The organism is Rhodococcus sp. 114MFTsu3.1, assembly GCF_000383555.1.
GTDB classification, from domain to species: Bacteria; Actinomycetota; Actinomycetes; order Mycobacteriales; family Mycobacteriaceae; genus Rhodococcoides; species Rhodococcoides fascians_E.
Genome location: NZ_KB911549.1, coordinates 111,390 through 169,060 on the forward strand (window position 1 = coordinate 111,390; position 57,671 = coordinate 169,060).

General features: G+C 65.4%; 49 protein-coding genes and 1 pseudogene (2 of these 50 cut by a window edge). 11 read left to right on the forward strand and 39 right to left on the reverse strand.

Annotated features, from left to right (window positions below; all coding sequences use genetic code 11):
* Positions 1-146, reverse strand: the 5' portion of a protein-coding gene (locus tag H292_RS0112575; RefSeq protein WP_179275155.1) for a hypothetical protein. It extends 73 nt beyond the left edge of the window; the window shows 146 of its 219 coding nt (coding positions 1-146); its start codon is at positions 144-146; the stop codon falls past the left edge of the window.
* A gap of 84 nt (positions 147-230) precedes the next feature.
* Here H292_RS0112575 and H292_RS0112580 point away from each other — a divergent pair, with 84 nt between their 5' ends.
* Positions 231-2,273 carry a glycoside hydrolase family 15 protein gene (locus H292_RS0112580; protein WP_019667509.1) on the forward strand — a complete coding sequence of 681 codons (2,043 nt, stop codon included), beginning with the start codon at positions 231-233 and terminating at the stop codon, positions 2,271-2,273.
* Between the two features lie 58 nt (positions 2,274-2,331).
* Here the strand turns inward: H292_RS0112580 and H292_RS0112585 are convergent, their stop codons facing one another.
* Positions 2,332-3,336: a nitronate monooxygenase gene (locus H292_RS0112585; RefSeq protein ID WP_020111641.1), complete on the reverse strand. Its 1,005-nt coding sequence runs from the start codon at positions 3,334-3,336 to the stop codon at positions 2,332-2,334.
* Between the two features lie 22 nt (positions 3,337-3,358).
* Entirely contained in the window at positions 3,359-5,257 is a 1,899-nt protein-coding gene (lepA, locus tag H292_RS0112590; RefSeq protein WP_051127752.1) for a translation elongation factor 4, read from the reverse strand.
* A 266-nt stretch (positions 5,258-5,523) separates the two neighbouring features.
* Here lepA and H292_RS0112595 point away from each other — a divergent pair, with 266 nt between their 5' ends.
* Positions 5,524-6,087, forward strand: a complete 564-nt coding sequence (locus tag H292_RS0112595) for a type II toxin-antitoxin system PemK/MazF family toxin (RefSeq protein ID WP_020111643.1) — start codon at positions 5,524-5,526, stop codon at positions 6,085-6,087.
* Positions 6,088-6,096: 9 nt separating this feature from the next.
* Here H292_RS0112595 and H292_RS0112600 read toward each other — a convergent pair whose 3' ends face one another.
* Genes H292_RS0112600 through H292_RS0112615 form a run of 4 tightly spaced genes read right to left on the reverse strand, consistent with a single transcriptional unit; the run spans position 6,097 to position 10,407 of the window.
* The gene (locus H292_RS0112600) at positions 6,097-6,867 is read right to left on the reverse strand and encodes an aquaporin (protein ID WP_019664686.1); all 771 of its coding nucleotides are present in this window, start codon (positions 6,865-6,867) and stop codon (positions 6,097-6,099) included.
* A gap of 46 nt (positions 6,868-6,913) precedes the next feature.
* Complete coding sequence (locus tag H292_RS0112605; RefSeq protein WP_019664687.1) at positions 6,914-7,744, reverse strand: transglutaminase family protein; 831 nt, start codon at positions 7,742-7,744, stop codon at positions 6,914-6,916.
* 8 nt (positions 7,745-7,752) lie between these two features.
* Entirely contained in the window at positions 7,753-8,727 is a 975-nt protein-coding gene (locus H292_RS0112610; protein ID WP_019664688.1) for an alpha-E domain-containing protein, read from the reverse strand.
* On the reverse strand, positions 8,728-10,407 hold the full coding sequence (locus H292_RS0112615) for a circularly permuted type 2 ATP-grasp protein (RefSeq protein WP_051127753.1): 1,680 nt from the start codon (positions 10,405-10,407) through the stop codon (positions 8,728-8,730).
* A gap of 225 nt (positions 10,408-10,632) precedes the next feature.
* Between H292_RS0112615 and rpsT the strand changes: the two genes are divergently transcribed.
* The gene (rpsT, locus tag H292_RS0112620) at positions 10,633-10,893 is read left to right on the forward strand and encodes a 30S ribosomal protein S20 (protein ID WP_019664690.1); all 261 of its coding nucleotides are present in this window, start codon (positions 10,633-10,635) and stop codon (positions 10,891-10,893) included.
* 62 nt (positions 10,894-10,955) lie between these two features.
* Here the strand turns inward: rpsT and holA are convergent, their stop codons facing one another.
* The 11 genes from holA to H292_RS0112675 all read right to left on the reverse strand — a co-directional run bounded on the left by holA (position 10,956) and on the right by H292_RS0112675 (position 21,561).
* The gene (gene holA, locus H292_RS0112625) at positions 10,956-11,930 is read right to left on the reverse strand and encodes a DNA polymerase III subunit delta (protein ID WP_020111645.1); all 975 of its coding nucleotides are present in this window, start codon (positions 11,928-11,930) and stop codon (positions 10,956-10,958) included.
* A 66-nt stretch (positions 11,931-11,996) separates the two neighbouring features.
* On the reverse strand, positions 11,997-13,535 hold the full coding sequence (locus H292_RS0112630) for a ComEC/Rec2 family competence protein (protein ID WP_020111646.1): 1,539 nt from the start codon (positions 13,533-13,535) through the stop codon (positions 11,997-11,999).
* Positions 13,532-14,416, reverse strand: coding sequence for a ComEA family DNA-binding protein (locus H292_RS0112635; protein ID WP_020111647.1), 885 nt, complete (start codon positions 14,414-14,416; stop codon positions 13,532-13,534). Before H292_RS0112635 ends, H292_RS0112630 begins: the two co-directional genes overlap by 4 nt.
* 120 nt (positions 14,417-14,536) lie before the next feature.
* Entirely contained in the window at positions 14,537-15,379 is an 843-nt protein-coding gene (locus tag H292_RS0112640) for a DegV family protein (RefSeq protein ID WP_020111648.1), read from the reverse strand.
* Positions 15,376-16,119 (reverse strand): diglucosylglycerate octanoyltransferase, encoded by a 744-nt coding sequence (octT, locus tag H292_RS0112645; protein ID WP_019664695.1) that lies wholly within the window; start codon positions 16,117-16,119, stop codon positions 15,376-15,378. Before octT ends, H292_RS0112640 begins: the two co-directional genes overlap by 4 nt.
* Positions 16,106-16,771: a histidine phosphatase family protein gene (locus tag H292_RS0112650; RefSeq protein WP_020111649.1), complete on the reverse strand. Its 666-nt coding sequence runs from the start codon at positions 16,769-16,771 to the stop codon at positions 16,106-16,108. Before H292_RS0112650 ends, octT begins: the two co-directional genes overlap by 14 nt.
* On the reverse strand, positions 16,768-17,184 hold the full coding sequence (gene rsfS, locus H292_RS0112655) for a ribosome silencing factor (protein ID WP_020111650.1): 417 nt from the start codon (positions 17,182-17,184) through the stop codon (positions 16,768-16,770). The genes H292_RS0112650 and rsfS overlap by 4 nt, the downstream gene beginning before the upstream one ends.
* Positions 17,185-17,913 (reverse strand): nicotinate-nucleotide adenylyltransferase, encoded by a 729-nt coding sequence (nadD, locus tag H292_RS0112660; RefSeq protein WP_254924953.1) that lies wholly within the window; start codon positions 17,911-17,913, stop codon positions 17,185-17,187.
* A 24-nt stretch (positions 17,914-17,937) separates the two neighbouring features.
* A complete protein-coding gene (locus tag H292_RS0112665; RefSeq protein WP_019664699.1) occupies positions 17,938-19,353 on the reverse strand; it encodes a vWA domain-containing protein in 1,416 nt (471 codons plus the stop codon).
* Between the two features lies 1 nt (position 19,354).
* A complete protein-coding gene (locus tag H292_RS0112670; RefSeq protein ID WP_027498791.1) occupies positions 19,355-20,242 on the reverse strand; it encodes an AAA family ATPase in 888 nt (295 codons plus the stop codon).
* 50 nt (positions 20,243-20,292) lie between these two features.
* A complete protein-coding gene (locus H292_RS0112675) occupies positions 20,293-21,561 on the reverse strand; it encodes a glutamate-5-semialdehyde dehydrogenase (protein ID WP_020111652.1) in 1,269 nt (422 codons plus the stop codon).
* Between the two features lie 154 nt (positions 21,562-21,715).
* On the opposite strand from H292_RS0112675, the gene H292_RS0112680 reads away from it, so the two are divergent.
* A complete protein-coding gene (locus H292_RS0112680) occupies positions 21,716-22,813 on the forward strand; it encodes an NADH:flavin oxidoreductase/NADH oxidase (RefSeq protein ID WP_026347726.1) in 1,098 nt (365 codons plus the stop codon).
* Between the two features lie 54 nt (positions 22,814-22,867).
* On the opposite strand, the gene H292_RS0112685 is transcribed toward H292_RS0112680, so the two are convergent.
* From H292_RS0112685 to H292_RS0112725, 9 genes are all read right to left on the reverse strand, one after another.
* The gene (locus H292_RS0112685; RefSeq protein WP_019664703.1) at positions 22,868-23,830 is read right to left on the reverse strand and encodes a D-2-hydroxyacid dehydrogenase; all 963 of its coding nucleotides are present in this window, start codon (positions 23,828-23,830) and stop codon (positions 22,868-22,870) included.
* Entirely contained in the window at positions 23,830-25,203 is a 1,374-nt protein-coding gene (locus tag H292_RS0112690) for an MFS transporter (RefSeq protein ID WP_019664704.1), read from the reverse strand. The genes H292_RS0112685 and H292_RS0112690 overlap by 1 nt, the downstream gene beginning before the upstream one ends.
* Positions 25,204-25,407: 204 nt before the next feature.
* Positions 25,408-26,664 carry a M20 family metallopeptidase gene (locus tag H292_RS0112695; RefSeq protein WP_020111653.1) on the reverse strand — a complete coding sequence of 419 codons (1,257 nt, stop codon included), beginning with the start codon at positions 26,662-26,664 and terminating at the stop codon, positions 25,408-25,410.
* A complete protein-coding gene (locus H292_RS0112700) occupies positions 26,661-27,974 on the reverse strand; it encodes an aminotransferase-like domain-containing protein (RefSeq protein WP_442978562.1) in 1,314 nt (437 codons plus the stop codon). The genes H292_RS0112695 and H292_RS0112700 overlap by 4 nt, the downstream gene beginning before the upstream one ends.
* Positions 27,975-27,976: 2 nt before the next feature.
* The gene (locus H292_RS0112705; protein WP_026347727.1) at positions 27,977-29,155 is read right to left on the reverse strand and encodes a M24 family metallopeptidase; all 1,179 of its coding nucleotides are present in this window, start codon (positions 29,153-29,155) and stop codon (positions 27,977-27,979) included.
* A gap of 282 nt (positions 29,156-29,437) precedes the next feature.
* Entirely contained in the window at positions 29,438-30,136 is a 699-nt protein-coding gene (locus H292_RS0112710; protein ID WP_231383832.1) for a GntR family transcriptional regulator, read from the reverse strand.
* A gap of 14 nt (positions 30,137-30,150) precedes the next feature.
* A complete protein-coding gene (locus H292_RS0112715) occupies positions 30,151-31,614 on the reverse strand; it encodes an NAD-dependent succinate-semialdehyde dehydrogenase (protein WP_019664709.1) in 1,464 nt (487 codons plus the stop codon).
* Complete coding sequence (locus H292_RS0112720) at positions 31,611-34,547, reverse strand: FAD-binding and (Fe-S)-binding domain-containing protein (protein ID WP_020111656.1); 2,937 nt, start codon at positions 34,545-34,547, stop codon at positions 31,611-31,613. The genes H292_RS0112715 and H292_RS0112720 overlap by 4 nt, the downstream gene beginning before the upstream one ends.
* Positions 34,544-35,809 (reverse strand): aspartate aminotransferase family protein, encoded by a 1,266-nt coding sequence (locus H292_RS0112725; RefSeq protein WP_019664711.1) that lies wholly within the window; start codon positions 35,807-35,809, stop codon positions 34,544-34,546. Before H292_RS0112725 ends, H292_RS0112720 begins: the two co-directional genes overlap by 4 nt.
* Positions 35,810-35,900: 91 nt before the next feature.
* On the opposite strand from H292_RS0112725, the gene H292_RS0112730 reads away from it, so the two are divergent.
* Positions 35,901-36,761: a ribokinase gene (locus H292_RS0112730; protein ID WP_027498793.1), complete on the forward strand. Its 861-nt coding sequence runs from the start codon at positions 35,901-35,903 to the stop codon at positions 36,759-36,761.
* Positions 36,762-36,777: 16 nt separating this feature from the next.
* Here the strand turns inward: H292_RS0112730 and crcB are convergent, their stop codons facing one another.
* Both crcB and H292_RS0112740 read right to left on the reverse strand, forming a co-directional pair.
* On the reverse strand, positions 36,778-37,149 hold the full coding sequence (crcB, locus tag H292_RS0112735) for a fluoride efflux transporter CrcB (protein ID WP_020111658.1): 372 nt from the start codon (positions 37,147-37,149) through the stop codon (positions 36,778-36,780).
* On the reverse strand, positions 37,146-37,628 hold the full coding sequence (locus tag H292_RS0112740) for a fluoride efflux transporter FluC (protein WP_019664714.1): 483 nt from the start codon (positions 37,626-37,628) through the stop codon (positions 37,146-37,148). The genes crcB and H292_RS0112740 overlap by 4 nt, the downstream gene beginning before the upstream one ends.
* Positions 37,629-37,713: 85 nt before the next feature.
* On the opposite strand from H292_RS0112740, the gene H292_RS0112745 reads away from it, so the two are divergent.
* The 6 genes and pseudogenes from H292_RS0112745 to H292_RS0112765 all read left to right on the forward strand — a co-directional run bounded on the left by H292_RS0112745 (position 37,714) and on the right by H292_RS0112765 (position 44,125).
* On the forward strand, positions 37,714-39,819 hold the full coding sequence (locus tag H292_RS0112745) for a RecQ family ATP-dependent DNA helicase (protein ID WP_027498794.1): 2,106 nt from the start codon (positions 37,714-37,716) through the stop codon (positions 39,817-39,819).
* Positions 39,820-40,017: 198 nt separating this feature from the next.
* A pseudogene (gene ectA / locus H292_RS28585) lies at positions 40,018-40,518 on the forward strand (diaminobutyrate acetyltransferase); the annotation flags it as partial.
* 48 nt (positions 40,519-40,566) lie between these two features.
* A complete protein-coding gene (gene ectB, locus H292_RS27130) occupies positions 40,567-41,841 on the forward strand; it encodes a diaminobutyrate--2-oxoglutarate transaminase (protein WP_231383838.1) in 1,275 nt (424 codons plus the stop codon).
* A gap of 63 nt (positions 41,842-41,904) precedes the next feature.
* Entirely contained in the window at positions 41,905-42,303 is a 399-nt protein-coding gene (locus tag H292_RS0112755) for an ectoine synthase (protein ID WP_019664717.1), read from the forward strand.
* A gap of 11 nt (positions 42,304-42,314) precedes the next feature.
* A complete protein-coding gene (locus H292_RS0112760; RefSeq protein WP_020111661.1) occupies positions 42,315-43,247 on the forward strand; it encodes a D-isomer specific 2-hydroxyacid dehydrogenase family protein in 933 nt (310 codons plus the stop codon).
* 17 nt (positions 43,248-43,264) lie between these two features.
* The gene (locus H292_RS0112765; protein ID WP_019664719.1) at positions 43,265-44,125 is read left to right on the forward strand and encodes an NAD-dependent protein deacetylase; all 861 of its coding nucleotides are present in this window, start codon (positions 43,265-43,267) and stop codon (positions 44,123-44,125) included.
* A gap of 57 nt (positions 44,126-44,182) precedes the next feature.
* Here the strand turns inward: H292_RS0112765 and proB are convergent, their stop codons facing one another.
* The 10 genes from proB to H292_RS0112820 all read right to left on the reverse strand — a co-directional run.
* Entirely contained in the window at positions 44,183-45,319 is a 1,137-nt protein-coding gene (gene proB, locus H292_RS0112770; protein WP_019664720.1) for a glutamate 5-kinase, read from the reverse strand.
* Between the two features lie 6 nt (positions 45,320-45,325).
* Positions 45,326-46,774 (reverse strand): GTPase ObgE, encoded by a 1,449-nt coding sequence (gene obgE, locus H292_RS0112775; protein ID WP_027498796.1) that lies wholly within the window; start codon positions 46,772-46,774, stop codon positions 45,326-45,328.
* Positions 46,775-46,938: 164 nt separating this feature from the next.
* The gene (gene rpmA, locus H292_RS0112780) at positions 46,939-47,202 is read right to left on the reverse strand and encodes a 50S ribosomal protein L27 (protein WP_019664722.1); all 264 of its coding nucleotides are present in this window, start codon (positions 47,200-47,202) and stop codon (positions 46,939-46,941) included.
* 66 nt (positions 47,203-47,268) lie between these two features.
* Entirely contained in the window at positions 47,269-47,580 is a 312-nt protein-coding gene (gene rplU / locus H292_RS0112785; protein ID WP_020111663.1) for a 50S ribosomal protein L21, read from the reverse strand.
* A gap of 226 nt (positions 47,581-47,806) precedes the next feature.
* Entirely contained in the window at positions 47,807-51,586 is a 3,780-nt protein-coding gene (locus H292_RS0112790) for a translation initiation factor IF-2 N-terminal domain-containing protein (protein ID WP_020111664.1), read from the reverse strand.
* A 513-nt stretch (positions 51,587-52,099) separates the two neighbouring features.
* Positions 52,100-52,513 (reverse strand): nucleoside-diphosphate kinase, encoded by a 414-nt coding sequence (gene ndk, locus H292_RS0112800; protein WP_026347734.1) that lies wholly within the window; start codon positions 52,511-52,513, stop codon positions 52,100-52,102.
* 80 nt (positions 52,514-52,593) lie between these two features.
* A complete protein-coding gene (locus H292_RS0112805; protein ID WP_020111666.1) occupies positions 52,594-52,989 on the reverse strand; it encodes a DUF4233 domain-containing protein in 396 nt (131 codons plus the stop codon).
* On the reverse strand, positions 52,986-54,416 hold the full coding sequence (folC, locus tag H292_RS0112810) for a bifunctional tetrahydrofolate synthase/dihydrofolate synthase (RefSeq protein ID WP_020111667.1): 1,431 nt from the start codon (positions 54,414-54,416) through the stop codon (positions 52,986-52,988). Before folC ends, H292_RS0112805 begins: the two co-directional genes overlap by 4 nt.
* Complete coding sequence (locus H292_RS0112815; RefSeq protein ID WP_442978563.1) at positions 54,416-57,118, reverse strand: valine--tRNA ligase; 2,703 nt, start codon at positions 57,116-57,118, stop codon at positions 54,416-54,418. The genes folC and H292_RS0112815 overlap by 1 nt, the downstream gene beginning before the upstream one ends.
* Positions 57,119-57,162: 44 nt before the next feature.
* A protein-coding gene (locus H292_RS0112820; protein ID WP_051127754.1) for a prolyl oligopeptidase family serine peptidase crosses the window boundary here: on the reverse strand, positions 57,163-57,671 show its 3' end. Its footprint extends 1,519 nt past the window's final position; only the last 509 of its 2,028 coding nucleotides appear in the window; its start codon lies off the right edge, out of view; its stop codon occupies positions 57,163-57,165.

The window sequence follows — 57,671 nt, forward strand, 5'->3', positions numbered from 1 at the left end:
ACAGCAGCCAGAACTCGATCGAACACCCGAGCCGATCCCAGCGCAGCCGGAACTAAAACGAGCAGGACGACGAGCGACTGCGGCACGAACGGCAGCCCGGTGATCCACAGCTCGATCCCGTCCCACCACGTTGCCACTGCATGCACGAACCTCAGCCTAGAGGGCACGTGCGCCACGCCGAAAATCGCCACCGGTGGACGCCGGGCACCGGTGGCGTCGATGATTGAGCGATGACGGCCTTCGACGAACGTTCCACCGTGGTGCCCGTGCCCGACGATTCGATTCCCCGACCAGGCTCTCCCGACGGCGACGGCCTTGACCCGCAGGGAGTGTTGTCGAGTACCGAAGCGCCGGTGTCGACCATCACCACCGGCCGAAGCGCATTTCCTCCGATCGATGATTACGCGTTTCTCTCCGACTGCGAGACAACGTGCCTGATCGCCCGCAACGGCTCCGTCGAGTGGATGTGCGTTCCCCGTCCCGACTCCCCCAGCATTTTCGGTGCCGTTCTCGATCGGAGTGCCGGACACTTCCGCGTCGGCCCCTACGGCCAATCGGTTCCCGCCGCGCGCCGCTACCTGCCCGGTGGACTGATCGTCGAGACCACGTGGCAGACCGAGACGGGCTGGCTCGTCGTCCGTGATGCATTGGTGATGGGGCCCTGGCACAACACCGATCAACGCTCACGAACACACAAGCGGGCCCCGTCGGACTGGGATGCGGAACACATTCTGCTGCGCACCGTCAAGTGTGTCAGCGGCACCGTCGAACTCGAGATGAGTTGCGAGCCGGCGTTCGACTACCACCGCGCGCCCGCCCGCTGGGAGTACACGGGAAAGGTGTACGAGGAGGCGACGGCGACGTGCGAGGCCAGCTCGGTCGGTGACCAACCGACGTTGAAGCTCACCACCAACCTCCGGATCGGCATCGAGGGTCGCGAGGCGCGCGCACGCACCCGAATGACCGAGGGCGACAACATCTTCGTGGCACTGTCCTGGTCGGATCTGCCCGCACCGCAGACGTTCGAGGAAGCGGCGGACAAGATGTGGCGCACGTCCGAGTGCTGGCGCCAGTGGATCACCATCGGCCGCTTCCCCGATCACCCGTGGCGCGGCTACCTGCAGCGCAGCGCGCTCGCCCTGAAGGGGTTGACGTACGCACCCACCGGCGCCCTGCTGGCGGCGTCGACGACGTCGTTGCCGGAGACTCCTGGAGGAGAACGCAACTGGGACTATCGCTATGCGTGGGTACGCGATTCGACGTTCGCCCTGTGGGGGCTCTACACCCTCGGACTCGACCGTGAGGCGAACGACTTCTTCTCGTTCATGTCCGACGTGTCGATGACCGAGGACGGCAAAGCCAATCCGCTGCAGGTGATGTACGGCATCGGCGGCGAGAAGACGCTGGAGGAAAGCGAGCTGTCCCACCTGTCCGGGTACGACGGCGCAAAGCCGGTCCGAATCGGCAACGGTGCCTACAACCAGGAGCAGCACGACATCTGGGGCACCATGCTGGATTCGGTGTACCTGCACGTCAAGTCACGCGAACACGTTCCGGAGTCTCTGTGGCCGCTGCTCAAGCGTCAGGTCGAGGAGGCCATCGCCAACTGGCGGAAACCGGACCGCGGCATCTGGGAGGTGCGCGGCGAGCCGCAGCACTTCACCTCGTCGAAGGTGATGTGTTGGGTGGCGCTCGATCGGGGCGCGAAGCTCGCGTCCATTCACGGCGAGACCGACTACGCGGACCAGTGGAACGAGATCGCCGACGAGATCAAGGCCGACATTCTCGAACACGGCGTCGACGACCGCGGTGTGCTGACGCAGCGGTACGGACACGAGTCGCTCGATGCCTCCCTGCTGCTGGTTCCGCTGCTTCGCTTCCTCCCCGCGGACGATCATCGCGTGCGGGCAACGGTCCTGGCGATCGCCGACGAACTGACCGTCGACGGCTTGGTCCTGCGGTACATGGTGGACACCACCGACGACGGTCTGGAGGGCGAGGAGGGAACGTTCACCATCTGCTCGTTCTGGCTCGTGTCCGCGCTCGTCGAGATCGGTGAGCTCGCGCGCGCGAAGCACCTGTGCGAACGGTTGTTGGGGTACGCCAGCCCGCTCAAGCTCTACGCGGAGGAAATCGACGCGAGGTCGGGACGGCACCTGGGCAACTTCCCGCAGGCATTCACTCACCTGGCGCTGATCAACGCGGTCGTCCACGTGATCCGCGCGGAGGAAGCCCAGGCCGCCGGCCACTTCCAGCCGGCACACACCAACTGACGTGAGTGGAAATGTAGGCCCAGGCCTACATTTTCCACCCACAACGACAGTGGTCGACTCACTGCAACTGGGTCGCCCATTCCGCCATCAGGTCCGTCGCCGACGCCGCGCGTGCGCGTCGGTGACCGGTTCCGGCCCACATCGACAGCGCCGACGGGTCCCCGGCTGCACCGGACTTCGCGCGCATCGGAGCGGTCAGGTAGTGCAGGTCCGGGTACGCGAGCGGGGCGTCACCGGAGTGATCTCGCATGAACTCGTTGACGATTCCGCGCGCGGGGCGTCCCGAGAATGCCCGGGTCACGGCGGTCTCTTCGGTGGCGGTCAGCTGCTCTCGGTGGACCGGTCGCGTTCCCGCTTCGGCCGTGTTCAGAAACGCCGTGCCCAGCTGAGCAGCGTGCGCCGCTCCGGATTTCAACAGCGGTGCAACGTCGTTGCCGTCCATCAGGCCGCCCGCAGCGATACGAGGCAGAGCGGACGCCCGCCGCACCACCTCGAGCAGCTCCGCCAACGGTTCCTCCGGAGCCGAGCCGTCGAAGCTTCCGCGGTGTCCACCGGCCTCGGGACCTTGGACGATCAGCGCGTCGACGCCGTTGGCCTCGGCTTCCTCGGCTTCGCGTGCGGAGGTCACCGTGCACCACACTTCGGTGCCGACCTCGTGGAGAGCGGCAACTTCCGCCGCGCCGAAAGTCCCGAACGTACTCGACACGAGTGGAACCGGATTCTGCACCAGCCAGCGGAACTTCTCCGGGTAGAAATCGTCACGCCTGGTCAGTTCACCGCGTGGAGCGTCGTACTTCTCCAGCCACGGTGCGATTCGATCGGCGTACGCGTCGACATCAGCACCGGAGGGGTCGTCGGGAAGGAACAGGTTGACGCCGAACAGGACCTCTCGCAGCGAATCCACCTTCGCCGCGAAAGCATCCAGGTCGAGCAGTGCGCCGGCCAGCATGCCGAGGCCTCCGGCCCGCGAGACCGCGGCAGCCAGCTCAGGAGTGGACGGTCCGCCTGCCATCGGCGCACTGATGATCGGAATGGTCAGTTCGTTCAGGAGTCTCGTCGTCACACTCCGTGAAACTACTCCGTGACTATTTCTTGGGCTTGTCCGCCGACGACTCCGAGGACAGTGCAGCGACGAATGCTTCCTGCGGCACGTCCACGCGACCGATCGTCTTCATGCGCTTCTTGCCTTCCTTCTGCTTCTCGAGCAGTTTGCGCTTACGGCTGATGTCACCGCCGTAGCACTTGGCGAGAACGTCCTTACGGATCGCTCGAATGTTCTCACGGGCAATGATTCTGGATCCGATCGCAGCCTGGATGGGCACCTCGAACTGCTGACGAGGAATCAGTTCCTTGAGTTTGGTCGTCATCTTGTTGCCGTACGCGGCTGCGGCGTCCTTGTGCACGATCGCCGAGAACGCGTCGACGGCCTCGCCCTGCAGCAGGATGTCGACCTTGACGAGCGCCGCACTCTGCTCGCCGACCTCCTCGTAGTCGAGGCTGGCGTAGCCGCGGGTGCGCGACTTCAGGATGTCGAAGAAGTCGAAGATGATCTCGGCCATGGGGATGGTGTAGCGGAGCTCGACACGCGTTTCGGACAGGTAGTCCATGCCGCCGAGCTCGCCACGCCTCCCCTGGCACAGTTCCATGATGGATCCGATGAACTCGCTCGGGGAGATGATGGTGCACTTGACCATCGGCTCGAACACGTCGCGTGTCTTGCCTTCCGGCCAGTACGACGGGTTGGTCACGATGTGCTCGGCGCCGTCTTCCATCTCCACTCGGTACACCACGTTGGGTGAGGTGGAGATCAGGTCCAGGTTGAACTCCCGCTCGAGACGCTCGCGGGTGATCTCCATGTGCAGCAGACCGAGGAAGCCGCAACGGAAACCGAAGCCGAGCGCCACGGACGTCTCGGGCTCGTAGGTCAGTGCTGCGTCGTTCAGCTGCAGCTTTTCGAGTGCATCGCGCAGGTCCGGATAGTCGGACCCGTCGAGGGGATAGAGCCCGGAGTACACCATCGGCCGCGGCTCGCGGTATCCGGTCAGAGGTTCCGTCGCGCCCTTGCGTGCCGTGGTGACGGTGTCACCGACCTTCGACTGACGCACATCCTTGACGCCCGTGATGAGGTACCCCACCTCGCCGACGCCCAGGCCCTTGGTCGCCTTCGGATCCGGCGACACGATGCCGACCTCGAGAAGCTCGTGTGTCGACCCCGTCGACATCATCGTGACCTTCTCACGAGGATTCAACGCACCATCGACGACACGAACATAGGTCACGACGCCGCGGTACGTGTCGTAGACGGAGTCGAAGATCATCGCGCGGGCCGGGCCGTCGGCGTCACCGACGGGAGCAGGCACCTGCTTGACGACCTCGTTCAGCAACTCCTCGACACCGACACCCGTTTTGCCCGACACGCGCAGGACGTCGTCCGGCTCGCAGCCGATGATGTGAGCGATCTCCGCGGCATAGCGATCCGGATCGGCAGCAGGCAGGTCGATCTTGTTGAGCACAGGAATGATCGTCAGCTCTTTGTCGAGCGCCAGGTACAGGTTCGCGAGCGTCTGAGCCTCGATACCCTGCGCTGCGTCGACGAGCAGAACAGCACCCTCACACGCCTCGAGAGCACGAGACACCTCGTACGTGAAGTCGACGTGACCAGGTGTGTCGATCAGGTGGAGAACGAACTCTTCACCATCGACGACCCACGGCAGGCGCACGTTCTGCGCCTTGATCGTGATGCCACGTTCACGCTCGATGTCCATGCGGTCGAGGTACTGAGCACGCATCGACCGATCGTCGACGACGCCCGTGAGCTGCAGCATCCGGTCAGCCAGCGTCGACTTGCCGTGGTCGATGTGGGCAATGATGCAGAAGTTCCTGATCCGTGCGGGGTCAGTGAACGTCGTGTCGGCGAAGCTGGGCACTCGTATCCTTTGCTGGCGCTTGCAAGAGAGAACCCGACTATCGTCCCACAGGCCCATTCCACAGCCTCCACTCCCGCCTGCCCCACCAAGGTCGTTCCGCAGGCTCCACTCCCACCCCCCCCACCAAGGTCGTTCCGCAGGCCCCACCCCCACCCGCCCCACCAAGGTCGTTCCGCAGGCTCCACTCCCACCCGCCCCACCAAGGTCGTTCCGCAGGCTCCACTCCCACCCGCCCCACCAAGGTCGTTCCGCAGGCTCCACTCCCGCCCGCCCATGTCCTGGCTCGACGGGTTCCGCGGGCCGGGTCGCTAAACTCGACGCTCATGGCGGGCAACTGGAGCAAATTGGGCAAGCAACTCGGGAAAATTGCGCTACGGGAGGGCCCGAGACTGTTTCGCCAATTGCAGAATTCCGGCGCCCTGCAGAAGGGCAAGGACGCGATTGCCGGGAACTCGTCGCCGGCACCCGGCCCCACGCCGGGTCGCCCGGTGGCGTCGAAGACCGTTCCGACGGCCCATCGAGCGCGTCGGGTCGAGTACTCCCCCGATCTCGACGGCAAGGCCGATCCCGGTGAGATCGTGTGGACGTGGGTCACGTACGAGGAGGATGCGAGTCAGGGCAAGGACCGCCCGGTGCTCGTCGTCGGCCGTGACGGACAGACCCTTCTCGGGTTGATGCTGTCCAGCCAGGACAAGCGCGACGGTGACCCGGATTGGGTGTCGATCGGGTCGGGGTCGTGGGATGCGGAAGGTCGGCCGAGTTGGATCAAGCTCGACCGTGTTCTCGACGTGCCGGAGAGCGGTATCCGGCGTGAGGGCGCCATCCTGGCCAAGGGAAAGTTCGACGCCGTCGCCGCCCGTCTGCGTAAGGATTACAGCTGGTCCTGACCGGCACGGTCAGGAGTCGAGCCTGTCGTACCGTCCGAACACTCCGCGGTACATCAGCGCGCCGAGCGCGCCGCCGATCAGAGGGAACACGATGAACACCCAGAGCTGACCGAGTGCGCCCGGTTGCCAGGGTGCGACGGCCAGGCTGCGAGCCGGGTTCACCGATGTGTTGTCGATCGGGATCGACACGAGGTGGATCACGACGAGAGTGAACCCGATCGACACTCCGGCGAGCGGAACATCGGAGATCTGATCGGTCGACGCGAGAACGACGAACACCAGCAGCGCCGTCAGCAGCACTTCGACGAGGATGGCCGCGCCGATGCCGTATCCGTTCTCGAGGATGCCTCCGAGGGGTCCCTCGATCGCCGACGGGCTGTGCGGGCCCCACCCGTTGGCGCCGAGACCGTTCACCGCACGGTCGTAGGAGGGCAGGCTGTTCGCGACAGCGAACAGCACGGCACCCGCGATCAGGGCGCCCACGATCTGCGCGACGATGTAGAGCGCCGCGGCCTTCGCAGTCAGCTTGCCCAGCAACGCCTGTCCGACGGTCACCGCCGGGTTGACGTGGCATCCCGATATCGGCCCGATCGCGTAGACCAGGAAGAGCAGCGTCAGGCCGAAGGCCAACGCCACACCGAGATTACCGACCTTGTCGCCGGCGAACACCGCCGTCCCGACGGCGGTGAACACGAGGACGAACGTGCCTATCGCCTCGGCCACGCATTTCTTCGTGTCCGAGATGACTTCCGGTTCGACGTACTCCTGTGCGGTCGACATTGCCCACCCCTGCTCGATAGGACTTCCCACCCTGCCGAGCAGTACGTTACGCCAGCCTTGTGATCTCCACCACAACATCGAGGGCAGTGGATCCGCCCCCCGAGAAGATGCCCTTCAGTGGTGGCACGTCGGCGTAGTCACGACCGAGACCGACCGAGACGTGTTGCTCGTTGACGGCGATGGCATTGGTGGGGTCGTATCCCCACCAGGCACCGGTCCACGCTTCGATCCAGGCGTGAGACTGCCCTTCCACCGACGCACCGATGACGGCGTCCTTCTTGGGGTGCAGGTAGCCGGAGACGTAGCGGCTGGGAATCCCGAGGCTACGCAACAGGAGCAGCGTCAGGTGCGCGTAATCCTGGCAGACGCCTTTCTTCTCCGACCAGGCCTCGACCGCCGAGGTGTGTACGCCCGTGGTTCCCGGAACGTAGGACATCTCCTGGTTCACCCAGTTCGCGATCTCCACGACCGACTCCTGAGGCGGCAGCCCCTTGGAGAGCTTTTTCGCGATCGCCGCGAGCTGCCGATTCTTGGGAACGTAGACGGTGTTGTCGAGCACTTCGTTGAAGCGGTCGATCACGGGCTCGCTCGCGAGTTCCTCCCACGACGCGTTCTCCTCCGGCGCCAGGAACGGATCGGTTTCGACGACGGACGACCCCGTCACTTCCAGTTCCGTGTGCGGTGCGTGCAGATCGAAGGCGGTCACCGCCGTACCCCAGTAGTCGGTGTACCGGTAACTTCTGGTCACCGGATTGGTCTCGACCCGATTCAGAATGACGTTCTGGCGGTTGTCACTTCGCGGTGTCAGGCGCGCCTCGTTGTAGGACGACGTCACCGGAGCGTCGTATTGATAGCCCGTGGTGTGGACAACGCGCATACGCCAGCTCACAGTTCACCTTCCAATTGATCCTCGTACGTTCCCGACCCCGCATCCGTCCACGCGACCCAGGGCGCCGCGTGGAAGTACTGCTTCGAAATGGCCTCGCCCAACTCTCGGCACGTCTCCTGCAACGCCAGCAACCTGTCCTGCAGATCGTCCAACAGCGCTCCGGGACGGAGGAATTCGAGCTCACTACGCGCGCGGCCCAGTAGACGCTGCGCTTCGGCGCGCGCACCGACGCGGCTGTTCGGCTGATGGTCGAGCTGATCCAACGAGCGTTCCGCTTCGCTCAGCGCATAGAACACCGAACGCGGGAAAAGCCGGTCCAACAACATGAATTCGAGGACTCGCTGCGCGTCGAGCGCGCCGCGGTACGTGCGGAGGTACGTGTCGTGCGCGCCGGCCGCACGGAGCACGGTCACCCACGCCGGCGACGACGGCCGATCACCGGCACGCGAGAGCAGCAGACGCACCACCATGTCGACGCGCTCCACCGACCGACCGAGGATGAGGAAGCGATATCCGTCGTCGTGGCTCAGCGTGGAATCGGCGAGCCCGGCGAACATCGCCGCTCGCTCCTCGATGTAACTGAAGAACTCGTGTGGTCCGGTGCGCTTCGACGCCCGGATGCGATCACCCAGTCCGTTGTAGGTGGTGTTGAGGCACTCCCACATCTCGGTGGACGTCACTTCCCTTGCGCCGCGGGCGTTTTCGCGAGCACCCGACAGGGAGTCGACGATCGAGCCGCGCCCTTCGCGGCTGAACGCGACCACCTCGGTCAACGACCATACGTCGAGCGACACGTCGGGTTCGTGCTGAAACCCCAGGACGCGCAGTAGAACACGCGAGATGTGATCGGGGTCGACCGTCGCGTCCTCGAGAAGCTGATGGACCGTGACGTCCAGGATTCGGGCCGTGTCGTCCGCCCGCTCGACGTACCGCCCGATCCAGTAGAGCGACTCTGCGTTACGCGCGAGCATCTAGCGTCCACCACCGTTCGAAAGCTGTTGTTGCTGCTGTTGTTGCTGTTGCTGTTGCTGGTCCATCGTCAACTCCGGGCCCTGTTCGGCCCGAGGAGCCTCGGGCGGTTCGCTGACGATCTCCTCGCCGGCGAGTTCCTGCTCTTCCTGCGATGTTCGAGTTGCCAGAACCCAGGTGTCCTTGCTGCCGCCGCCCTGGCTGGAGTTGACCACGAGCGAGCCTTCGGGGAGAGCGACCCGCGTGAGTCCTCCCGGCAGCACCCAGACGTCGTCTCCGTCGTTGACCGCGAACGGCCGCAGATCGACGTGGCGAGGAACCAACCTTCCGCCGATCTTCGTCGGGACCGTGGACAACTGGACGACGGGTTGCGCGATCCAGCCGCGAGGATCCGCTCGGATCTTCTTGCTGATGGTCGACAGTTCCTTGGGCGACGCGTCGGGACCGAAGACTATTCCGTACCCGCCTGATCCTTCGACCGGTTTGATGACCAGTTCGTCCACCCGGTCCAGCACTTCCTCGCACTCGTCGTCGAGCCAGCACCGGAACGTGTCGACGTTCGCGAGAAGCGGCTTCTCGCCCAGGTAGTAGTCGATGATCGTCGGGACGTACGTGTACACCAGCTTGTCGTCGCCGACGCCGTTGCCGACGGCACTCGAGATGACGACGTTGCCTGCGCGGGCGGCGTTGACCAGTCCGGCGACGCCCAGGACCGAGTCCGGACGGAACTGCATCGGATCCAGGTAGTCGTCGTCGATGCGGCGGTAGATGACGTCGACCTGGCGCTCACCCTCCGTCGTACGCATGTAGACGACGTTGTCGCGGCAGAACAAGTCGCGGCCCTCGACCAGTTCGACACCCATGAGACGGGCGAGCAGCGAGTGCTCGAAGTACGCGGAGTTCGCGACACCCGGCGTGAGGACGACCACTGTCGGGTCGGCTTCGTTGAGCGCTGCGGAGGCGCGTAGCGCTCGGAGCAGATGCGAGGCGTAGTCACCGACGGCGCGCACGCGGTGCGTGGCGAAGAGATCGGGGAACACCCGCGCCATGGTGCGGCGATTCTCCATGACGTAGGACACACCGGAGGGCGACCTCAGGTTGTCCTCCAATACGCGGAAGGTGCCCTGGGCGTCGCGAATCAAGTCGATACCGGCGACGTGAATGCGTACGCCGTTGGGCGGGACGATGCCCACTGCCTCACGGTGGAAGTGCTCACAGGAGGTGACCAGACGCTTCGGTACGACGCCGTCGCGCAGGATCTCCTGGTCTCCGTAGATGTCGGCCAGGAACATCTCCAGCGCCCGGACGCGCTGCTTGATGCCACGTTCGAGGCGCGACCACTCGCCTGCGGCGATGACGCGCGGAACCTGGTCGAGGGGGAAGGGGCGTTCCTGTCCCGAGAGGGAGAACGTGATGCCCTGGTCGACGAACGCGCGACCGAGTGCATCGGAGCGCGCGTCGAGGTCCGCTGAGCTCGACGGTTCGAGTGCGGTGTGAATGCCCTTGTAGGGAGTTCGGGTCTTGCCGTCCGGGTCGAACATCTCGTCGAAGGCCAAACCGTATTTTCCTACGTCGGAGTAGCCACCGAAGACGCCGTCCACTTCCGGTTTCTCGCGAGCTGCCGACTTGGATTTGCTTGGCTTGGCCTTGTCTTGGGCAGTGGCTGCAGATCGCGGGCTCATCTCGGCAATGTTGCTACAGAGGCAGGAGATAAGCGCGCCGGACGCGTTAATTTCTGGAAACGCACAACACTTAGGCTGTCAACACGGAGGCCGAATTGGGTTCTGCCGTCGGTGCTGGTATTCTCGATCTTCGGCGCTGGGCTTCACAGCTCGGCAGCAGACTTCGGGCATTCCAGCATGGACCGCCCTGACCGGAATACCGACGAAGACAGAAGGATTTTACGCGTGGCCAACATCAAGTCCCAGAAGAAGCGGATTCTCACCAACGAGCGCAACCGTCTGCGCAACCAGTCGGTGAAGTCCTCGCTGCGGACGATCATTCGCTCCTTCCGCGCCGCTGAGGCCGAGGGCGACAAGGACAAGGCTTCCGCCATCCTCGTCAGCGCAGGTCGCCAGCTGGACAAGGCAGCCAGCAAGGGTGTCATCCACAAGAACCAGGCAGCCAACAAGAAGTCGGCTCTGGCTCTGGCAGTCAACAAGCTCTGATTTTCTCGTCGAAAGAACCCGCTCGGTCTTCACCGAGCGGGTTTTTCGCGTTCGCGTGACTCTTACCGCGCACTGAGTGTGGCTACCTCCGACACTGCGCTCTCCACTGCGTAATCCGCGTCGGCTGCCTGGCCTTTCACGTCGGCGTTGAGCTTCGACACCACCTGGAGTGCATGCCCGATGGACGCACCGGTCCAGCCGCGTGCTTGTGCTTGCGCCTTCTTGATCTTCCACGGCGGCATCCCCAGTTCCCCTGCCATCTTGAACGGGTCATCTCGACCTGCCGACCCGACGAGTGCAATGGTTCGAACGGCATCGGCCAGCGCGTCGGCCAACAGAACATGGGGCACGCCGCGATGCATGGCCCACCTCAACGCCTCGAGGGCGCCGGGAACGTCTCCGCCGACGGCTTTCTCTGCGACGTCGAACCCGGATACCTCGGCCTTGCCCGAGTAGTAGCGGCGGACCGCGTCGACGTCGACCTTGCCCGCGGTGTCCGCGATGAGCTGCGAGCACGCGGCCGCGAGTTCACGAAGGTCGGAACCGACGGCCTCCACGACCGCGTCCACGACATCCTGGTTCACCCGTACCTGGGCCGTGCCGAACTCGCGCTTCACGAAATCCGACCTCTCCGAGGCCTTGGTCAGCTTTGCGCATTCGTGGACGACGGCACCGGACTTCTGCAGCGACCCGACCATCGCCTTGGCCCTGCCGCCGCCGGAGTGCATGATCACCAGGACGGCGCCTTCGGGCGGATCGGCCGCCGCATCCAGGACCAGCGCGACGGCATCCTTGCCTGCCTCGGCGGCTGCTTCGAGCACGACCACGCGGTCCTCGGCGAACAGCGACGGGCTGAGAAGTTCGGCAAGTTCCGGTCCACTTGCGTCACCCGCCCGCAGCTTGGTGACGGGAACATCGTCCCCCTCGGGGGCGGACTTCTTGACCGACGAGACGATCGACGCCACTGCCCGGTCCATGAGCAGTTCCTCGTCGCCGAGAACGAGATGCAGAGGTTCCACCGGGCTGTTCGCATTCACACCGACGATCGTGCCATGTGGGTCCGACGCAGTTCACCTCCACCTGCCGCGACGGGGGTTCCGTCTTCACACCGACCAGACGATCCACAGGATCGACGCCGCAGCCCCCACTCCCCCGATCACCCACCGCATGAATCGAATCCTCAGAGAGCAGACGATTGCGGCCGTCGCGGCCACGACGACCGCCACACCCCCTGCGCCGCTGGGAGTTCCGATGCTCGTGCCAGGGACGGATCCCGCGCGTCCGGCAACCAGGATCAACCACGCCAGCGGCGCGTCGGTGAGTCTCAATACCAGGGACGCCGGTCCCGAGGCCCACGGCGCCAATGCGGCACCGACGACGCCGACGACGGTGATCGGCGCCACGACGGGTGCGACGGCCATGTTCGCGGCGATTCCGACGACCGACAGGGTTCCGGACATGCCCGCGACGATCGGTGCGGTCACCGCATGTGCCGCCGACGCGACCGCGACGATCTCCGCGGCGCCGCGTCCCCAACCGTGGCGGCGCAGCCAATCCACCCACACCGGCGCCACCACGACCAGTCCTGCGGTTGCGGCCACCGACAGCGCGAATCCGACGTCGACCGCGAGTTGAGGGAGCCACACCAGCAATCCGAGGACGGCCGTACACAACGCGGGGACCGCTTGCCTACGTCGGCCGGTCACGAGGGCGAGCAAACCCACAGCGCCCATGACGGCTGCACGCAGCACGCTCGGCGACGGTCTCGCGACGACGACGAACGCGACGAGAACCACCGCGCAGATCAGCACCGTGGTCCTGGGACCGAGCGCCGCCGCACGGGTGAGCAACAGAACCGCACCGAGAAGAATCGCGAAGTTCGCACCCGACACCGCAGTCAGATGAGTCAGTCCGGCTGCGCGAAAGTCGGTTTCGACGTCCTCGGGCAGCGTGGAGACATCACCGACCACCAGCCCGGGAAGCACACCTGCGCGATCGGCAGGGAGAGCGTCCGCGGCGGCGGACGACAGCGAGGTCCGGACGGACGACGCCGCGCGGGCGACGGTTCCCGGCGGCTGGACGTGCAGGGGTGGTCCGTTCACACGGACGACCGCGAGTGTCAGGTTGCGCCTGGTCGGTTCCGCCAATCGACCTCTCACCAGCACCTGTTGGCCGGGCACCAGATGGGCCCATCCGTCCGAGGGCGCGAGCACCGTCAGCCGGCCACCCAATTCGATCGCTGTGCCCGCGAGGTCGATCCGTCGGAGCTCCACGGCGATCGTCACCATCGGCGGTCCGGGCGAACGTGACCGTCGGGGATCCTCCACGACGGACACTGCGGCGCTGATCCAGGCGCGGTCCTGTACCGCCGCGGTTACCGGACTGGACTCGAACACTGCGGCGTGTACGGCCGCTGCGCCTGCGTAGCAGCACGAGACGACGGACATCGCGATCAACCCGGACGCTGCCGCGCCGAGCCGCGCCCGGCAGCACAGCACAACGGCCACCACGACACCCGAGATCACCGCCATCACGGCGGCGAGAACCGACCCACCGAGAACGCCGACGAGGGTCGCACCCCATCCCGCTGCTGCCGCAGGCACCAGGCGCACGTCGTGTGCTCGGATCTGCGGTTCGGTCATACCGTCACCTGGGTTCGGAGCTTCTCGAGTCGCACCGGGCCGATACCGTCGACCTCCGCCAATTGCCCTACGTCGCCGAATTTTCCATTGACCTCCCGCCACGCGACGATGTTGGCCGCAGTGACCGGGCCCACGCCGTCGAGGGCGTCGAGCTCGGCAAGGGTCGCGGTGTTGAGGTTCACCAGTGCCGTGGAACCGGCAGCTGGATTCTCCGCAGAACCCGGCTGGGCGGCGGTGTCTGGGTCGTTCGAGGAACCGGGTCCGGGCGGCGCAGCCGAATCTCGTACGGTGCCACTGACTACCGGTCTACCTTCCGGAGGAAGAACGCCGACGACGATCTGGTCACCGTCGGCCACCTTGGCGGCGAGGTTGAGCGCCAACATGTCCGCACCGTCCAGGACTCCACCGGCCGCAGCGATCGCGTCCGCCACACGGGCACCGGGCGGCAAGTCGACCAACCCGGACGACACGACGAGCCCGACGACGCTGACCACGATGCGCGTCGGGGGCTCGGGCACCGATGGCTCCGTCGCACTCCATGGTGTGACGGACGATTCCGTCACCGACTGCACGACGGGAAGGGCCGGTACCGGTGCGACTGCCGGCGAGTCCCGCAGCATCGCGTATCCGGCGACGAGCAGCACGATGAAACCGACACCGCACAGTCCGAGGAGACCGGCGCGCCCGGGATCCACGCGAGCTCCACGCCACCGCTCCGGAAGATACGCGGACAGAGCGGAGTCGCGACCGTCGTCGACACCGAACCCGTCCGGTCCCTCCCGTACCGCGATGTCGGAGTCGTCGGTGTGCTCGGGGTCGCCGGCGTTGCGATCGGCTCGAACGGCCTCCCGAGAGATGGGCCGTGCCCGCGGCGATGACATGGGAGGTGACGGTAGCGAGGCCGGCGACCCCATTGAGCCGCGAAACCCAGGTCGTGAATTGCCCTGTGGACAACCCAGTGCCTGTGGACAGGCCCACACCCCGAGGCGGTCCGACGACGGCTACTGCGCGACGACTACCCCGACCGCGCCGGGCCCGACGTGCGCTCCGAGAACAGCACCGAAGGGCACCACATCGATGTCGATCGGGTGCGCGATGCGCTCGCGCAGCATGGACACCACCGTGTCGGCACGGTCCGGGCAGAGCATGTGGTGCACCGTCATGGCGAGGTCGTCGTCCCCCGAGCCGGCGGCGCCCTCTGCCACCCTCGAGGCAGCGTCGACGAGCTTGCCCAGCGCTTTCGTCGAGGTGCGTGCCTTCTCGCCTAATACCAGTTTTCCGTCGGTGAGGTGCAGCACCGGTTTCATCGCGAGTGCGGTACCGAGCAGTGCTGCGGCAGCACCGATTCTGCCGCCGCGACGAAGGTGGTCGAGACGATCGACGACGATGAAGCTGCTCGTTCTCGCCGACTTCGACGCTGCGGTGTCGTACACATCGTCGAGACCGTCACCGTTCGCGGCCGAGCGCGCTGCGGCGAGCACCACATAGCCGAGCCCCATGCCTGCGGAGGCCGAATCGACCACACGAACTCGATCGCCGACGGCCGCTGCAGCCTGACGCGCAGCCTCCCACGTGCTCGACAGTCCGCGCGAGATGTGCACGGCCACAACGCCGTCACCGCCACTGCGATCGAGGGCGTCCGCGTAGAGGTCGGTCAGCTCGGACGGCGACGCTCCGGCTGTCGTCACCGGGCCCTGCGCGGCGAAGTCCTCGGGGATTGTGTCGACGCCCTCCCGCAGGTCGACGCCGTCGACGAACACATGAAGCGGTGCCACCGCGATTGCCGAACCACCGCGTTCGGGGCCGATGCATGCCGACGAGTCGGTCACCACGACGACCGTCACGCCGGTGCGCTCCGATCGGGTGTGACCGTTCTCAGCACCGAAAGCATGGCGGCGGCGACCTGTACGTGGGCGTCCCAGCCCCAGTGAATCCCGTCCGGGTTCGCCTGTCCGGAGTCGATGTTCGCTCGTACGGCGGCGGCAAGATCCACGAGCGGGACACCGGTGCTCGAACTCCACTGCCGCAGAGCCTTTTCCGCCGCCGGACGCCCGGAGTGGACCCGGCCGTAGGCCTCGGAGCGGTGCACGGAAGGAAGCGTCCCGACGACCGGTAGATCCGGGCGGACGTAGGCCAGCGCGGCACGCGACTGTTCCAGATAGTCGACGCTGAGTTTGGGCGGCAGAGCGACCGGCCACCCGAGGTGCGCGAGTCGCGGCTGCGCCCACTGGTATCCGGTTCGAACGATCCTGCGAAGCGCGGGCGGGCGAATGTATCGAATCTGCTCACGGAACGCCGTCGGCATGGGCGACGGCAGCGAGTCCATTCCACCGACACCGAACACGACGGCGCCGGCCTTGGGGATCGCGGCCCACACCCGTGGATCCTGGGTCAGCGCCCACCACGCGTCCCGGCTCGTCCAGCCGATCCGAGCGACCAGCTCTACCGTCCAACCCAGCTCGGCGGCAACGATATTCGGCCAGATTCGAGGATCGTCGACGGGCAGTCCGCCTTCGGGCCCGTAGTAACTCAGCGAGTCCGCCAGCACCAACAGAACGGGGGCGGGAGCGTCAGAGGACGTCACTGGCCACCCGTGCCGACGCATTCCACACGTCGAGGCGCCAGCCGAGATTCTCGCCCTCTCCGTGGCTGCTCAACTGCACCCAACTCGTGTTGGACAGTCCGCCGAGGACCGGCCACCGGTCCACCGGCAGGTCCAGCAACGCCGCGGTCAGGGCGGCGATCTGACCGCCGTGAGCGACGAGGACGACGGGTGCGTTCGCCCCGTCGGCTCCCCACTCCGGTAGATCTGCGACGAGTTCCTGCACGACGGGCAAGCTGCGGCGCGCGACGTCGATGCGGCTTTCGCCTCCTGGAGGTGACATCGTCGCGTCGGCGCGCCATGCGGCCCGAGCCCCGGGCGCGACGGCGTCGACATCGAGGTGGGTCAGACCCTGCCATTCGCCGAGGTGCGTCTCCCGGAGTCGCTGATCGATGTCGACGACTACGTCCGACGCGTCACCGAGCGCAACCGCGGTGTCGTAGGCGCGTCGCAGGTCGGAGGACACGATGCGGAGCGGTGAACGGGTCGCGAGTTCTGCGGCCGCGGTCTTGGCCTGGGATCGTCCGAGTTCGGTGAGGTCGGTGTCCAGCTGTCCCTGCATCCGGTCGCCTGCGTTGTACTCGGTCTGACCGTGGCGCAGCAGGATCAGCTGCCGTTTCGTCGGTTCGGTCACTGCTCAGAATCCGAACCGTCGTCGCCTGCTGTCTCGGACGTCTCGGGACGCTCGCCGAGCCCGTTGACCTCGATGCTGGGGCAGTCCTTCCACAGTCGCTCGAGGGCGTAGAAGTTCCGCTCGTCGTTGTGCTGCACGTGCACGACGACGTCGACGTAGTCCAGCAGGGCCCAACGGCCTTCCCTGGTTCCTTCTTTGCGGACGGGCTTGAAGCCTTCTTCGCGGAGCTTGTCCTCGATGTTCTCGACGATCGCGTTGACCTGGCGCTCGTTGGGCGCCGAGGCGATGACGAAGCAGTCGGTGATGACCAACTGCTCCGAGACGTCGAGAACCACGACGTCGCTCGCCAGCTTGTCGTCGGCCGCGAGTGCCGCGATACGTGCGATCGAGGTGGCCTGGTCTGTAGCAGTCACTTAACTTGTCTCCCGTTGTGTGGAACTCGAGTGTGTCGAACCGGCTTGTGTCTTCTGGGGGGCAGGCTCCGACATGGTGACGGAGCCGTCGAGGCGCTGTTCGCCTCGTGGTCGGTAGAGGTTGCGCTTGGAGATGTACTGGACCACGCCGTCCGGAACCAGGTACCAGACCGGGCGATTCTCGCTGGCGCGTAGTCGGCATTCGGTGGAGCTGATCGCGAGGGCCGGGATCTCGATCAGCGTCAGGGCGTCCTTCGGCAGGTCTTGGAGATGATCCGCCAGGTGCTCGACACCCAGTTCGAAGCCCGGCCTCGATACTCCGACGAATTTGGCGAGCTCGAACAGTTCCTCCCAGTTCTGCCAGGTGAGGATGCTTTCCAGGGCGTCGGCGCCGGTGATGAAGTACAACTCGGCGCTGGGATGCTGCTCGCGCAGGTCACGAAGTGTGTCCACCGTGTAGGTGAGTTTCTCGCGGTCCACGTCGACGCGACTGACCGAGAACCGTGGATTCGACGCCGTCGCGATGACCGTCATGAGATAGCGATCCTCGGCCGGGCTGACGGCTTTGCCTTCCTTCTGCCACGGTGTACCCGTCGGGACGAAGATGACCTCGTCGAGGCCGAAGCTGTTGGCGACCTCGCTCGCTGCCACGAGGTGGCCGTGGTGGATGGGATCGAACGTTCCGCCCATCACTCCCAGCCTGCGAACTACGTCGGGTTGTCGGTGCACGATTGACGAGCTTACTTGCCGTGCTCAGACGGGAAGGAGTCGCGAGACGATGTCGCTCAGCTGCTGTGCCGATCGGCACTCGTACATTCCGATCACGTCGCTGTACACCTTCGCCGCGGAGTCGCCGGTCCCCCACTGACCCTTCGGTTCCGGATTGAGCCAGTACGCGTGTTTGGCCACCGCAACCGTTCGTGCCAGTGCGTCGAGCTTCGGATCCCGATAGTTCGTGCGGCCGTCGCCCAGGACGAGCACCGAGGTTCGAGAGGTGACGGTGTGCGCGTACTTGTCGTCGAACGTCTCGAACGCGTTGCCGTAGTCGGAGTGGCCGTCGTAGGTGATCAGCTCGGATTCCCGCATGATCCGGGACATGGCAGCTCCCAGGTCGCTTCCGGTGTCGAAGAATCGAGTCACCTCGTCCGTCGAGTCGATGAACGCGAACACGCGTACCCGCGAGAACTGCTCCCGCAGCGCGTGGACGAGCAACAACGTGAAGTGGCTGAAGCCTGCAACGGAACCGGAGACGTCGCACAGCACCACGAGCTCGGGACGCGCTCGCCTGGGCTTGCGCTGCACGAGATCGATGGGTACGCCTCCGGTGGACATCGATTTTCTGAGCGTCCGACGGAGATCGATCGAGCCGCGCGTGCTGCGCTGCCGTCTCGCGGCGAGGCGGCTCGCCAGCAGCCGCGCAAGTGGCGCGACGCTCCGCTTCAGGGCGACCATCTCGGTGTCCGACGCTCGGAGGAAGTCGACTTCCTCGGCGAGCTTGGGAACGCCGTAGCTCGCGACGCGTTCCTTGCCGAGGCGCTCGGCGGCGCGGCGGCGAGTCTCCTTGTCCACCATCTTCTTCAGGTCGGCGATGCGCTGAGCGGCCGTCCGCTTCGCGACCTCGTCCTCGTACGATCCCGCGGACCGGTTCGACCCTGTCTCGGCGTTGCCGAGCAATCCTTCGAGTATCCGGCTGAGCAATGTGTCCGGAGCGACGTCCCGGAGAGCCTGGTACGCCGAGAACGACGGTCCGTTCGCCGATTTGTACTGGCCGAGCTCCTCGACCATCTGCGCAGCGAGCATCTCGGTCAGGCCGATCGCCTCCTCGCTGCCGTCGACGAGCAGGTCGGTGATGAGTTCGCGGAGTGCGATGAAATCGACGTCCCCGTCGGGTGTGCGCGGAAGGGCGGTGTCTATCCGGCCGGAGTCGCGTTGCCCGGTAGCAGCAGGGAACCACAGGTCGAACAACGCGTCGTAGGTGTCGCGGTGCGTGGGCCGCCGCAACAGCGCGCAGGCCAGCCCTTCACGGAGCGCTTCGCGATCGAGCAGATCCAGAACCGCGAGCACGTGCCCCGCGTCCACGGTCTCCGACGGCCCGACGGATATGCCGCGTTTCCGCAGCGCCTCGACGAAGTCGACGAGGTGGCCGGGAAGCCCGTGCGGTGCAAGCATGTCAGTTCAACCGGAGCTCGGCCGCGGCCTTGTCCTGATCGGACTGGTGCTTGAGCACGACCCCGAGCGTGGCACGGACCGCGTCGTCGTCGAGTGTGTCCATGCCGAGGGCGAGCAGGGTACGTCCCCAGTCGATCGTCTCCGCTACCGACGGCAACTTCTTGAGTTGCATCGCCCGCATGACGCGCACGACGCGCACCAGCTGCTCGGCGATGGCCTCGGGGAGCTCGGGTACACGGCTCGCGAGGATCTTGCGTTCGAGATCGGCATCCGGAAAATCGAGATGCAGGAACAGGCAGCGCCGCTTCAGGGCCTCGGACAGCTCACGGGTGGCGTTGGAGGTGAGGACCGTGAACGGTCGCCGCACCGCCGTGATGGTGCCGAGTTCGGGGATGGTGACGGCGAAGTCACTGAGCACCTCGAGAAGCAGGCCCTCGATCTCGACGTCGGCCTTGTCCGTTTCGTCGATCAACAGCACCGTCGGATCCTCGCGGCGGATGGCCTGGAGAAGTGGGCGGGCCAGCAGGAATTCCTCGGAGAACACATCCAGCTTGGTCTCGTCCCAGCCGGCGGACCCGGTGGTGCTGGATTGGATGCGGAGGATCTGCTTGGCGTGGTTCCACTCGTACAGCGCACGGGCCTCGTCGACGCCTTCGTAGCACTGCAGACGCACCAGTTCTGCGCCCGCTGTCTGCGCGACGGCCCGCGCGAGCTCTGTCTTGCCCACGCCCGCCGGTCCCTCGATGAGAAGCGGCTTACCGAGCCGGTCCGCGAGAAACACCGACGTCGCCGTCGCCTTGTTCGCGAGGTATCCCGTCTCGGCGAGCTTGGTCACGACGTCGTCGACGCTCGCGAACAAAGGTGGTGTCGTCGGTAATGCTCGATCCACGGTCAATCCTCTCGGGTTCTGCTTCGGGACCTCGGTCACTCCGGGCACGATCAGACCGGTCGGGTGTGCCCCTCGCCCCAGACGATCCACTTGGTCGACGTGAGCTCCGGAAGACCCATCGGGCCTCGGGCGTGCAACTTCTGGGTGGAGATGCCGATTTCGGCGCCGAAGCCGAACTGCTCTCCATCGGTGAAGGCAGTCGACGCATTCACCATGACGGCAGCGGCGTCGACTCGCGTCGTGAACTCGCGTGCGGCACCGAGGTCTGCGGTGACGATGGCCTCCGTGTGTCCGGTGCCGTAGGTGTCGATGTGCGAGATCGCGGCGTCGATTCCGTCGACGACCTTCAACGCGACGTCGAGAGACAGGTACTCCTCGGACCAGTCCTTCTCCGTCGCGGGCACCAATCCGGGCAGGTCACCGTGCACGACGACCCTGTGCGCCTGGAATGCCTGCAGCAGACGCGGAACCGCGACGTCCGCAATCGATTGGTCGACCAGAATGGTTTCCGCCGCATTGCACACGCTGACGCGTCGAGTCTTGGAGTTCAGGGCGATCTTCTCCGCGGTATCGAGGTCCGCGGCCGAGTGCACGTAGATGTGGCAGTTGCCGACACCGGTCTCGATCGTCGGCACCGTCGCATCACGAACGACTGCCGAGATCAGTCCGGCTCCGCCGCGCGGAATGACGACGTCGACGAGGCCGCGGGCCTGGATCAGGTGGGTGACCGTGGAGCGATCGGAGCTACGCAGAAGCTGCACCGCGTCGACGGGTAGTCCGCCGGCTGCGAGCGAGCCCCCGATAGCGTCGACGAGAGCGGCGTTGGATCGTGCCGCGGAGGAGGATCCCCGCAGCAGCGCGGCGTTACCGGACTTGAAGGCAAGACCGAAGGCGTCGACCGTCACGTTCGGCCGCGCTTCGTAGACCATTCCGACGACGCCCAGCGGAACGCGCTGTTGACGAATCTCCAGACCGTTCGGCAGCGTCGAGCCCCGAACGACCTCCCCGACCGGGTCCGGTAGGCCGGCGACCTGGCGCAGACCGGCGGCGATTCCGTCGATGCGAGCGTCGGTCAACCTCAGGCGATCGAGCAGACCCTCGTCGGTGCCGGCGGCACGTGCGGCCTCGACGTCCGCAGTGTTGGCTTCGATGACCTGTGGAGCTGCGGCGAGCACTGCGTCCGCCGCTGCATGGAGCGCAGCATCCTTCTCGGCGGTGGTGAGGAGGGCCAGGGTGCGGGAGGCGATCCTCGCTCGCTTGGCCGCGGCATGAACGAGTTCACGCTCGTCCACCTGTTCGTGGGTGGGTGCTGCAGTCATGCACTACACACTAACCGTCCTGCACGGACGTTCCTGCAGTCGGTGAGTCGGCGCAACGGAGTCGGGAATGACGACGCCGTCGCGTCGGTTGCCACGCTTCGAGGGTCTGCACTTCGACCGGCAGCCCGTCTCGTGAACGACGAAGGAGAAACCTTTGAGCGCCTTGTTCGAGCCCCTGACCCTGCGGGGCGTCACGTTCCCGAACCGTGTGTGGATGGCGCCGATGTGTCAGTACTCCGCGGCAAAGGAGGGTGGCGACGTCGGAGTCCCTCACGATTGGCACCGCACGCACCTGGTCAGTCGTGCCATCGGCGGCGTCGGGCTCGTCCTCACCGAAGCCTCCGCCGTGAGCCCGGAAGGCCGTATCAGCCCGGCCGACCTCGGGATCTGGAACGACCGCCAGGCCGACGCATTCGCGGACATCGTGTCGCAGATCCACTCCTTCGGATCGGTAGCCGGCATCCAGCTCGCGCACGCCGGGCGCAAGGCGTCGACGACCGAGCCGTGGGCCGGTGGCGAGTCGATCCCAGCCGACGAACCGCTCGGCTGGACGACAGTCGGGCCGAGTGCACTCGCCTTCGGCGACTACTCGACGCCGGTGGAAGCAACCACCGAGGACATCGCCGGCATCGTCGCGGACTTCGCCGCCGCTGCCGAGCGGAGCCTTCGCGCCGGATTCGAGGTCGTCGAAATCCACGCAGCGCACGGATACCTCATCCACCAATTCCTGTCTGCCGCCAGCAACAAGCGCACCGACGAGTACGGCGGCGACTTCGCCGGACGTACGCGCCTGCTCCTCGAGGTCGTCGACGCGGTACGCGCGGTGTGGCCGGCGGATCTGCCCGTGTTCGTTCGTGTGTCCGCTACCGACTGGCTCGGCGACGACGAAGGGCTGGAGGCTCCGAGCTGGACTGCGGATCAGACCGTCGCGCTCGTTCAGCTGCTGCAGGATCACGGCGTCGATTTGATCGACGTATCGAGCGGCGGAAACGTACGCGCTCACATTCCCGTCGGTCCGGGGTATCAGGTGCCTTTCGCGAAGCGGGTCCAGAACGAGACGACCATCCCGGCTGCTGCGGTGGGGCTCATTACCGAGCCGAAGCAGGCCGAGGACATCGTGTCCACCGGTGAAGCAACAGCGGTTCTGTTGGGCCGTGAGCTTCTGCGTGATCCGTACTGGCCTCGCCGTGCCGCCCGCGAGTTGGGTGCGGAGATGAGCCCACCGGTCCCGAATCAGTACGCGCGAAGCTGACCGGCACCGCACAACTTCCAACAGTGACGGGTAGAGAAGACGAGAAGTGGTGATTCAGCCTACGAAGCCCAATTTCTTGTCGACCACGTTGACGAGGTCCGCGGACCGGGAGTAGTTGTCGAAGTTGGCGACGAACAACTCGGACAGTCTTTCTCGCCACCCGCGCGCGTCACCGCTCATGTGCGGTGTGACCACGAGGTTCTCGGTGGTCCAGATCGGGCTGTCGGCCGGCAGCGGTTCGATCTCGAACACGTCCAACGCAGCCCCTGCTATGTGCCCTGCCCGGAGTTGCACCAGCAGCGCTTCGGTGTCGAGCAGTTCTCCCCTACCTACGTTGATCACTCGCACACCGGGTTTCGTGGCAGCCAACACGTCGGCGCTGACCAGACCTCGCGTCGAGTCGGTCAGCGGAGCAACGAGCACGAGGTAGTCCACGTCGGACACGACCTGGCCCAGGTCCGAACTGGCGTGCACCACACCGAAGTCCGCGTCGCTCGATCTGGCCGTACGACCCACACCGGACACCTTCATTCCGACGGCTCTCAGCACACGGCCGATCTCGCGACCGATGGCACCGGTGCCGACGACCATGGCATGAGCGTCGTCGATGCGTTCGGTTTCCCTGTGCCTCCACTCCTTTCGCTGCTGGAGCGCAGCGGAACCAGCTGCATCCTTCGCGAAGGCGAGCACCTGCCCGAGAACGTACTCGGCGATCGGTCGGTCGAAGATTCCGCGTGAGTTCGTCACCACGACGTCGGAATCGGCCAGATCGTCGAACATGAGCGAGTCGACTCCGGCGGCTGCGATGTGAATCCATTTCAGCGAGTCGCACCTGCTCCACACCTGCTCGACCGCGGACGAGAAGAAGTCCCACAGCAGCAGCACGTCCGCCCCGGGGACGGCATCCGCGAGAGTGTCGGCGGTGGCGTATCGGACTTCCGCCGCCGCGGACACCGTCTCCATGCCGACAGGCAGATCGTCGGCATGGAGAACGACGACAACAGGCTTGTCCACCACTACTTCTTATACCCCACGAGTTCCACACCGGACGCCGCGACCTCGTCGTCGTTGTCGCCCGGGCACTGACTGCCCCGCAGCGAACGTCCTGCTGTTTCCGGCATCAGCATGATCGGCACGAACGCAATGGCCGCGGCGAGCATCATGTACCAGCCGGGGATCAAGTTCGATCCGGTCCTGTCGATCAGGAACGTCAGGATCAGGGGTGCAGTACCACCGAACAGCGACGTCGAGACGTTGTAGCCGATGGCGAACGCGCCGTAACGCACCTGCGTCGGGAACAGTGCCGGTAGGGTCGAGGAGACGCACGAGCACATGATCACCAGCAGGATGCCGAGTCCGAGCAGTCCGATGGACTGACCGACGAGGCCGGTGTTGATGATGAGCAGGAACAGCGGAACGCTGAACACGAAATACCCGACGCATGCGGCCAGCAACAGCGGTTTCCGGCCGATTCGATCGGACAGAGATCCGATCGGGTTGATGATGGCCATCATGATCAACATGATGATCACGAGAGTGAAGTTGGACTGAGTTGTGCTGTGGCCCAGAGTGTCGCTGAGATAGGACGGCAGGAACGTCAGCACCGTGTAGTACGCGATGTTGAGCAGCAGCACGAATCCCATCAGAATGAGAATGCGCTGCCAGTACGTCATCGTCGTCTTCAGCGACGCGATGGCACCGCCGCCCGATGCACCCTCGGAGACCGTTTCGCCGTCTGCCTTCGCTTCGGAGAACACCGGGGAGTCCTCGAGCCGCGTCCGCAGCCACAGCGCGACGATGCCGAGCGGCAAGGTCAGCAGGAACGGAATGCGCCAGCCCCATGCCTCCATGGTGTCGTCGCCGAGACCGAGGTTGAGCAGGGTGCAGAGAGTAGCACCGGCGACAGTGCCTGCCAGAGTGCCGAATTCGAGGAACGAACCGAAGAATCCTCGGCGACGGTCCGGTGCGTACTCGGCCATGAACACGGCCGCGCCGCCGTACTCGCCACCGGTGGAGAAGCCCTGGACCAGTCGGCAGACGAGCAGCAGGATCGGGGCAAGGATTCCGATCGTGTCGAATGTGGGGAGAATGCCGATGGCCGCTGTGGCGATCGACATCATCGTCACCGTCAGGACCAGGACCTTCTGCCTGCCGATGCGGTCTCCCAGTGGGCCGAGCACGATGCCACCGATAGGCCGGATGATGAACGATGCCGCGAGCACTGCGAAAGTGGACAGCAGGCTCGCTCCCCCGTCCTCCGACGGGAAGAAGTTTGCCGCGATGTACACCGCGAGGTAGCCGTACACTGCGTAGTCGAACCATTCGACTGCGTTACCGAGTGCCGAACCGCCGATGGCACGGTGCAGGATTTTGGTCTCCTCCGGATTCAATTCGGAGGTGTCGGGCGGATAACCGGTAGGACTTCCGTGTCCCCCTGTTCTGGCTTTACTACTGTCGGACCCACTGCTGTCGGACCCACTGCTGGACGACTGTGTCACGGCCGGAATACCTCTCGCTTTGTGTACAAACGTGGAGCGTCGGGTTGGTACTTCGCAGCGTTTCACACTACGGAAGCTGATGTTCGCGTTTTCGCACTACCCCTTGGACCTGGACAAAACTGCAGGTAGCGCAACGATTCTGGACGCCATCAATGCGTACGCCCTTGCGCTGTCGCACAATTGCTGGACCGACACCGATTCGTCGGGTTGATGAGCCTGCGTTTCGATCTCACCCGGTCCCAACACGACGACCGGCGTACCCAGATCTCGGGCGACGAAACCTCCGTCGCACGATGCGGTCCACACGTCGGTCCCGCGAGAGCCGACGGCGTCGGTCACCGCAGCGACCGCCGCGACTGCTGTGTCACTGTTCTCGCTGGTCAGAAAGCCAGGCATCTCCATCGAAACGCCAACGGAGACTTCGATGCCGTCACCGGTGATACCGGCGTCGTCGATCGAGAGGCGCAGCTCGCGGGCGATCTCGTGTGCGTCTTCGCCGGGCAGAAGCCGCCGATCGACGGTGAGGACGCACCGATCGGCGACCATCGAGGTTCCGGTACCACCGTCGATCGTGCCGACGTTCCAGGTCGCGGGACCGAGGACAGGGTGCGGGCTCTGCCGCATCCGAACTGCGGACCTCTCGACGAGTCCGACGATCGTCGCCGCGGCCGCGATCGCGTTGCGACCGTTGCTCGGCCTCCCGGCGTGCGCGGATCTGCCCGTCACCACGATCTCCAGGTTCGCCGCACCCCGGCACCCGGTGATCGTCACGAGGTCTGTCGGCTCCGCGACAATGCAGTGCGAGTATCTCGGCGACGGTCGACTCGGTGCGTTGCCCCTCTGCACGAACGCTCTGATCCCGAGACCGGTGTCCTCCTCGTCGACGAGGCAAGCGAGCGAGATCGGTGCAGTGAGTTCGCTTGCACTGCGCTCGATCGCGGCCATCGCCACGACCACGGCGGCCAGACCACCCTTCATGTCGCACGCGCCGCGGCCGTACAGTCGACCGTCCCGTGTCGTTGCACGAAACGGGTCCGTCGACCAACCACCCCCGGCGGGAACGACGTCGGAGTGGCCGACGAACAGAACACCCGAATCCCCTGATTTCCCTGATTCTCCTGATTCCCCTATCGAGACAATCACATTCGGGCGACCTGGCGCTACCTCCACCATTTCCACTCGAAATCCCAGATCGCGGCACCGTGAGGCAAGAACATGCGCGACGCCGCCCTCGGTACCACCTGGGTTCTCACCACCGGCATCGATCAACGCCGAAGCCAGAGAGACGATCTCGTCGGTGTCGATGGATCGGAGCAGAGAGTTCTCGAAGTCGGTGACTTCCTTCGTGGTCATCGAGTGGGATCGCTGGACATGGTGTCCACCGCCCGGTCCACTGCTGCGGCCAGTCTTTTCACACCTTCGTCGATCCGCTCGGGAGTCGAGGACGCGAAACACAACCTCAGCGAGTCGTGAAACTTGCCGCCGACGGACAACGCGGGACCGGGAATGTAGGCGACACCTTCAGCCAGAGCTACCTCGAACAGGTCCTGCGTGGACACGGCGGAGGCTGTGCCGCGCAACGTGGCCCAGAGGAAGAAACCACCCTCGGGATCCGTCGTCTCGATCCTGTCGCCGAAGTACTTCTCCAGGCTTCGCTGCATCGCGATCTTCCGCGGCCGATAGACCGCGGCGAGCGATCGTAGGTGTTCGGTCAACTGTCCCCTGCGGATGAACTCGGCGATCATTCGTTGGTTGGGCAGATTGGTGCACGTGTCCATTGCCTGCTTCGCATTGATGAGCAACTGCCTGGCCTGCGGTGCGGCGTCGACCCATCCGACCCGCAGACCGGGTGCGATCATCTTGGAGAACGTACGTACCGAGAAAACCAGCGGGTCCCCGGGACTCAGCGCGGCGAAACTCGGGATGTTCTCGCCCTCGAACCGAAGCAGCCCGTACGGATCGTCGTCGAGAATCACCGATCCCCACTTGTGCGCGAGCTCGAGCAGCAGAGTGCGTCGTGCCAGCGACATGGTGGTGCCGGACGGGTTCTGGAAGTTCGGAATGACGTAGATCATCTTCGGCGGGCGTCCCGCTCGGGCCACGAGTTCGGGCAACGCTTCGACTATCAACCCGTCGGAATCCATCGGCGCTTCGAGCACTTCGCCGCCGTAGCTCAGTACCGTCGCGGTTCCGTTCGTGTACGTCGGACTCTCGACGATGACGAGGTCACCGGGATCCACGAACAGCTTGCAGGCAAGATCGAGCCCCTGCATCCCGCCCGAGGTGATCACGATTCGGTCGGCCGACGTCGGCTCCCCTACCGAGTCGAGGTACTCCAGCAGGGCGTCGATCAGCCCGGGATCGCCTTCGGTGGCGGCGTAATCCATGGCGTCCGTCGTCATCACCTGCGCCGCGATCTCGGAGAACGCCGCCGCTGGAACCGTCTCTGCAGCAGGCGAACCCATCGCGAATCGAACGATGTCGTGCTTCTGCGCAGCGAGGAGGGAGGTGGACGAGTCGATGACCGATCCGACGAGTTTGTCGGTCCGCAGTGCCCACGGGATGGCAGGAGTGGAGCCTGCGGAATGACCCGGGGTGGCAGGAGTGGAGCCTGGGGATTCAGGAGTGGAGCCTGCGGAATGGTTGAGCGAGGTGGCGTGCATGTTCACTCCTTCGTCAGTAGACGGCGGGGGTACGAGGTGAAGGTTTCCACTCCGCGGTCGGTGACTCTGACGGCTTCGGAGACTTCGTATCCGTAGTCGTCCATCCACATTCCGCCGATGATGTGGAAGGTCATGTTCTCGGCGAGGACGGTGTCGTCGTCGGTTCGGATGCTGACGGTGCGTTCGCCCCAGTCCGGTGCGTAGGCGATGCCGATGGAGTATCCGATGCGGGACGGTTTGTGCAGGCCGTGTTTCGCGAGGCCGACGTTCCAGATCTGCGCGAGTTCGGTTGTCGTCGTTCCCGGTCGAACTTCGGCGAGGACTCCGTCGAGCGCTTCTCCGGTGGATCGCGCGAGGTAGTCGAGTCGCTTGCTGGGCTTTCCGAGCACGATGGTGCGTGCCATGGGTACGTGGTATCGACGGAAGACGCCTGCGAGTTCGACGACCGTGGTCTCCCCTGCGATGAACCTCTGGTCGGACCACGTGAGGTGCGGTGTGTCCGCGCCGGCGCCGGTGGGAAGCATCGGGACGATCGCGGGGTGGTCGCCGCCGAAGTCGTCCGTTCCGCGTACCTGTGCGTTCATGATGGCCGCGGCTGCGTCGCACTGTCGTCCTCCGACGACCACTGCGTCGTAGGCTGCCGACATCGCGGACTCGCAGACCTTGGCGGCACCGCGCATCAGGTCGATCTCGGCGGGTGACTTGATCACGCGCACCCAGTTGATCAATTCGTAGGAGTCGGTGAATCGGTACTCGGGAAGGGATTTGACCAACGCTTCGAACGCTTTGGGGCTGAAGTAGTACGAGTCCATCTCCAGACCGACTTGGCCGTGCGAGAAGTTGTTCACCACACCGAGTTCCCGGAGGCGCTGCGCGACCCACACGAACGGGTGGGTGTCCTTGCGCTGCACGAAGGTCTCGGGATAGCCGAACGTCTGCTCCTGTGGAAGCCACGACGTCCGGAACGCTCCGTTCGCGTCCATTTCTCGGGCGAAGAAGTACAGTTCGCCTTCCAGCGGCACGTAGAGCATCTGTGGGGTGTAGAACGACAGGGCGTTGTAGCCGAGCAGGTAGTACAGATTGGACGGATCGGTGACGATGAGCGCCGTGAGGTTCTGTGACGCCATCGATGCCCGTACCGCGGCGAGGCGGGCGGAGTACTCGTCGTCGGTGAACGTGATGGGCGTGCTGTTGGGCAGGTCCGCGTATTCGGCGAGGCCCTCGGAGTGGTTCGGTCCGACCGCACTGGTGAGTTCGGCTGCGAAGTAGTCGTTCACTGGTACCCCCTTTCGAGGCATTGTCAGGTGTGTCCGTTCAATCGATCTGCAGTTTGCAGATTGTTGACAATCAGGCTAAATGCCAGGTCCACTCCGCCGCAAGGAAATCCGTGTTACTTCTTCGTTTCGGCTCGTGCACGCGGGCGATTCATCACCGATTCACCCGCGCGCACGTGCCTCGACCAGCTATTGAGCGATACCAGTTGCCTCGTCGGCCATCGCACGCGTCAGATCGTGGATTGCGGTGTCCATGTGCTCGTGCACGCCGGCCTCCAACGCAGGCCAGTCCCCGCCGACAAGCAGGTTCACCAGCAACTGGTGCTCCTCGACCAATGCCTCCGGCCGGTAGTACGCGGTTTCGAGGTTGGCCATGCAGATGCGCGCCTCCGCCGCCAGCGTCGCGTACATCCGCGACATGCGACTGTTCGACGTCGCGGACACGAGGGCGGTGTGGAACGCGAGGTCACGCTCGGCCAGTCCGAACCAGTCCGCGCGATCGATGTAGGGCTGCATCTGGTCCACGATCGCCGACAACCGAGCAGCAGTTGTCGTCAATGTCGATTCGTCGCCGTGCACGAGAGTCCACGCGGCGCCCACCTCGATCGCCGCGCGAGCCTCGTAGATCTCCGCGACGTCGTCGCTGCTGAGTTCGACGACGAACACTCCGCGGTTGCGGTAGCTGACCAACAACCCTTCCTGGTTGAGCCGTTGCAGCGCTTCTCGCACCGGTCCGCGGGAGATCTCCAACTCGGCAGCAACATTCGCCTCGTTGATCTGCTCACCGGGCGCGTAGGAGCCGTCGATGATGCGGTCGCGGATCTGATCGGCGATCACCATCGACGTGTTGCGCGCGTTGATCGGCGTCAGTCTTCTTGATCCTGGCACTGGTCTCTCCTCCGCTAGGACCTCGGGATAGCAAAATACTTGTACTCGAGGAACTCGTCGATACCGACCCTGCCGCCCTCGCGGCCCAACCCCGATTGCTTGACCCCGCCGAACGGCGCCGCCGGGTTGGACACGAGCCCCGTGTTCAACCCGACCATCCCTACTTCCAGCCGCTCCCCCATCCGGAGCGCTCGATCGATGTCCTGGGTGAACACGTATCCGACGAGTCCCCATTCGGTGTCGTTGGCCAACGCGATCACCTCGTCCTCGGTGTCGTACGGAACCACAGCGGCCACCGGCCCGAAGATCTCGGTCGACATCAGATCCGATGCGGGATCCACCGAATCGAGCACCGTCGGCGGGTAGAAGTACCCCGGGCCGTCGTCCGGCGCACCTCCGACGACTGCGCGGGCGCCTCGCTCCAGAGCGTCGTCGACGAGGCGCTGCACCTTGGCCCGGCCGTCCTCGTCGATGAGCGGCCCGACCTCCACTCCGTCACCGTCGCCGGGGCCGACGTTCAGTGCGTCCATTCGCGCGCCCAGCTTCTCGGCGAACTCGATTGCCACGGAACGATGTACGAAGAACCGGTTGGCCGCGGTGCATGCCTCGCCCATGTTGCGCATCTTCGCTACCATCGCGCCGTCCACGGCCCGATCGACGTCGGCTCCCTCGGCGACGACGAAGGGTGCATTGCCACCGAGTTCCATCGACGTACGCATCACCGTCGGTGCAGCCTGCGCCAGAAGAATCTTCCCTACTTCGGTCGAACCGGTGAAGCTGATCTTGCGCGCGTCTCCGCTCGCCATCCACGAACCGACGACGCTCGCAGCGTCGGTCGTCGGTACGACGTTGACGACTCCGTCCGGCACTCCCGCCTCGACCAGAATTGCGGCCAGGGCCAGAGCGGTCAGAGGTGTCTGTTCGGCCGGTTTGAACACCACGGTGCACCCGGCGGCCAATGCTGGGCCGATCTTTCGCGTACCCATGGCGAGCGGAAAGTTCCACGGGGTGACCAGGATGCACGGGCCGACGGGTTCGCGGGTGACGATGATGCGGTTCTTCCCGTCGCCGGTCAGGGTGTGATCACCTGAAATCCGCACCGCTTCTTCCGAGAACCAGCGAAAGAACTCGGCGCCGTAGGCGACCTCACCGCGCGCATCCGCCAGCGGCTTTCCCATCTCGGCGGTGATGATCGCGGCGAGTTCCTCGGTGCGCTCGACGATCAACTCGAAAGCCCGACGGAGGATGATGCTGCGTTCACGAGGAGCCGTCTGCGCCCACGACTTCTGGGCTTCCGATGCGGCTGCCATGGCCGCCTCCGCATCGGTGACGCCGCCGTCGGCGACGGTGGCGATGGTCTCACCTGTCGCAGGATCGACGACGTCGAACGTCTTTCCGCCGTGTGCGTCGCGCCAGTGGCCGCCGATGAACACCTGGGTCGGTGAATCGATCTCGGGTCGGGTCAGTGATGTGGTCATACGTCCCTCCTGGTGGTGCCTGGATCGAGAATGTGCGCGAGGTGCGTCGAGGCCCCGGCGCTGTGGTTGTCGGTGAGCTGGCGGACCTGCATGTGGCAGCTGAAACCGTCGGTGAGGATCGGTCGATCCCCCGCCCGACGCACGGCCGGAGCGAGGGCTTGTTCGGACACCTTCATGCTCATCTCGTAGTGATCGGGTTCGAAGCCGAAGTTTCCTGCCACGCCGCAGCATCCGGTTGCTTCGTCGATCGACTCGATTCCTGCAGCGGCCAACGCCTTCCGTTGGGTCGCTTCACCGAAGACGGCGTATTCGTGGCAGTGCGTCTGGACGGTCACGGCGTCCGGAACCGTCGCCGTCGGCGTCCACCCGCCTGCCGCCTGGTCGATCACTGCGCCCGCGAAGCTCTGCACGCGCGCTGCGACGCGTCGTGCGGCGTCGGTGTTCACCAGTTCCGGTAGGTCCTTCTTCAGTGCCGCCGCGCAACTCGGTTCGGTGACGACGATGGGACGGTCGGTGCCGTCGTCGAGCGCGTCCGCCGTCCGAGCAAGGTGCTTCCTGGCCGTCGCAAGCTGCCCGGTGGAGATCCAGGTGAGCCCGCAGCAGACGTCGCTGCGGCACTCGGCTGTTCGGCCAGCGTCGGCGAGGACTCGAACAGCAGCGCCGACGATCTCCGGCCGAAATCCCTTCGTGAACGAGTCGACGAACAGCACGACGTCACCGCCCTGGACCGAGTCGGTCGTCTGCGCCTTCAGTTCTGCACGTGATGCGAATCGCGGAAGCGCGCGCTCGGTCGTCAGTCCTCCGAGTTTCGCTGCCAGCACACCGATTCTGGGCGTCAGAACGGCATTGAGTGCCGGAGCGATCCGCGCGGTCACCTTCAGCCATCGCGGAAGCCATCCCAGCGAATAGTGCGCCATCGGACGCACCCGGCCAGCGTAGTGATGGTCGAGGAATTCCGCCTTGTAGGTCGCCATGTCCACGCCGACCGGACAGTCGGACGAGCACGCCTTGCAGGAGAGGCACAGATCGAGGGACTCCTTGACATCGGTGGATGCCCATCCCTCGGCGACGGTTCTCGAGCTGCGTACCATCTCCTGCAGCACTCGTGCCCGCCCGCGGGTGGAATCCTTCTCGTCACCGGTCGCCCGGAAACTGGGGCACATCACTCCGCCACTGCTCGATCGACAGCGGCCGACTCCGACACAGGACTGTGTGGCGTGGACGAACGGGTCGAGGTGCGGGACCGGTCGAGGATCCGGGCCCGATCCGATCTGGTGCAGATCGAAGGTCGTCTTCCACTCCCGCTTCGGGATGTTCGCCAGCGCAAGGTCGTTCATCATCGGCGCCGGGTCGGTGATACTGCCCGGGTTGAGCAGTCCGGCAGGGTCCCAGATGCCTTTGAAGCGCTCGAACGCCCTCAGCATCGTGGTCGAGTACATCACCGGCAGCAGCTCCGAACGAGCGCGCCCGTCACCGTGTTCGCCGGACAGCGACCCGCCGTGACGGACCACGAGGGCTGCCGCATCCCGCAGGAACGCGTTCATGATCGCGCGGCCTTCGTCCGTCCGCTGGTCGAACGTTATGCGCACGTGCATGCATCCGGCACCGAAATGCCCGTACATCACTCCGGTCAAGCCGTGGTGTGCCAGCAGGTCGCGAAAGTCGGCCAGATACGCCGCGAGTTTCTCCGGGGCCACCGCCGAATCCTCCCAGCCGGGCCAGGATTCGGTGATACCGCTCGCGCCGTCCGACAGTCGCGCCGACAGTCCAGCGCCGTCCTCACGCACTCGCCACAACGACTTCCGCTCGGACGGGTCGGCGACGACGCGACCGTCCTTCAACCGTCCCAGTTCTCGGAGTCGCTCGAGCAGACGCTCGGCCTTGTCCTCCACCTCGGTGGGGTCATCGCCGTCGAGGTCGACGTACAGCCAGGCGTTGCCGGACGGGAGGCCGCGCACCGAGTCCGCGCCGCGACGCATCCGCATGGTGTCGACGATCTTCTCGTCGATGCCTTCGATCGCGGCGGGAGAGAATTCGAGAATCGTCATGACGTCCTCGGCTGCTTCGACGACGTCCTCGTATCCCAGACTGAGCAACAGGGCAGCCGGAGGTACCTCCACGAGAGACACCGTCACGGCGACGACGATCGCGCAGGTGCCCTCGCTACCCACGAGCGCACGCGCCACGTCGAATCCGTTCTCGGGCAACAGGGTCGACAGGTGAAATCCCGACACCTGACGCGGAATGAGACCGAGCTCGAGACGGAGATCCGCCATGTGGTCCGAGACGAGCGACCGCAGGTCCGCAGCGATCCGAGTGGCGGCCTCGACCGACCGGGAATCGGAAGGATCCACGGCGGCGAGTCCGTCCCGTGTGGCCCGTAGAAGATGACCGTCCGAAGTGACGACATCGAGGGCGATCGTGTGATCGGCCGTCCGTCCGTAGCGCACCGAGTGGTTGCCGCAGGCATCGTTGCCCACCGCGCCGCCGACGGTGGCACGAGACTTGCTCGACGGATCGGGTGCGTACGTCAGCGCCCCTGCCGTCTCCGCCGACACGGCGGCGGCGAGTTCGGAGATGACGATTCCCGGCTCGACGACAGCGGATTTCCCCTGCTGATCGATCGACACGACCCGGTTCATGTGACGGGAGAAATCCAGAACGATTCCAGCGCCGATCGCGTTGCCCGCCATGGAGGTGCCGCCTCCCCGGCTGACTATGGGTACGCAGGCATTCGCGCACGCTCGGACCACCGTCCGGACCTCGTCCGCGGTTGCCGGAAACACGACAGCGAGAGGTGGCACGCGGTAGTTCGAGGCGTCGTAGGAGTACTCGGCACGCCGTCGAGGTGAGTCGTCCACCTCGATGTCCGTCCTCCGCAGAACATCGAACACGCGCGCGGCGGCTTCGGGTTCGGGATCGAGAACGGTCACAATGCTCGCTTCAGGGTCCGGGCGATCGCGTCGAGTCCTTCGGCGACTTCGTCGTCGGTGACCACGAGCGCGGGAATGATGCGGACGACGTTTCCGAATCCCCCGCAGGTGAGGAGCAGCAGACCTTCGGAAATTGCGGTCTGCTGCACACGGGTTGCCGCCGCGGCGTCGGGAGCTCCGTTGTCGTCGACGAATTCGAGTGCTTGCATCAGACCGAGGCCGCGAGCATCGCCGATGGCCGAGTACTGCCCCTTCAGCTCGTTCAGTCCATCGAGAAGAACAGCGCCCTGCTCGGCTGCGTTGTCGACGAGGCCCTCGTCCCGCACCACGTCGAGTGTGGCCACTGCGGCGGCTGCGGCAACGGCGTTGCCGCCGTATGTCCCTCCCTGCGAACCCGGCCACGCCTTGGACATGAGTTCCTCGGACGCAGCGATTGCCGAGATCGGGAAGCCCGAGGCGAGTCCCTTCGCGGTGACGACGATGTCGGGGCGCGCAGCCGAGTGCTCGTGCCCCCAGAACTTGCCGGTGCGTCCGACACCTGCCTGAACTTCGTCGAAGACCAGGACGATGTCGTGTCGATCCGCGCGCTCGCGCAGTCCTTCGAGGAAGGCGGGCGGGGTCGGCAGGTAGCCACCGTCGCCGAGCACAGGTTCGATGATGAACGCGGCAGTGTCGGCGGGGCTGGACACCGTCGCCAGAAGGTAATCGAGCTCCTTCAGAGCGAACGCGACGGCCGTCTCGGTGTCCCAGCCGTAGCGGAATGCGTACGGGAACGGCGCGATGTGCACGCCTCCCATGATGGGCGAGAAACCGGAACGGAACTTGGTGCCCGCCGTCGTCAGCGACGCCGCCGCGACCGTTCGGCCGTGGAACCCTCCGTGGAACGCGATGATGTTGGGACGCCCGGTGGCCATTCGTGCGAGGCGGATCGACGCCTCGACGGCTTCGGAGCCGGAGTTGGCGTAGAAGACGCTGTTCAGTCCGGCGGGCAGCACGTCACCCAGTTTCTCGGTCAATTCCAGGAGCGGCTTGTGCATCACGGTCGTGTACTGCGCGTGAATGATCTTGCCGACCTGTTCCCGCGCGGCCTCGACGACCTTCGGATGGCAGTGCCCGGTACTGGTGACGCCGATTCCGGTGGTGAAGTCCAGGTACTTGTTTCCGTCGGTTCCGTAGATCCAGCTGCCCGACGCGTAGTCGACGACAACCGGTGTGGCCTGCTTGAGTGCGGGGCTGAGGTGTGTGCGAGCTGGAGCTGTCATGCGAACTATCGTGGTTCAGGATTTGCAGATTGTCAACAATCTGCAACCAATCGCCTCGTCGGGCTTCGGACGTCGCGGATATCGTCGGCTCATGCCAACGACCCGTGTTGCCGTCCTCGGCAGCATCAACATGGACCTCACGACGTTCACGCCGCGGCTGCCTCAGCCGGGTGAGACCCTGCTCGGCACCACCTTCGCAGCCTCGCAAGGAGGCAAGGGCGCAAACCAGGCGTTGGCGGCCGCACGCTCGGGTGCCGACACGACCTTCCTCGGGGCCGTCGGCTCCGACGCGTTCGGCCAGGATCTGATCGACACTCTGACCGAGGCCGGCATCGACACGTCCCTGGTTCGCCACGTCGACGGACCGAGCGGCGTCGCCTCGATATCCGTGGACAGCGATGGCGAGAACACGATCGTCGTCGTCGCGGGCGCCAACTCGTCACTGCTCACCCTGTCCGACGCCGAGCGTGACGCCATCGCGGGGGCCGACATCCTCATGTGTCAACTCGAGATCCCGCTGGAGACCGTCGTCGAGGGTGCAACACACGCGCGCGACCACGGCACTCTCGTTCTACTCAATCCCTCCCCTGCGCAGGACCTGCCGGACGAGCTCGTCGTGGCCGTCGACGTTCTCGTCGTCAACGAAGCCGAGGCACGGGAGTTGGCCGACGTCGTCTCCCGAGTGCCGCACGTCGTCACCACCCTCGGCGCGCGAGGCGCCCACTACCGCGGCCCCGAGTCGGCATCGGACTTCCGCGCGCCCACGGTCGACGCGATCGACACCACGGGAGCAGGCGACGCGTTCACCGGGGCGCTCGCCGCCGAGTGGTCCGCAGGCCCCGACGACGCAATCCGGTGGGCCTGTGCGGCAGGCGCTTTCGCAGCCACGCGACGGGGCGCCGGTTCCTCGTCGGGAACACGCACGGACATTCGAGGCGTCGGACAGGAATGAGCCTGGCTGCGGGCCGTCAGGCAAGCCCGGCGAGCCCGAATCCCGCGGCACACGCCGCAACCGACAGCACGAGCGTGCCGACGGCGTAGCCGATGGCCTTCGCGTGCTTCCCGGACCGGACGAGCCGGACGGTATCGACACTCGCGGTGCTGAACGTGGTGTATCCGCCGCAGAACCCGGTTCCGATCACAGCTTGAAGATCCGTCGAACCATTCTGCAACACAACGAGTCCCGCGAGAAGGCCGAGCACGAGAGAACCCGAGACGTTGATGGCCGCAATCGCCCACGGAATCCCCGATCGCGGAAATCGACTCCTGAACCACGAATCGACGGCGAACCGCGTCACCGCACCGAGTGCGCCCGCAAGAGCGACGAGGACGACGATCACCGAGCGCTCCTTCGGCGGTGACCGGCTGCTCCAACGACGATGCCCGCCCAGGCAGCGACGCCGCCGAGGACCACGGTCCCGGCCCCGTAAGCCGATGCGGTGGACCAGTGTCCGTCACGAGTCAGCAGCACCGCTTCCAGCGCGAACGTGCTGTAGGTGGTGAACGCCCCGCAGAACCCCGTCCCCGCGAGCAGACGTACTCGTTGCCGCACACCGATATCCGGTCCACGCCTCGCCAAGTTCTCCAGCACGAGGCCGAGGACGAACGCTCCGACGATGTTGATCACGAAGGTTGCCACCGGCCACCCGGAAGGCCGGTGCGGCAGCGCCTCCTCCACACCGACACGGGCGAGTGTTCCCACGACGCCGCCGACGAAGACCGACGCCAGCGCCGACATGCTCGAATGCAACGGACGCGTCGACGTCGTTTCGCGCTCTCCAGGATCCCCGCCGGAATCGCGGCCTCCGCCGTCTCCCATGTCGCCTCCTCGTACCACCTTCTGCAGAAGAGTATCGACCCTCGTCCGGTCGTTCCTTGTCACACCGGTGCGGCACGATGGTGCCATGACAACCGCATCGCACACGCCGACAGACCTGCGCGCCGACGCCGAGCGCCTGCTCCGCGAGCTCGCGGGGGACGGTGCGAGCCTGCGCGAGGATCAGTGGGTCGCCATCGAGGCACTCGTGGTCGGTCGACGCCGCGCACTGGTCGTCCAGCGAACCGGGTGGGGAAAGTCGGCGGTGTACTTCATCGCAGCGAAGTTGCTTCGGGAACAAGGCCTCGGCCCGACGGTCATCGTCTCGCCGTTGCTGGCACTGATGCGCAACCAGGTCGCCTCGGCGGAGCGTGCGGGAGTGAAGGCCGCGACCATCAACTCCGGAAACATGACCGAGTGGGAAGACATCCACGCCGACGTCGCAGCGGGCAGACTGGACGTTCTGCTGGTCAGCCCGGAGCGCCTGAACAACCCGGACTTCCGCGATCAGGTTCTACCGTCGCTGGCCGGCGACGCGGGCCTGGTCGTCGTCGACGAGGCCCACTGCGTGTCGGACTGGGGTCATGATTTCCGGCCGGACTACCGTCGCATCAGGACCTTGATCTCCGAACTGAGAGAAGGAATTCCGGTTCTGGCCACCACCGCGACCGCCAACGACAGAGTGGTGTCGGACGTCGCCGCACAGTTGGGAGTCGGCGGCGGTGACACCCTCGTGCTGCGCGGAGGCCTCGAACGGGAATCACTGCATCTGTCGGTCGTGCAGATCGAGAACTCGACCGAGCGAGCGGCGTGGCTCGCGTCGCATCTCGCGCAACTGCCCGGTTCCGGGATCATCTACACCCTGACGGTCTCCGCAGCCAAGGACCTCGCCGCGTTGCTGTCCGATCAGGGCCTCGCCGTTGCCGCGTACACCGGCCAGACCGACACGACGGAACGCGAGTCGCTCGAGACCGACCTGCTGAACAACGAAGTCAAAGCTCTGATCGCGACCTCGGCCCTCGGGATGGGATTCGACAAACCGGACCTCGGTTTCGTCGTGCACATGGGCGCCCCTTCATCTCCTATCTCGTACTACCAGCAGGTCGGGCGTGCAGGCCGCGGCACCGATCGCGCCGAGGTGATCCTGCTTCCCGGTCACGAGGACAAGCAGATCTGGAGTTACTTCGCGTCGGTTGCGTTTCCGCGGGAACACGTCGTCAGGCAGGTGATCGAGACTCTCGATCCGGTGAAGCCTCAATCGACACCGGCCCTCGAACCGTTGGTCGACTTGAATCGCAGTCGATTGGAGATGGTCCTCAAGGTCCTCGACGTCGACGGCGCGGTGCAGCGTGTTCGTGGTGGATGGATCGCGACCGGCGAGCCGTGGACGTACGACGCCGAGCGCTACGAGCGGCTCGAACAGGCTCGCGACTCCGAACAGCAGGCCATGGTCGACTACCAACGCACCGACGGCTGTCGCATGGATTTCCTCCGGCGCCAACTCGACGACCCGGACCTGACGGACACTCCGTCCCGATGTGGCCGATGCGACAATTGCACAGGCCAGTCTTACTCTGCACAGGTCGAACAGGCTGCTGTCGATCAGGCTCGCAGCAGGTTGGACCGCCCGGGACTCGACCTTCCCCCGCGCAAGCAGTGGCCGAGCGGAATGAAGAAGCTCGGCGTCTCACTGTCGGGAAAGATCACCGACGGGCACGAACCCGGTCGCGTCCTGGGAAGGTTGACCGACCTCGTCTGGGGAAACCGCCTGCGTTCCGTCCTCGACGGTCCGGACGAGGCAGCGCCGTCGTCGTTGGTCGATGGATGCATCAAGGTCCTCGCATCGTGGGATTGGAAGGTCCGCCCGACGGCTGTCCTGGCCCTCGAATCCGCGTCGCACCCGGTACTCGTCAGGTCCGTGGCGAGCGAGCTCGCACGGATCGGCCGGCTCACCGACCTGGGAGTTCTCGGTCAACGGCCAGATCATCCGGTGGTGACGGCCTCCAACTCGGCCTTTCGGGTCGCGGGGCTCGTGGACTCCTGGGACATCCCGGACCTCGACAGCGTCGACGGGCCGATACTGCTGGTCGACCTCGTGACCGACACCGGATGGACGTTCACCTGCGCCGCCGACGCCCTGCGTAGGGCCGGAGCGGACGCCGTGCTCCCGTTCGCTCTTGCCACCCCCAAGTAGACGCCCCGAGGACACTAAGTCCAGACTGTGGATCGGCGGCAGGTTATCGGAGCCGAAACTGCTCGCCGTTACCCTGAATCACACATTTGTGACCAGCGTCACAATCACCCTCTAACCTGGGGAAGCAAGGTGGTTTAGAGGGTCAATTTCCCGGGGTACATGAAATGCCATGGCCACCTTGTTACGTTTGTATTTCCTATGAAGCCCGCACAGCTGAGAGCGACCTCAATCACTGCGCCGGACGCAGTGAAGTTTCGTAGTCCAAAGATTTCCGACGGAGTCCGGCTCTGGGAGATCGCAAGAGATTCGAGGGTGCTCGATCTCAACTCGAGCTACTCGTACATCCTGTGGTGCAGGGACTTTGCTGCAACATCCGTCGTGTCGGATGTCGGCGGCAGAGCAGTTGGTTTCGTCACCGGCTACATCCGGCAAGACTCCCCCACAACGTTTTTCGTGTGGCAGGTTGCGGTCGATGCCGATCAACGAGGCAAAGGTCTCGCCGGTCGTATGTTGAACGAACTGCTCGATCGCCTCACCCCCCAGGGCATCACACACCTGGAAACCACGATCAGCCCCGACAACGAGGCCTCGATCGCACTGTTCACGGCCCTCGCTCGAACACGAGGGACCGACATTGGAAAATCAGATCTGTTCGCGCCCAATGATTTCCCTGATAGCCACGAGGCCGAGGAGCTCTACACCGTAGGCCCCGCCGCCGTGCGCACAAACGAAAGGAACAAGCAGAACATGACCGAAAAGATTGTTACCACAGAGAAGCCCGACGTCTTCGAGACAGTCGAGTCCGCCGTCCGCAGCTACAGCCGTCAGTGGCCCGCTGTGTTCAAGACCGCGAAGAACTCGACCCTCGTGGACGAGAGCGGCCGCGAGTACCTCGACTTCTTCGGTGGCGCAGGCGCACTGAACTACGGCCACAACAACCAGATCCTCAAGGACGCTCTGGTGGATTACATCCAGAGTGACGGCATCACGCACGGGCTGGACATGTCCACCGTCGCCAAGCGCGAGTTCCTCGAGTCGTTCAAGAAGAACATCCTTGACCCGCGCGGACTCGACTACAAGGTTCAGTTCCCCGGCCCCACAGGCGCCAACACCGTCGAGGCAGCTCTGAAGCTCGCCCGCAAGGTGACCGGACGTGAGTCGATCATCAACTTCACCAACGCTTTCCACGGCATGACACTCGGCGCGTTGTCGGTCACCGGCAACTCGATGAAGCGAGCCGGCGCCGGAATTCCGCTGGTGCACACCACCCCGATGCCGTACGACAACTACTTCGGCGGTGTCACCGAGGACTTCCAGTGGTTCGAGCGTGTCCTCGACGACTCCGGCAGCGGATTCAACCGTCCGGCAGCAGTCATCGTCGAAACCATCCAGGGTGAAGGCGGCATCAACGTCGCTCGTCCGGAATGGCTTCGTGCACTGGCCGAGTTGTGCTCGCGCCGCGAGATCCTGCTGATCGTCGACGACGTCCAGATGGGGTGCGGCCGCACCGGCCAGTTCTTCTCCTTCGAAGAGGCGGGCATCGTCCCGGACATCGTCACGCTGTCGAAGTCCATCGGCGGCTACGGAATGCCCATGGCACTCACCCTCTTCAAGCCTGAGCTCGACGTGTGGGCGCCGGGTGAGCACAACGGCACCTTCCGTGGTTTCAACCCGTCGTTCGTCACCTCGAAGACGGCCATCGACACCTACTGGTCCGACGACAAGTTCGAGAAGGAAGTTCTCGCCAAGGGCGAGCACATCCAGGACAACTTCATCAAGCTGTGCGCCAAGTACGACGGGGTGTCCACCCGCGGTCGCGGCATGGTCCAAGCGCTCGTCTTCGACGAGCCGGAGAAGGCAGGCAAGGTCGCTGCACTCTGCTACGACGAAGGACTGCTCGTCGAGACCGCAGGTCCGTCCGACGAGGTCGTCAAGCTGCTTCCGCCGCTGACCACGACAGTCGAAGAACTCGATCGCGGACTGGACATCATCGCAGGTGCTACTGCCAAGGTGTGCTCCTGATCCAGCAGGATCCGATCCTGCTGCACACCATCGAGCTGCACATTCGTCGAAGGGAGACAACACATGATCGTGCGTACCACCGAGGAAATCACCGGGACCGATCGCGACATCTCGAGCGAGGACGGCAACTGGCGCAGCAAGCGCATCGTCCTGGGCGGCGACAAGGTCGGTTTCTCGTTCCACGAGACCACCATTCAGGCCGGCACGGTGAACAACTTCCACTACGCCAACCACATCGAGGCCGTCTGGCTCATCGAGGGTGAAGGCACGTTGACCGATCGCGAGACCGGCGAGACGTACGAACTCGGTCCGGGATCGATGTACCTGCTGAACGGCAACGAGCGCCACACCGTCGAGCCGCGCACCCAGATGCGCATGTTGTGTGTGTTCAACCCGCCGGTAGTCGGCAACGAGACCCACGACGAGAACGGTGTCTACCCGCTCGTGGAAGTTCCCGCATAAAGTTTGTTCTCATGACTCCACCCCGCTCGAATGCTGTTGCCGTCGGACCCGAAGAGGACCGCATCACGGTTTCTGCGATCGAGCGGGGTGGAGCCGTTGTTGCGCCTCTGGCCGACGCGTCGGGCCTAGTCTGGACCGAGGGGCCGTCGAGGTTTCCGACGACTCTGCCGTCGACCGTCGAGTGGGTGCAGCTGCCGTCCGCGGGTGTCGAAGCGTGGTTCGAGGCCGGAGTGTTCGACGCCCATTCTTCGGTTCTGTTCACCTCCGCTGCGGGCGCCTACGCTGCCACCGTCGCCGAACACGCTCTTGCACTGCTGCTCGCGGGCGTGCGTGCTCTGCCCGAGCACCTCGAAGCCCGCTCCTGGCAGCAGGAGCGATTTCTGAGCAAGGTCGGCACGCTGCGCGGGTCGACGATCACGATCCTCGGAGCAGGCGGAATCGGCCGGGCGTTGATCCCGCCGCTCACCGCGCTCGGGGCGGAGGTCGTCGCGGTGAACCGCTCGGGCCGACCCGTGCCGGGTGCAGTGCGCACGTTGCCCGTCACCGCTCTGGCCGATGTGTGGCCCGGCACCGACCACGTCGTGATCGCTGCACCGGCGACACCGGCCACCCGCCACCTCGTCGGCGCGCAGGAACTGGCTCGGCTGCAGAAGCATTCCTGGCTGATCAACGTGGCACGTGGGTCACTCGTGGACACCGATGCTTTGGTCGACGCCCTCACTGCCCGGACCATCGGTGGCGCAGGCCTCGATGTCACCGACCCCGAGCCGCTGCCCGACGGCCATCCTCTGTGGACGTTGCCGAACGCGGTCGTCACTCCGCACGACTCGAACCCGACCGCGCTACGTCACGCTGCCTACGCCGACCACGTCGCATCCAACGTCGCGCGCTTCGTCGCAGGTGAGACGCTTGCCGCGCGCATCGACTCGACGCAGGGATACTGAGCGCTAACCTGGAGAACGTGGCAACGACAGTCCGCGCAGCCCCCTCTGCCAGCCGGCTCGACGACATCGTCGAGCTGCTGACCGGCAAGCGGGTCGCCGTCGTGTCGGGCGCAGGTATGTCCACCGATTCCGGGATTCCCGATTACCGGGGCCCGGACTCTCCGCCGCGCAACCCGATGACCTTCCAGCAGTTCGTCGGCGACGACGAGTTTCGCCGTCACTACTGGGCACGCAACCACGTCGGCTGGCGACACATGGACGCTGCGCAACCCAACCGCGGCCACCGAGCTCTCGCGGCCCTGGAGCGTCGCGGAAACGTTTCCGGCGTCATCACCCAGAACGTGGACATGCTGCACACCAAGGCAGGCAGCCGACGGGTCATCGACCTACATGGTGTCTACGCCCGCGTGACGTGCCTCGACTGCGGACGGCTCGTGTCCAGGTACACACTGGCCCGTCGCCTCGAAACGCGAAACCCCGGCTTTCTCGCCAGCGTCGCGCCGGCCGACGGCGTGGAAATCGCCCCCGACGCCGATGCTGTCATCTCCAGCACCGCCCACTTCCGCATGGTGGACTGCGAGGCGTGCGGTGGTGTGCTGAAACCGGACATCGTGTACTTCGGGGAGAGTGTCCCCAAGCCTCGAGTCGCGGAAGCGTTCGACCTCGTCGACTCGGCGGACGCACTTCTCGTACTCGGGTCGTCTCTCACGGTGATGTCGGGCCTGCGGTTCGTCCGCCGCGCCGCGAAAGCAGGCATCCCCATCGTCGTGGTCAACCGTGGATCCACCCGCGGCGACGAATTCGCATCGATCGTCAGCGCTGCCGGGTGCTCGGAAACTCTCACCGGACTGCTCGACGCGCTGCCGCCAGTGCACTGACCACAACCACAACCGGCCCCTGGCGCTCCTCACCGCTCGAATGAATCCCCGAGTCCGCTACAGCTCCACGGACACCAGGTCGTCGGCGTGAACCACTGGCCGCTGGAGTTCGGGAGCCAGGTCGGAGCTCGACTTCCCGAGCATGCCGGACAACTCGGACGCGTCGTACGCCACTACTCCCCTGGCGACGACGGCTCCAGCGGGATTGCGCAGTGCAACGACGTCGCCTCCGTGGAAGTTGCCGGTGATACCGACGATGCCGGCGGACAGCAGCGAGCGCCTGAGTTCGACGACGGCACGCACGGCGCCCGCGTCGAGGTGCAGGTCGCCGTCGACATCCGCGGCGTGCCGGACCCAGAACTTCCGTGACGACAGTCGGATCGGCCGGGCAGCGAAGGCCGTTCCGACTCCCGCATCGGTGAGTGCGTCGTTCGCGTCGGACGCAGCGGCAAGCAGGACCGGCACACCAGCATCGGCTGCGAGTCGCGCAGCGGACAATTTGGAGGCCATTCCGCCCGTGCCGAGTGCTCCTCCGGATCCTGCAACCACTCCGTCCAGGTCTTCCGGGCTGTCGACCTCGGGGATGAGCGTCGCGTCGCCCTTGCGCGGGTCGCCGTCGTACAGACCGTCGACGTCGGACAGCAGAACCAGTGCGTCTGCTCCCGACAGGTGCGCGACGAGGGCTGCCAGCCGATCGTTGTCACCGAATCGGATCTCGGCGGTGGCGACCGTGTCGTTCTCGTTCACCACGGCGACCGCTCCGAGCGAGCGCAACCGGTCCAACGTACGTTGCGCGTTTCGGTGATTGGTGCGTCTGGCGATGTCCTCGGCCGTCAGCAGTACCTGCCCGACGGTACGACCGAAACGTCCGAACGACGTGCCCCACGCATGCGCCAACGCGAGCTGGCCGACACTGGCCGCAGCCTGTTTGGTCGCGAGGTCTCGTGGCCGCTTGGTCAATCCGAGCGGCGCAATTCCGGCTCCGATGGCACCGGACGACACGACGATCACGTCGGTCCCGGCACGCATACGAGTCTCGACGGCTTCCGCCAACGCATCGAGACGCGTGACGTCGAGGCCGCCGACCAGGGACGTCAGCGCCGAGGATCCGATCTTGACGACGATGCGCTTGGCGCCCGCGATGGTGCTTCTCGTCGCCGATACCCTTGACGCAGAATCGGATTCAGCGCTCACGTTCCCTCACTCTTCGGGGTCGAGCCCACGCCGGACTCGACGAGCGTGCTTACGTTCGTCCGCGCTGATGCGCTCGACCTGATCGAGCCGTGCGTCGGTGCCACGTCCGGTGCGGACGATGTCGACGCCGGCGGAAGTCTGCGGTTCCCAGTCGAACGTGACGTCACCGATGGTGACCGATGCGCCCGGCTCCGCTCCGAGTTTGATCAACGCGTCCTCGACGCCGAGACGTGCCAACCTGTCGGCGAGGTAGCCCACGGCCTCGTCGTTGCTGAACTGTGTCTGCGCGACCCACCGTTCGGGTCGTGTACCGAGCACCAGGAAACCGCCGGGCACGTCGGGATCCTTGACGACCTCGAAGCCGTCCTCGTTGCGTGCCACTGGACGGATCACTGCACGACGAGGCTCTGCAGGCGGGTGCGCCGCCCGGTACTCCTCGACCATCTTCGCCAGAGCGAAGATCAAGGGCTTCAATCCTTCTCGGCTCACAGCCGAGATCGTGAACACCGGCCAACCGCGCGCCTCGAACTCGGGGGTCACCATCTCGGCGAGCTCGGCAGCCTCCGGGATGTCGGCCTTGTTGAGCACGACGATGCGGGGACGGTCGGCCAGGTCACCCAGGCTCGCATCACCGAGCAGCGCGGGCTTGTAGGCAGCGAGTTCGGCTTCCAGCGCGTCGACGTCCGAGACCGGATCGCGACCGGGATCCAGTGTCGCGCAGTCGACCACGTGAGCGAGCACCGCTGTCCGCTCCAGGTGCCGGAGGAAGTCGAGACCGAGCCCCTTGCCCTGGCTGGCTCCGGGAATCAGACCAGGAACGTCGGCGACGGTGTAGGTCGTGTCACCGCTGGACACGACACCCAGGTTCGGCACGAGTGTCGTGAACGGGTAGTCCGCGATCTTCGGCTTGGCGGCCGACAGCACCGACACGAGAGATGATTTACCGGCGGACGGAAAGCCGACGAGTCCGATGTCCGCGACGGATTTGAGCTCGAGCACCAGGTCGCGCTCGACGCCTTCCTCACCGAGGAGGGCGAAGCCGGGAGCCTTACGGGCTTTGGACGACAGCGCTGCGTTGCCGAGTCCGCCCCGGCCGCCGGGCGCAGCGTCGAATCGAGTGCCCTCACCGATCATGTCCGCGAGAATGCGGCCGTCCTTGTCGAGGACGACGGTGCCGTCGGGCACCTTCAGGATCAGATCCTCGCCGTTGGCGCCCTCTCGGTTGCCACCCATGCCCTGGGTTCCGTTGCTGGCCTTGGCGTGCGAGTGGAAGTGGAAGTCGAGCAGCGTGTGCACACTGCTGTCCACGACGAAGACGACTCCGCCGCCGCGTCCACCGTTGCCGCCGTCGGGTCCGCCGAGCGGTTTGAACTTCTCGCGATGAACCGAAGCGCAGCCGTTGCCGCCTTTACCGGCGCTGACGTGCAGCACCACGCGGTCTATGAATCGTGACATGGCTGCCTTCGATCCTTCCTCGGTCAGGTGACCGAATGTCTGTGCCCCACGAACGCGATAAGGGCGGACCGGGTGTCTTAGACCCTGGTCCGCCCTCGTCGTAGATCGTGGGGTGCGCCGTGCGGATCGCGTGCGATCCCCGGGCGCGGATGGTGCAGCGGAGACTAGGCCTCGACTGCGACCGGAACGATGTTCACGGTCTTGCGTCCACGCTTGGCGCCGAACTCGACGGCACCTGCGGACAGTGCGAACAGTGTGTCGTCGCCACCACGGCCGACTCCGACACCGGGGTGGAAGTGCGTGCCGCGCTGACGAACCAGGATCTCGCCTGCGCTGACCGTCTGGCCACCGAAACGCTTGACGCCGAGGCGCTGTGCATTCGAGTCGCGACCGTTACGGGAGCTGGATGCACCCTTCTTATGTGCCATGTTGCGTACCCTCCTCGGGTAAGAAGATCGCCGGTGCCCTGTGAGAAACCGGCTGAGAAGAACTGGTTACTTGATACCGGTGACCTTGAGGACGGTCAGCTTCTGCCTGTGTCCCTGACGCTTGTGGTATCCGGTCTTGTTCTTGAACTTGTGGATGCGGATCTTCGGGCCCTTGGTGTGCTCGACGATCTCGCCGGCGACGGACATCTTCGCCAGCTTCTCTGCATCTGTGGTCAGGTCGGAACCGTCAACGACGAGGACCGGAGCAAGCGAGACAGCAGTGCCGGGCGCTCCCTCGATCTTCTCGACCTTGACGAGGTCACCAACAGCGACCTTGTACTGCTTTCCGCCGGTCTTGACGATCGCGTACGTTGCCATCGGAGGGCTACCCCTTGCTTCTTCGAACTTGCTCGCGCTGCCCACGGCAACACGACTGGTCTGATCTTGCTTTGTTCTTGCTTTCAAACATCCCGGCATCTATCCCGATCAACGCTCCTGCCTTCCGCGAACGGAGCCAGGGCACAGCAGACCGGTGTCGCCGGGAGCGACTTATCAAGGTTACGGCAGACGGGCGGCCATGGTCAAACCGCCCGTCCCCTGTTCCCTATGCGTCTACGGGAGGACCCGCCGGTCGTGCTGCACTGCGGCGGCGCCGCGGCCGAGCCACCGGCAGTTCTTCCGGCACGTCCCCTGCATCCACCTGGGCGAATGCAGGCGTCGTCACCGGTTCCGGCGCAGGCTCGTCCGCAGCGTCCGTGCCGTCCGACGTTGCCGAGATCACGAAGACTGCTCCCGCGTCCGGTCCGGTCTCGGTCGGTGCTGCAGCCTTGCGAGCCACTCGCCGTCCGCGCTTGGCCTTGACCGGAGCCTCGGACGCTGCGGGTTCGTCCGCTGCACCCGACTCGGCGACAGCAGGTTCGGGCGCAGCCTCTTCGGCAGCGGGACGATCCGTTGCCGCTTCCGATGACGGAGTCTCGGCATCCACGTGCGTGGTCGACTCTGCTGCTTCGGCTGCGCCTGTGTCTTCGACTACTGCCGATGCAGTGGGACGCGACGCCTTTCGGCGTGCACCGCGTCCACCTCGACGGGACGAGCCGGTGGGTGCCGCTTCCGTGCCGTTCGACTGGGACTCCTGCAGAGCCCCTGCGTCCGACACCGATGCGTCCGACACCGCCACGTCCGACACCGCTACGTCCGACACCGCTACGTCCGACACCGCTACGTCCGACACCGATACGTCCGACACCGATACGTCCGATACCGATGCGTCGTCGTTGCCCTGTACGGCGGCGACGTCCGAGGCGTCGATGACCTTGTTCTCCGTCGACGCCGATGCGTCGTGTTCCACCACGTCGGCGGGTGTGACGTCGGCGACCACTTCGTCGTGGTGCGCTGCCATTGCCAGGGCGACCGGATGGGCTCGCTTGACGGCAGGCTCAGCCGTGGGTTCGGAGTGATCGGAGCCGTGGGAGTGGCCATTCCCCGTGCCGTTGCCGTTGGAACCGGCGTTGCCGTTGGAACCGGCGTTGTCGGACTTGTCGCGTCCACGACGCTTGCGCTGCGAACCGGAGTCCCCTCGTGAGGAGCCCGAGCGTGCACCGTCGTCGGGCTTGGCCTCCACCGGGAACGGATGCACGATGATTCCGCGGCCCTGGCAGTGCTCACAGGTCGTCGAGAAAGCCTCGACCAGACCGGTTCCGAGCTTCTTGCGTGTCATCTGGACGAGACCCAGCGACGTCACCTCGGACACCTGATGGCGTGTTCGGTCGCGACCGAGAGCTTCGGTCAGTCGACGCAGAACGAGGTCACGGTTCTGTTCGAGCACCATGTCGATGAAGTCGACGACGATCATGCCGCCGATGTCACGGAGGCGCATCTGCCGGACGACTTCCTCGGCTGCTTCGAGGTTGTTGCGGGTGACCGTCTCTTCGAGGTTTCCGCCCGCGCCGGTGAACTTGCCGGTGTTGACGTCCACCACGGTCATCGCTTCGGTGCGGTCGATCACCAGGGTGCCGCCGGACGGGAGCCACACCTTGCGATCGAGTGCTTTCGCGAGCTGCTCGTCGATTCGGTGGGCCTCGAACACGTCGGGCTGACCTGGTTCGGCGACGTGGCGCTCGAGCTTGGGAAGCATGTCGGCGGCGACGGTTTCGATGTAGGTCGACGTTGTCGACCATGCCTTGTCACCTTCGATGACGAGCTTGACGAAGTCCTCGTTGAACAGGTCGCGGATGACCTTCACCAGCAGATCGGGCTCTTCGTAGAGCGTCTGCGGCTGGCTGCCCTTGCCGGACTCGGCCTTCGCCGATGCTTCCTCGATGGATGCCCACTGCGCCTGCAGCCGCGACACGTCGCGAGCCAACTCTTCCTCGCTGACACCCTCCGCAGCCGTGCGGATGATGACGCCTGCCTCGGACGGGACGATGTCGCGGAGAATTTCCTTCAGACGCTTGCGTTCGGTGTCCGGAAGCTTGCGGCTGATGCCGGTCGAGCTGCCGCCGGGCACGTACACGAGGTAGCGACCGGCCAGCGACAGCTGCGTCGTGAGCCGGGCACCCTTGTGCCCCACCGGGTCCTTGCTGACCTGCACCAGGACTTGATCGCCCGGCTTGAGTGCCTGCTCGATCTTGCGGGAGTTGCCTCCCAGACCGGCGGCGTCCCAGTTGACCTCGCCTGCGTAGAGCACACCGTTGCGGCCACGGCCGATGTCGATGAAAGCGGCTTCCATGCTCGGCAGCACGTTCTGGACGCGTCCGAGGTACACGTTGCCGACCATCGACGCCGACGCACTGCTGGTGACGAAGTGCTCCACGAGCACGCCGTCCTCGAGAACGGCCACCTGGGTGGTGTCGCCGTGATCCGGGAAGGACTTCTCGCGAACCACCATCACGCGGTCCACGGATTCGCGACGAGCCAGGAATTCGGATTCGGTCAGGATCGGCGGACGGCGACGGCCGGCGTCGCGTCCGTCGCGTCGACGCTGGCGCTTCGCTTCGAGCCGCGTCGATCCGGTGATGCCCTGAACTTCGTCCTTGTTGCGGGACTTGGTGCGCGGCTCACGCTCGTGAACCACGGTGTTGGGCGGGTCGTCCTCGGACGATGCCGTGTCCGACGACGCGTCACCGGAACTGCGGCGACGACGGCGACGACGCCTGCGGCGGCTCGAACCGTCGGCTGCATCCTGCTCGTCGTCCGAATCGTCGGAGTCGGACTCGGCCGACGCGTCGCCGTTGTCCTGCACATCGTCGTCACCCGACTCGGCCGATGCGTCGTCGGCGGACTTGGCGCCGCCACGTGACCTGCTACGCCGACGCGAGCGCCGTTCACCGGTCGGCTTCGAGTCCTCGGCGGTGTCATCCTCGGTGGATTCGTCCTCCGAGTCACTGCTGTCGGTGTCACTGTCCGACCCCGAGGGCTCGGACGGAGCCGCGACGTCATCGGCATCCGAGTCGGCGCCCTGATCGCCGGCACCCTGGTCATCGGCGTCGTTCGAGCTGGAGTCGTCCGGGCTGCTGTCGCCGGCCTGGTCACCACGTCCACGGCCGCGACCTCGGCGTCCACGACGGCGGCGACGCGGCTGAGAGTTGTCGTCGTCGGCATCCCCGTCGTCGGAACCGTCCTCCGACGAGGTGTCCACGGAGGAGGTCGCGTCGGACGGCGTTTCGTCGATGCCTGCGTCTGCGGAAGCGGGCTTGCTGTCCGGCGAGTCGGTTGCCTGGGGGCGGGTGCCCTCGGACTCCTCGGTCGAGGCGTCTGCAGTCGCGGTCACTGCCTGCGTGTCCGCTGCGTTCGGGTTCGCGTCTGCTGCCGACGAGTCCGCCGCGGGGCCAGCTGCCTTCTTGCTCCGACGCCGCGCACGAGGAGGTTCGGCTACGGCCTCGGGCTGGAGGAAGAGAGGTCCGGAGAAAGTCGGACGTGCCACCCGAGCCGCAGTGTCGGTTGCAGCAGCGTCGGCCGCAGCGCTCTCGGCGGGCACGTCGGTCGAGAACAAGGTCTGCGCGGGCTGAGGCTCAGCGACGTCCGGCTCTGCGACGTCCGGCTCTGCGACGTCCGGCTCGGCGACCTGCGCCTCTACCGCCTCGGGTGCTACAGCAGCGGGTTCCACAGCAGCGGGTTCCACAGCAGCGGGCGTCACCGCTTCCGGCTCTGCGAACGAGGCGTGGACCGTCTGGGCGACGTCGCGGCCGAGGCTGGACTGTGCGCTGCGGGCCTCGATACCGAGTTCGCCGAGCTTGGCCAGCACTTGCTTGCTGGTCACCCCGATGATCTTCGCCAGCGCGTGCACGCGCAGGCGGTCCGGGAACGTCGGGGCTACCTCGGCGCCACCTTCTGCACTTCCCGTGTTCGAATTCTGTACATCTTCCGGCGGGGCTTGATCGGCCACGTATGTCTCCTCGGGCCCCCGGGCGCGTCCACCTTCGACTGCTGGGTGTGACGCGGCCACGCGAGGGCAATCCTTGTGTCCTGACGAAAGGTTTGACGTCAGTGTTGTCTTGTCACGCTCTTGGTCTCGCTCCGTGTCCGAGGCACCGCCACGGTCTGTGGTCGGTGCACCGAGCACGGTGCCTGGCTGGATGGCTGTGGTGTCCTCCGGTACGAGCGCCTGATCATCAAGCGTGCCTGTGACGGCGGAGGCTTCCGCTCGCCGTCGGCAGCGATGACGGGCATCGCACGCGAAGGTGTCATCCGGTTGCTGACACGAGAACACCGATGTGTCGGCGTTCGATCGTCCTGCTGGTACTGAAAATTTCTCGAATGCTGGTGGTCGGTGAAACTGAAACTGTGTAAGCAACCTTCGCCAGTATCCCACACCGAGGGTCGCCTGCCCGCCACACCGCCGAGAATGCGTCCTCAGCGGCGTGGCGAAGGGCCGGTTCGTGCTGCGGTATCGAGCGGGTCAGGACAGTCCGGGGAACCACAGTGCGATCTCGCGCTCGGCGGATTCCACCGAGTCGGAGCCGTGCACGAGGTTCTGCTGCCCGTCGAGGGCGAGGTCCGCGCGGATGGTACCGGGGACGGCCTTGGCGACCGGGTCGGTTCCTCCGGCGATCTGACGGAACGCCGCGATCGCGCGTGGCCCTTCGAGGACAGCGGCGACGACGGGTCCCGAGGTGATGAACTCGAGCAGGTCGGGGAAGAACGGCTTGCCTTCGTGCTCGGCATAGTGGGCACTGGCCAGCGCGGTCGGAACGGTCTTGAGCTCGAGGGCTGCGATGCTCAATCCCTTCTTCTCGATGCGGCCGAGTATCTCTCCCACGTATCGGCGGGCTACTCCGTCGGGCTTGATCAGTACAAGGGTGCGCTCAGTCACGATCACAGACAGTAGTGGACAGTGCTCGCGCACTCATCCCTGGCGTCGACCTTCGGCGTCGACTTCCCCCGCGTGAGACGTCAGTCCCGCTGGCCGTACAGCATTCCGCGTTCGATTCGGCGCGTGATGTCTCGGCGGAGATACAGCAGGTAGGCCCACACTGCCGCGAAGATCAGCCCGACGATTCCGATCGACAGGTGGATGAACACTCCGAGGATCACGAGAACCTGGAGAACGAGGTTGATCTGCATCCCCTGCGGGCGGCGCTGCATTCCGCTCGCGAGGATCATCAGGACGGCGAGTCCGACGATGTAGAGCGTCGAGAACCACGTGAGCCCGCCTCCGACCGTCGCGACCACCGGCAGTGCCAGCAGGATCACGATCATTTCGAGGATCAGGGTTCCCGCGCAGACTCCCCGGAAGCCCTTCCACGGATCGTTGGTGGGCGGTTTGAACCCACCGGTCGCCTCGGTCATACCGGTTCCTTTCCGAACAGGGTTCTGGCGGCACCTGCGGTCACGACCGAACCGGTGACGACGACGCCCGCTCCGGACACTGCTTCACCAGGGTCAGCGACCTCTTCGGCCAGGCCGATGGCGGTTTCCAACGCGTCGGCCAGGGTCGGCGACACCACCACACGTTCGTCACCGAATTTGGCGACGGCGATGTTGGCGAGTTCTTCCACGTCCATTGCGCGCGGAGAACCGTTGTGGGTGACGACGATCTCGTCGAACACGGGCTCGAGCGCGGTCAACATCGCGTCGACATCCTTGTCGCCCATGACGCTGACGACACCCACCAATTTGCGGAAGTCGAACTCGTCGGCCAGCGTGGCCGCGAGTGCGCGCACACCGTGTGGATTGTGCGCGGCGTCGAGGAAGACCGTCGGTGCATTGCGCACCCGCTCGAGTCGTCCTGGGTTCACGATGGAGCCGAAGGCCGCGCGGACGATCTCGACGTCGAGTTGCCTGTCCGCTCCCGCACCGAAGAAGGCTTCCACCGCGGCCAGGGCGAGAGATGCGTTGTGCGCTTGATGTTCGCCGTGCAGGGGAAGAAAGATGTCGGTGTAGACGCCGCCGAGGCCTTGCAGTTCGAGTTGCTGACCGCCGACGGCGATCCGGCGGGCAAGTACACGGAACTCAGACCCTTGACGGGCGACGGCTGCGTCCGCCTCGACCGCGGCGCGGAGGACGACGTCGAGAGCCTCCGGCTTCTGCTCCGCGATGACGGCGACCGTGTCTCTCGGCACGAGCCGTTCCGGCGCCTTCGTGATGATGCCCGCCTTCTCCCCCGCAATTCCTGCGAGGTCGGAGCCGAGAAACTCCGTGTGGTCGAGGTCGATCGGCGTGATGACCGCGACTTCACCGTCGACGACGTTGGTCGCATCCCACCGGCCGCCCAATCCGACTTCCACGACGGCGACTTCGACGGGTGCCTCCGCGAACGCGGCGAATGCCATCGCGGTGGTCACCTCGAACTTGCTCATTCTCGGACCACCGGCAGCCTGCGACTGCGCGTCGATCATCTCCACGAAAGGTGCGATCTCGTTGTAGGTGTCGACGTAGAGTCGCGGCGAGATCGGTGCGCCGTCGATACTGATACGTTCCGTGGCCACCTGTAGGTGAGGGCTCGTCGTCCGACCGGTGCGCCGATGGAAATGCGTCAGCAACGCGTCGATCATCCGGGTGACCGATGTCTTCCCGTTCGTCCCCGCGACGTGGATGGACGGATACGCCTTCTGCGGCGAGCCCAGAAGGTCCATCAGCGCCGCGATCCTTGCGGTGCTCGGCTCGATCTTCGTCTCGGGCCAGCGCTTGTCGAGCTCGGCCTCGACGAGAGCCAACTCGGCGAGATCGACTGGCCCTGGGTCGCCCTGGCTCGCGGGCTGATCGTATTCGGTCACTACTCACCCGTCGTTTCGAGTCGCGCCGAGATGCGCGCGATCTCCTCGGTGGCGATCTGCTGTCGGGTGCGGATCTTGTCGACGACGGCATCCGGCGCCTTGGCGAGGAACGCCTCGTTGCCGAGTTTCGCGGTGGTCTGGGCGAGTTCCTTCTCCGCGGCCGCGAGATCCTTGACCAATCGCGCTCGTTCGGCGACCAGATCGACCGTTCCCGACGTGTCGAGCTCCACGGTGACCGTCGCCTGCGACAGCCGGACCTCGACGGAGGCGGTGGCGCTGAAGCTCTCGTCCGGTTCGGTCAGTTTGGCCAACGAACGGGTCGCGGCCACTTGGTCGGTGATGTCGGCGTCCTCGACGCCGACAATCCTCGCCGCGACCTTCTGCGACGGCTTCAGTCCCTGATCGCTCCGGAACCGGCGAACCTCGGTGATCAGCTTCTGCATGTCCGAGACACGCCGTGCGGCAACCGGATCGGCGTCCACTCCGCTGTCGGTCGGCCAGGACGCGATCACGACGGACTCGCCGCCGGTGAGCACCTTCCACAGCGTCTCCGTCACGAAGGGCACGACCGGATGGAGCAGGCGAAGAACGGCGTCGAGCACGTTGCCGAGCACGCCTCGCGTCGACTCCGCATGCGCGGTGTCCGCGAACTGAACCTTCGCGATCTCGAGGTACCAGTCGCAGACCTCGTCCCACGCGAAGTGGTACAGCGCCTCACATGCCTTGCTGAACTCGTACCGCTCGAACGCGGCGTCGACCTCGCCGCGGACCTGCTCGAGCCGATCGAGAATCCACCGGTCGGCGTCGGTGAGGTCGGTGCGAGCCGGCAGCTCGGCGGGCGCAGCGCCGTTCATCAGTGCGAATTTCGTCGCGTTGAAGAGCTTGTTGGCGAAGTTGCGCGAGGACTGCGCGTGGTCCTCGCCCACCGACAGGTCGGCCCCGGGATTGGCGCCTCGTGCAAGCGTGAAGCGCAGTGCATCCGCACCGAAGCGGTCGACCCAGTCCAGCGGGTCGATTCCGTTGCCGCGGGATTTGGACATCTTCTTGCCGAACTGGTCCCGGACGAGACCGTGCAGGAAGACGTCCTTGAACGGAACGTTGCCCGGCTCTGCGCCTGCATTCACCGACGCATCGCCGGAGACGTAGGTGCCGAACATCATCATGCGAGCGACCCAGAAGAACAGAATGTCGTAGCCGGTGACCAGCACGCTCGTCGGATAGAACTTGGCCAGGTCGGCGGTCTCGTCCGGCCATCCCATCGTCGAGAACGGCCAGAGGCCGGACGAGAACCAGGTGTCGAGAACATCCGGGTCCTGCACCCAGCCTTCGGGGGCGGTCTCGCCCGGGCCCAGGCACACGGTCTCGCCGTCGGGGCCGTACCAGATCGGGATGCGATGACCCCACCAGAGCTGACGGGAGATGCACCAGTCGTGCATGTTGTCGACCCAGGCGAACCAACGCGGTTCCTGGCTTGCGGGGTGAATGACGGTGTCGCCGTTGCGGACTGCGTCGCCTGCCGCTTTCGCCAGGCCGTCGACCTTGACCCACCACTGCAGGGAGAGGCGTGGTTCGATGGATTCACCACTGCGCTCGGAGTGTCCGACGCTGTGGAGGTAGGGCCGCTTCTCGGCGACGACACGTCCCTGCTCGGCTAATGCCTCGCGCACCTTCACCCGGGCTTCGAACCGGTCGAGACCGTCGAATTGCGTACCGGTGTCGGCGATTCGGCCGGTCTTGTCCATGATGGTCGGCATCGGCAGGTTGTGCCTCAGCCCCATCTCGAAGTCGTTGGGATCGTGCGCGGGCGTGATCTTGACCGCGCCGGTACCGAATTCGGGATCGACGTAGTCGTCGGCGATGATCGGGATGTCGCGGCCGGTGAACGGGTGCGGCAGCGTCGTGCCGACGAGGTGCTTGTACCGCTCGTCCTCGGGGTGGACGGCCACCGCGGTGTCACCGAGCATCGTTTCGACACGCGTGGTCGCGACGATCACGTGTGGTTCGTCGTCGTTCAGCGACCCGTATCGCAGCGACACGAGTTCGCCCTCGACGTCCTCGAACTTGACCTCGATGTCGGAGATCGCCGTCTGCAGCACCGGTGACCAGTTGACGAGACGTTCGGCGCGGTAGATCAGACCGTCGTCGTACATGCGCTTGAAGATGGTCTGCACGGCCTCGGACAGGCCGTCGTCCATCGTGAATCGTTCGCGGTTCCAGTCGACACCGTCGCCGATGCGCCGCATCTGGCCGAGGATGGTGCCGCCCGATTCGCGCTTCCAGTCCCAGACCTTGTCGACGAACAGTTCGCGACCGAACTCTTCCTTGGTCTTGCCGTCGGCCGCAAGTTGCTTCTCGACGATGGTCTGCGTGGCGATACCGGCGTGGTCCATGCCCGGCAGCCACAGCACCTCGTAGCCGAGCATCCTCTTGCGACGACTGAGTGCGTCCATCAACGTGTGATCGAGCGCGTGGCCCATGTGCAGGCTGCCCGTCACGTTCGGTGGCGGCAGAACGATCGAGTAGGCAGGCTTGTCGGTGCTCGGGTCGGCCTCGAAGTATCCGGCGTCGACCCACCCCTGATACAGCTCGGCCTCGACCTCACCGGGGTTCCAACTCTTGGGCAACGCCTCGCTCGGGTTGCTCCGCGGGCTGTCGTCTTGCCCCGCTGCGTTGTCCGGGGTCTCAGGCACTGAACTGGTCACCCGACGATTCTAGTGGTCGCGCCGGGGCGCTCCCACGCGCCCTTTCACCCCAACGTCTCGGGAAGCTCGATTCGCTCACCCAGCACGTGGTCCGCCAGGAACGCCGTGACCACCTCGTACCAGATCTTGGCGTGCTGGGGTGTGAGAACCCAGTGGTTCTCGGACGGGAAATACAGTAGGCGGTGATCGGTCCTGCCTTCGTCGTCGGCGGGCAGTCCGGACTCACTGAGCAGTTCGTACCACAGGCGTAGCCCTTCACCGACCGGCACTCGATAGTCCTTGTCCCCGTGGATCACGAGCATCGGTGTGGAGATGTCCGCGACGAACAGGTGCGGCGAGTTCTCGACGGCCATCTCCGGGGACATCTCGCGCTGCCAGTAGTACGCGACGTCGGTGGTGGGACCGAACTGGTCGAGCGCCCAAAGACTCGCGTGGGTGACGATGGCGTCGAACCTGTCGGTGTGGCCGGCGATCCAGTTGGCCATGTATCCGCCGAAGGAACCGCCCATCGCCGCGGTTCTGGACTCGTCGATGTCGGGGCGCGAGGTGGCCG

Bases quoted from the DNA above. Each gene is read 5' to 3' on its own strand.
- H292_RS0112580 (WP_019667509.1), top strand. From the start codon at position 231: ATGACGGCCTTCGACGAACGTTCCACCGTGGTGCCCGTGCCCGACGAT.
- lepA (WP_051127752.1), bottom strand. From the start codon at position 5,257: ATGGGCCTGTGGGACGATAGTCGGGTTCTCTCTTGCAAGCGCCAGCAA.
- H292_RS0112595 (WP_020111643.1), top strand. From the start codon at position 5,524: ATGGCGGGCAACTGGAGCAAATTGGGCAAGCAACTCGGGAAAATTGCG.
- H292_RS0112600 (WP_019664686.1), bottom strand. From the start codon at position 6,867: ATGTCGACCGCACAGGAGTACGTCGAACCGGAAGTCATCTCGGACACG.
- H292_RS0112605 (WP_019664687.1), bottom strand. From the start codon at position 7,744: ATGCGCGTTGTCCACACCACGGGCTATCAATACGACGCTCCGGTGACG.
- H292_RS0112610 (WP_019664688.1), bottom strand. From the start codon at position 8,727: ATGCTCGCGCGTAACGCAGAGTCGCTCTACTGGATCGGGCGGTACGTC.
- H292_RS0112615 (WP_051127753.1), bottom strand. From the start codon at position 10,407: ATGAGCCCGCGATCTGCAGCCACTGCCCAAGACAAGGCCAAGCCAAGC.
- H292_RS0112630 (WP_020111646.1), bottom strand. From the start codon at position 13,535: ATGACCGAACCGCAGATCCGAGCACACGACGTGCGCCTGGTGCCTGCG.
- H292_RS0112635 (WP_020111647.1), bottom strand. From the start codon at position 14,416: ATGTCATCGCCGCGGGCACGGCCCATCTCTCGGGAGGCCGTTCGAGCC.
- H292_RS0112665 (WP_019664699.1), bottom strand. From the start codon at position 19,353: ATGCTTGCACCGCACGGGCTTCCCGGCCACCTCGTCGACTTCGTCGAG.
- H292_RS0112675 (WP_020111652.1), bottom strand. From the start codon at position 21,561: ATGACTGCAGCACCCACCCACGAACAGGTGGACGAGCGTGAACTCGTT.
- H292_RS0112695 (WP_020111653.1), bottom strand. From the start codon at position 26,664: ATGACCACGAAGGAAGTCACCGACTTCGAGAACTCTCTGCTCCGATCC.
- H292_RS0112700 (WP_442978562.1), bottom strand. From the start codon at position 27,974: ATGCACGCCACCTCGCTCAACCATTCCGCAGGCTCCACTCCTGAATCC.
- H292_RS0112715 (WP_019664709.1), bottom strand. From the start codon at position 31,614: ATGACCACATCACTGACCCGACCCGAGATCGATTCACCGACCCAGGTG.
- H292_RS0112725 (WP_019664711.1), bottom strand. From the start codon at position 35,809: ATGACAGCTCCAGCTCGCACACACCTCAGCCCCGCACTCAAGCAGGCC.
- H292_RS0112730 (WP_027498793.1), top strand. From the start codon at position 35,901: ATGCCAACGACCCGTGTTGCCGTCCTCGGCAGCATCAACATGGACCTC.
- H292_RS0112740 (WP_019664714.1), bottom strand. From the start codon at position 37,628: ATGGGAGACGGCGGAGGCCGCGATTCCGGCGGGGATCCTGGAGAGCGC.
- H292_RS0112745 (WP_027498794.1), top strand. From the start codon at position 37,714: ATGACAACCGCATCGCACACGCCGACAGACCTGCGCGCCGACGCCGAG.
- ectB (WP_231383838.1), top strand. From the start codon at position 40,567: ATGACCGAAAAGATTGTTACCACAGAGAAGCCCGACGTCTTCGAGACA.
- H292_RS0112755 (WP_019664717.1), top strand. From the start codon at position 41,905: ATGATCGTGCGTACCACCGAGGAAATCACCGGGACCGATCGCGACATC.
- H292_RS0112760 (WP_020111661.1), top strand. From the start codon at position 42,315: ATGACTCCACCCCGCTCGAATGCTGTTGCCGTCGGACCCGAAGAGGAC.
- obgE (WP_027498796.1), bottom strand. From the start codon at position 46,774: ATGTCACGATTCATAGACCGCGTGGTGCTGCACGTCAGCGCCGGTAAA.
- rpmA (WP_019664722.1), bottom strand. From the start codon at position 47,202: ATGGCACATAAGAAGGGTGCATCCAGCTCCCGTAACGGTCGCGACTCG.
- rplU (WP_020111663.1), bottom strand. From the start codon at position 47,580: ATGGCAACGTACGCGATCGTCAAGACCGGCGGAAAGCAGTACAAGGTC.
- H292_RS0112805 (WP_020111666.1), bottom strand. From the start codon at position 52,989: ATGACCGAGGCGACCGGTGGGTTCAAACCGCCCACCAACGATCCGTGG.